Here is a 57,671-nt window from a genome sequence, read left to right on the forward strand (position 1 = left end):
TCCACCGGCAGCTTCGGCCCGCGATAGCCGGTTTCCAGCAGGCTCATCAAGGCGCCGATTATCCGCAGCAAAACGCTGAGCACCCGGCCCTTGGCGCTGTCCGCCGGGTAGTGTTTGTGCAGGTAATCCGCCAGTTCCGAACCGTGATTGGGCCCGGCCACCGAAGTGACTGAAGCCACGCGGTCCGGACGTTTGGCGGCGGCATAGCGCGCAGTCAGCGAACCCTGGCTGTGGCCGATCAGGTTGACCTTCTCGGCGCCGGTTTCCCGCAGGATCTCGTCGATCCGCGCCAGCAACTGCTCGCCACGCACTTCGGTGGAATTGAGTGGCGACACCTGCACCGCAAACACGCTCGCACCACCCCGGCGCAACGCCGCGACGATCCCGAACCAGTACGGATAAAAAAGCACGCGGATAAACCCGAGCATTCCGGGGACCAGCACCAACGGGTAACGCGGGGCGGAACCTTGCGACATGGGCGGACATCCTTGTGATCGATGGGGTGACGCAAGGCGGGATGCAAGACATCAGCCAAGCATCGCCAGCGAACATGACCAGCCTATGACATCCGCCAAACACGCTTTACTTCAGCCCCACGACACGCGAACGGCATCCGCCGGTGCGGGCGTTTTTCGAATGGCTGCGCGAGGAGGCGCGGGCGTCAGGGCATGCCTTGCGTGATCCAGATCAACAAAGGTTGACCGCTGGTTCAATTACATAAAACTTTCTGCAGCGCTCATAACTCACACCTTAAGTAGCGATTACGTCCCCAGAGGCGTGACGCAAACCGGATTAGCCTCCAGGAGATCGAGATGAGCGACATGCATTTGTCTGATGTAACCACCCTGCGTGCACGCGCCCGCCAGAACGTCGAAAACGGTGCCGTGACCGAAAGCTACAGCGCCGACCTAGACGAGGTGCTGCGCCTGCTCAATGAATCGTTGGCCACCGAACTGGTCTGCGTGTTGCGCTACAAGCGCCACTACTTCATGGCCAACGGCCTCAAGGCCCACGTGGCCGCCGACGAATTCCTCGAACACGCGAACCAGGAAGCCGAACACGCCGACCGTCTGGCCGAGCGCATCGTGCAACTGGGCGGTGAGCCGGAATTCAACCCCGACCTGCTGTCGAAAAACTCCCACGCTCAATACGTGGCCGGCAACAACCTCAAGGAGATGGTCTACGAAGACCTGGTCGCCGAGCGGATTGCCATCGACAGCTACCGCGAGATCATCCAGTACATCGGCGAAAAAGACCCGACCACACGGCGCATCTTCGAAGACATCCTGGCTCAGGAAGAAGAACATGCCGACGATATGGCCGACATTCTGAAAGACCTGTAGCGCCTGGTAGATCGCTTTCGCGGGCAAGCCTCGCTCCAACAGGTTTTGTGGTGTGTTTCGAACGCCGCATTACCTGTAGGAGCGAGGCTTGCCCGCGAAGGCGTCTTCGCAGACGCCATCAATTTACTTGGTTGGCTTGACGGTAACCGGCGCCTTGCCCGCCCTCATCTGCTCCAACAACGGCGCACACTGGTTCGGCTCTCCACCACTCGGCGCCACCAGCGCCAGCAACCCAGCCGCCGGCGCAGCAATCACGCCCAGCGCCACCATGCCCGCACCGCGCAGCAACAACGGCACAGCTTTCACCCCGGCACTCGGCTTGATGAATTTGCCCTGCACGTACAGCGGCGAGCGCAACGAAATCAACCGCCATCCCTTGGATTCCGGGGTGATGGTCAAGTCCAGTTGTTCCGTCGCCATGTTCGCGGTGCCATCGATGTAGATGATCGCGTTCTCGGTATCGAAGACAAACAACTGTGTGGTCGCCAGACCGGTCTTGATGTCGAAGTCCGCCGCTGCGCAGTTGATCTTCACTTCCTTGTCGCCAAAGATCTTGCCGACCACGTAGTTGCCGACGTTGAGCCCGGCCAGCTCCATCAACTCACGGCTGATGGCGCCGTCGTTGATCAACATTTTCAGCTTGCCGTTGGAAGTGCCCAGCAACTTGGCAACGGAGTTGCCACGACCCGAGATATCGGCGTCGCCGTTCAATTCGCCGAAACTGGTTTTCATCGGTTCGAAGGTCGGGAACAACTGCTTCAACTTGAAGCCCCGCGCGGTGAGCTTCGCCTGCCCTTCCAAAGGTTCGGTGCGGCCATTGAGGCGAATCTGCGCATCGAGCTTGCCACCGGCCACGCCGAAACGCAGGGGCTCCAGGCTCAGCACTCCGTCAGTCAGAACCAGATGGGTATAGAGGTCGGTGAACGGCAGCTTTTCGCTGTGGACGATGCGCTTGCCGGTGAATTCGACATCCGCGTCCATATCCCGCCAGCGCTCGGTCTTGAATTCCTCGACCGGCAGCACCTTGTCCGTCGGCTGCTTGCTTTCACCGCCACGGGCCTTTTGCTTGGCGTTGGAGTCGGCGCCGATCAACGGCGCGAGGTCAGCAAACAGCAATTGATTGGAGACCAGCGAACCGCTGAGTTTGGGCCGCGGCTGACTGGCGACATAAGCCAGGTCGCCGTGAATGTCACTGTTGCCGATCTTGCCGTTGAAGCCTTCATAGCGGAACTGCGCGCCAGCCGGGTCATGCAGCTTGGCGGTCAAGTGACCGTCGGTGGCGTAGGGAGGCGAGTCCGGCAGGGTCACGCCGGTCAGCGGGTACAAGTTGGCCAAGCTGCTGCCGGCGAGTTTCAGGCGCAGGTCCAACGCGCCGAGGTTCAGCGGATCGGTCAGGGTGCCTGCCAGTTCGACGCTGGTGTCGGCGATCTTCACTTGGGCTTGCAGTGGAAACGGCTTGGCCGCGTCTTGCAACGCCAGCAGGCCACCGATCTTGCCTCCACCGGCGAGTTTCTGTTGGTGGTATTGGCCCTTCACCTTGATCGCGAACGCGTAGTCCTGGGGAGCACCGCCCTTCTCGACTGCGGTTTTCGCCGCTTTGTCACCGACGATGTCGCTGAACGGAATCGGTTTGCCCAACGGATCGATCAACACGTCCAGCTGGGTTTTCAGGTTTTGGTCGTCGAGGGTGACGTGGCCCTTATCGAAGCCGATGGCGCCGATGTCCACCACCCAATTCGACGGTTCGGCGTTCGGGTCTTTGGGGTCGAACTTGAACGTCCAATTCGCGCGGCCATCGGCCAGGCGCTGGAGGTCGGCATTCGGCTCGGTCAGGTCAATGCGCGGGATCACCACGCGTTGCGCCAACAAGGCCAGCGGCGAGATGCGCAACTCGACGCGCTTAAGGGTGACCATCTGCGGCTGCTTCGACCAGTCCGGGTTGCCCAGGCTCAAGTCCTCGGCGACCACATGCGGCCACGGCACCCAGGCGCGCCAGCCGCCTTCATCGAGCTCGCGCCGCCACACCACCGCGAGGTTGCCATTAATGGCGAACGGACGATGCAGTTCTTCGGAAACTTTGGCATTGAGCGGCGGTTTGATCCGGTTCCAATCGAAGAACACGATGATCAAAACCAGGATTGCCAGCAGGACAACCAGGCTGGCGAAGGTCCAAGTGATTATTTTTGAAGTGCGCGTCATTGCACAGGGCTCCTGAATACGACTGAGCGCCCTGACTGCGACGCACGTTTGAAACGGTAGGCCAGAACCGGCCTGCCATGAAATCTACGACTGGGAAACGGCTCGCAGGTTTAACTGAAATGCCTCTTAACGCTCAAATAATCGGCCGCGAACACAGTGCGCCCGCTTCTGGCGTTACCGGCCCCGCACTTTTGTGCGGCACGAGTGAGTCGAAAATACCCACCTCAGTGCAAAACCGCCCGCCGGAAACGCCCGTTCTAGAGCCTCTGCGTCAAACAATCAATTCTGTTGATTATTACCATTGCGTTTATGAACTTTTATATCGACTTATCGAGAGTAGCATTGCCCTCGTACCCACTTTATCGCCCTCCCAAGGAGCAACCCATCATGAAACGCCAATTACTGCTTAGCCTTACCCTTTCGATGCTAGCCAGCACCGCTTTTGCTCTGCCAGCTGCTGATCAAGCCACACCACAAGTCAAAGACAGCCACTCGGTGTTCAGCCAAACCGTCGCAGCCGATGGTTCGGATCGCACTCCACAAGGCCAGACCCTTGCCGAAGGTGGTAATGATCGCCTGAAAGAAAAAGGCTTGATCACCCAAGACGGCTACGACAAAACTCCACAAGGTCAAACCCTGGCTGCTGACGGTTCCGACCGTACTCCACAAGGCCAAACCCTGGCTGCTGACGGTTCCGACCGCACTCCACAAGGCCAGACCCTTGCTTCCGACGGTTCCGATCGCACTCCACAGGGTCAAACCCTCGCTTCCGACGGTTCCGATCGCACTCCACAGGGCCAAACCCTCGCTGCTGATGGTTCGGACCGCACCCCACAAGGCCAAACCCTTGCTGAAGGTGGTGGTGACCGTGTAATCGAACGCAACAGCGCTTTGAGCTGAGCCCATGGCGGCCCTGAAAAAAAGCCCAATCCCCGGATTGGGCTTTTGACTTTATATAGAGCCACACTTCTCCTCGCTTAACCCCCGATCCCCGTTCGACGCCGGCAAAGCCGATTTGCTAGAGTGCGCCGCTGTCCTCTCCAGAAAACACCCTTGCGATGCTGCCCCGCGCCGAACAGAAACAACAGACCCGCAACGCCCTGATGGACGCCGCCCGCCATTTGATGGAATGCGGCCGAGGATTCGGCAGCCTGAGCCTGCGCGAAGTCGCGAAAACCGCCGGGATCGTGCCCACCGGTTTCTACCGGCACTTTGCCGATATGGACGAACTGGGCCTGGTGCTGGTCAGCGAAGTCGGCCAGACCTTCCGCGAAACCATCCGCCTGGTCCGCCACAACGAATTCGTCATGGGCGGCATCATTGATGCGTCGGTGCGGATCTTCCTCGATGTGGTCAGCGCCAACCGTTCGCAATTCCTGTTTCTCGCCCGCGAGCAGTACGGCGGCTCGCTGCCGGTGCGCCAGGCCATTGGCCGCTTGCGCGAAGATATCAGCTCCGACCTCGCGGCGGATTTGTCATTGATGCCCAAGTTGCAGCATCTGGACATCGCAGGCCTGAGCGTGATGGCGGATCTGATTGTTAAAAGTGTGTTTGCGACCTTGCCGGATATCATCGATCCGCCGCTGGAAGCGTTGCCCGAGCACCTGACGCCTCAGGCGAAAATCACTCAGCAGCTGCGTTTTATCTTCATCGGTTTAAAGCACTGGCAAGGCCTCGGCAGCACGGAATAACCCTTGTGGGAGCGAGCTTGCTCGCGATGGCGATTTCATATTCAACATTCATGTGATTGAAAGACCGCTATCGCGAGCAAGCTCGCTCCCACAAAAAATCAACTGCGCCGCAAATCAGTGCATGAAGAATCCTTCACGCACCAACATGACTCAAAACCCTGCAACATCCTGCAACAACTACTACTCTCCGACAGGGTTTTCCTACGTATCACCCGATTGGCAAGCCCCTTGCTCTAGCCTGAGCATTGTCCTTTGTTGGAAGCTTTCCGATGCTGGTGATTCACCGCAGAATCGACCCTCAACCCGTCTGGGCCGCCGAGTTGCACCTGACCTTCGAAGCCCGGAGCAAAAGCCGCTTGCGCTGTTTCAGTGCCGAGCAGGAAGACGTCGGATTGTTTTTGGAGCGCGGCCAGTCACCGCTGTATGACGGCGAATGTCTCCAGGCCGAAGACGGGCGCATCGTCCGCGTCTGCGCCCGCCCCGAACAACTGCTGCACGTCACCTGCGCCAATGCTTTCGAACTGACCCGCGCCGCCTATCACCTCGGTAACCGCCACGTCGCCCTGCAAGTCGGTGACGGTTGGTTGCGCCTGCTCGACGATTACGTGCTCAAGGCCATGCTCGAACAGCTGGATGCCAAGGTCGAAAACATCGAAGCGCCGTTCCAGCCGGAACACGGTGCCTACGGTGGCGGCCATCACCACTCGCGCCACGGCGACGAAGACTTCAACTATCCGCCGAAACTGCACCAGTTCGGCGTACGTCTATGAACCCAGCCTGGGCGCTGCTGCGCCTGGCCAGTCCGCAGTTGCCGATTGGCGGCTACAGCTATTCCCAAGGTTTGGAAATGGCTGTGGATAACGGCCGCGTGACGGATGCCGACAGCGCCCGACGCTGGATCAGTGATCAGTTGCTGCTCAACCTCGCACGCTTCGAAGCGCCGTTGCTGCTCGCCCATTGCGTGGCCGCCTCGCACGATAACTGGGCCGAATTGCTGCAACGCTGCGAGGAACATCGCGCCAGCCGCGAAACCCGCGAGTTGCATCAGGAAAGTCGGCAGATGGGCTATTCATTGCAGCAACTGCTCAACGGTTTGCCGGAACTCGATGCACCGGCCCGGGCCTTTCTCGAACAACGTCCCGAACCGCACCTGGCCCTCGGCTGGGCCCTGGCTGCTCGCGCCTGGGGCATCAGTCCGCAAGACGCGTTGGCCGCGTGGCTCTGGAGCTGGCTGGAAAACCAATTGGCGGTGTTGATGAAAACCCTGCCGCTGGGCCAGCAAGCCGCACAGCGCCTGACCAGTCAGTTGCTGCCGCTGTTGCAGGAAGCGCAGCACAACGCCAACCGAATCAATCCCGAACACTATGGCAGCGCCGCCTTCGGCCTGTCCCTGGCGTGCATGGCCCATGAGCGCCAGTACAGCCGCCTGTTCCGTTCCTAGGGCCCGTTATTTTGGGCTTTTAATTTTGGAGAAGCTGTATGAACACACAACCTCTGCGCGTCGGCATCGGCGGCCCGGTCGGTTCCGGCAAAACCGCCCTGACCCTGGCCCTGTGCCTGGCCTTGCGCGACCGCTACAACCTGGCCGTCGTGACCAACGACATCTACACCCGCGAAGACGCCGATTTTCTGGTGCGCAATGAAGCCCTGGCGCCAGAACGGATCATCGGCGTGGAAACCGGCGGCTGCCCGCACACGGCGATCCGCGAAGACGCTTCGATCAACCTTGAGGCCGTGGACCAGTTGAACCGACGCTTTCCGGGGCTGGACCTGATCATCGTCGAATCCGGCGGCGACAACCTCTCGGCGACCTTCAGCCCGGAGCTGTCGGACCTGACGATTTATGTGATCGACGTTTCGGCTGGCGACAAGTTGCCGCGCAAGGGTGGGCCGGGGATCTGCAAATCCGATCTGCTGGTAATCAACAAGGTCGACCTCGCACCCATGGTAGGTGCCTCGCTGGAACTGATGGACAGCGACACCAAACGCATGCGCAACGGTAAGCCGTTTGTCTTCAGCAATCAGAAAACCGGCCTGGGCCTGGAAGACATCATCGCCTTCATCGAACGCCAGGGCCTGCTGACAGCAGCCTGATCACGACTCATCAACAAGGAAGCTTATCCATGACACTGAAACGCATCCTGGGCGCCCTGGCCCTGCTGCTGACACCGGCCATCGCCTTCGCCCACCCGGGCCATGGCGACAACGGCTTGATCGCCGGCATCAGCCACCCGATTGGCGGCATCGATCACCTGCTGGCGATGGTCGCGGTGGGGCTGTGGGCGGCGCAGCAGAAAGGCTCGGCGCGTTGGGCGCTGCCGTGCACGTTTGTCGGCACCATGCTGATTGGCGGTTTGCTGGGTTTTGAAGGGTTGAACCTGCCGGCGCTGGAAAGCGGAATTGCGGCGTCGGTGCTGGCGCTGGGCCTGGCTGTCGCGCTGGCGGTGCGTCCGCCGTTGAGCGTGGCCGTTGGCGCGACGGCTCTGTTTGCGTTGTTCCATGGCGTGGCCCACGGTCTGGAATTGCCGGACATGTCGAGCCCTTGGGCGTATGCCGCAGGATTTGTCGCGGCGACGGCGGCGTTGCATGGCTTGGGTTATGCGGTGGTTCGCGTTCTGCCGCAAGCGGCGGCGCCATTGATTCGCGTGGCGGGAGCGGCTTCGGCGGCGACTGGGGTCTGGTTGCTCGCGGGCTGATTCTTTATTGCCTGTTCTGGCCTCTTCGCGGGCAAGCCTCGCTCCTACATTGGGATGCGTTCCCATGTGGGAGCGAGGCTTGCCCGCGAAGGCGGCCTGACAGACACCGCCTCTCTCAGGCTGCTAACATGTCGCGCAATCGCCCCTGCCGTGACGACGCCAGCCAATGCCACCTGTTTCCCGCTCTGCCTCCCAGCCTGAATTGACCGCCCTGTTCGCCTCGGTGCAACAGCACTTCCAGGACGTGATCGTGCCGCTCTGGCAAGGCCCCGGCTGGAATGCCGAGATGGCACTGCCTTATGAAGCGCTGGACGCCGAGAATCAGCCTTTGCCACCGCAACGCTATCGCGCCATGGCCTGCGCCCGTCAGCTGTATCTGTTTTCGAGCCTGATCGGCCAGGTGCCGGCAGCTCAGGAACGTGCGGCGGCGCTGTTCCGTTCCTTGCAGCAGCATTTCCACGATGCCGAGCACGGCGGCTGGTTCTACAGCATCGACCCGCAAGGTGCGCCGCTGGACCAGCGCAAAGACCTCTACACCCACGCCTTCATCCTGTTCGCCTGCGCCCATTACTGGGACAAGGTTCGTGAACCGTTGGTGGAGTCGGTGCTCAACGCCGCACTGGAAGTTGTAGCCCAGCGCTTCGCCACGGACGACGGTCTGTACGAAGCGTGCCTTGAGCGCGACTGGTCCTCGCTCCAGACCGGACCATTGCAGAACCCGCTGATGCACTTGGCCGAAGCCTTCCTCGCGACCCTTTCAGTACGCGAAGACGCCGCCGCCCAAGGCGCACTCGTCGCGTTATGCACAGCGATGCAGAAGCACTTCATCGATCCGCAGACCGGCGTGCTAATGGAAAAACCGCTGGGGGCTGTGGATAACTGGTTCGAACCGGGGCATCAATTCGAATGGTATTTCCTGCTGGAATCCTCGCCATTGCTGCGTGGATCGAAGCTGCATGCTTCGCTGGACCGTGCCTTTGCGTTAACCGAGCAATTGGGTGTCGATCCACAGACCCGCGCGGTTCGGGCAATGCTCGATCTGGACGGCTACCCGAAAGATGGCACCGAAAGAATCTGGGCCCAGGCCGAGTATCTGCGGGCGCTGACCTTGCGGCCGAGCAGCGAAGTAGCGGTGCTGCGCCAATTGCAGGCGTTGCAGCAGCAGTTTCTGCATGAGGGTGGCTGGTATGAGTGCCGTGATGCCGTGGGCGAAGTCAGCCGCAAGGACATGCCTTCGACCACGCCTTATCATTTGGCGACTTGTTATCGTGGGTTGGTCGACTATCTGCGCTGAATGGAAGATTGCCTTCGCGAGCAAGCCCGCTCCCACAGGGGAACGCATTCCAATGTGGGAGCGGGCTTGCTCGCGAATGGCCTCGAAAAGGTCACCGAACTGTCAGGCGATCCACTTCCGATCCCCGGTAAAACTGATGGTCAGCCATCGCGCTGCATCCGCCTGACCCAACTTCGCGGAAATATCCTCGCGCAACACATCCAGTTGCCCCACGCTTTCCAGTCGGTAATCCGCCGGCAACACCACATGAATCTCGATAAACCGCGCCCGTCCGTGCTTCTGCACGTAGGAGCTGTAGTCGTCGAAACCATGCTCGACCTTGGCCGCGTCCATCACCTGGCGCACTTTGTCATTCAGTTGATCCGGCACTATGCCCAACACGTCACGCAGCGCCGGACGCAGGATTTTGAAGGCCGGTGGCAACATGCTCAGGGCCAGCAGAATCAGAATCAGCGGGTCGACGTACACCGCCCACTCTCCGTAACCCTGGGACTTGAGCAGCAGCGCGGTAAGAAAACTGACCAGCAAGCCCACCGAGAGCATCGCGTCCACCAGCCAACTGATGTTGTCGAACTGGATCAGCGTGGACTTGAGCTTGCGATTGCGATGGCGCACGTAGAAAAAGTACGCGAACTCGACGACGGTAAATACCGCCGCGTAGATGATCACCAGCCCCAACTCGATTTCACGGCCACCATTGATGATGCCGAACACACCGTTGAGAAAGGCGTAGATCGCGATCAAAAACAGGAAACTGCCTTCGATCAGCAACACCATCGGCTCCAGATGCCAGAAGCCGAACTGGAAGCGGTGATTGCTTTCCTTGGCGATCAGTTTGGCGGTGATCAGCATCAGGACCTTGATGAAGGTCGCGATCAACGAGAAAAAACCATCGAACAGGATGGATTGGGCACCCGAAATAAAACCGGTAACGATCCCGGCGATCGCCACGGCGAACATCAGGATCGTTGATTGTTTGAGCAGCGACTGCTCACCTCGGTTACTCACGTAGCCTCCTCTGAAAACCTGGGTAGTTGAGGGAGGAGTCTACCTTATGCCTTGTTTCGCCTGTTCTGGCCCCTTCGCGAGCAAGCCCGCTCCCACATTGGGTTTATGGTGTACCTGCAATCCTGGGCACAACACATTTCCTCTGTGGGAGCGGGCTTGCTCGCGAAGAACGATAACGCGGTCTTACGCCTTGCCACCATTGCGCTCAATCGAGAAACCCGCCCAGGTCTGGCTCACCGGCATCAGTTCCAGGCTGTTGATGTTGATGTGCGCTGGCGCATTCAAAACCCAGAAAATGGTGTCGGCAATGTCCTGCGGCTGGATCGGCTCGGCACCGGCGTAGGTGGCGTTGTAACGCTCCTGGTCACCGGCGAAACGCACCAGCGAGAACTCGCTCTCACACAGGCCCGGCTCGATGTTGCTGACGCGCACGCCAGTGCCTTGCAGGTCGCAGCGCAGGTTCAGGGAGAACTGTTTGACGAACGCCTTGCTCGCGCCATACACGTGGCTGCCCGGGTACGGGTAGTTGCCGGCGATGGAGCCGAGGTTGACGATGCCGGCGCCACGACCATGGGCGATCAGGCGCGGCAGCAGCAGCCGAGTGCTGTACATCAGGCCTTTGATGTTGGTATCGACCATGGTGTCCCAGTCGTCCAGATCGCACTTGGGCGCCGGGTCCACGCCCAGGGCCAGGCCCGCGTTGTTGATCAGCCCGCGCAACTTGACGAAGGACGGCGGCAGGTTAGCAATCGCCTCCTCCATGGCCTTGCGGTCACGCACGTCGAGCACCAGGCCATGCACCTCAGTCTGCTTCGACAACTCGGCGCACAGGGCGTTGAGGCGCTCTTCACGACGGCCAGTCAGCACCAGTTTCCAGCCAGCCTCGGCAAAACGACGGGCACAGGCTTCGCCAAAACCGGACGTTGCGCCGGTGATAAACAGGGTGTTGGACATCGTGTTCTCCTTGCTTCGGCTGATCGTCAGCCATTGGAATAGAAAATCAGCAGCCAGCATGCCCGGCCTCGCCCTTACCGGCAACCAGCACAACTCGATGGGCAACAGACAATCCCTGTAGCAGCTGGCGAAGCCTGCGTTCGGCTGCGCAGCAGTCGTAATCCATGCAACGCTACTTTCACTGTTGATCCGTATTGGGCGACTGCTGCGCAGCCGAACGCAGGCTTCGCCAGCTGCTACAAAAACTGCGCAGGTGTACGAAAAACAACCAACCACGGCAACGCCTTGTCCGCCGTGGCTTGCAGCCATGTGCGCGCACGTTATCCACAGGCCGGTCCACAGTCTTTGGGGGCAAGTGCAAAAGCTGGAAGCCGCTGTGTATAAGGCTTTGCGAGCAGAATAGAAACTTTTTTGCTTGACCCTCAAGAGGCCACCGTGTAGCCCATGGCATTTTGCACGATACGCCGCACAAACCGACGATGGCGCCAAGCCAGCAACGACGGCCCTCAGCCGAGTCTTTCCAGAGTTTAACCACAGACTTATCCACAGGCTGGCGCACCTCGAATCTGGCACTTTTGACCCACAACAAAAAGGTTGACAAAGGCGCCTCATGCTCAGGGAAAAACGCCTGATCAAAAAACAACCACACGCCTGCAAGCCACGGTTTTAAAGGCCTTCAGCCAGCTACTCCCACGTTATTCACAGCCAGCTCCACAGCAAACGGGGACAAGTCAAAACCGTGACAAAACAACTATTTGCAGCGGCTTTATGTCGCGGTTTGAGAGCTTGTGAATATTGTTTTCCACAATTTCCCTTTACCTCAATCCGCGGTCCCGCGTAGGAGCTGTGTAGGAGCTGTGTAGGAGCTGTCGAGTGAAACGAGGCTGCGATCTTTTGACGTTGATTTTAAAAACAAGATCAAAAGATCGCAGCCTCGTTTCACTCGACAGCTCCTACCAGCTCCTACCAGCTCCTACGGGGATTTGTGCAGGCACAAAAAACGCCCTGAGTTCGTCAGGGCGTTTTGTGGGTTTTACGTTTTAGTGTCCGCCGAGATAAGCGTTACGCACTTCCTCATTCACCAGCAGCTCCTTGCCGGTGCCTGTGAGGCGGATCTCGCCGTTGACCATCACGTACGCCCGATCCGACAGCTTCAGCGCGTGGTTGGCGTTCTGCTCGACCAGGAAGATGGTCATGCCGGTTTTCGCCAGTTCCCGCAGGGTCGCGAAGATCTGTTTCACCACGATCGGCGCCAGGCCCAGGCTTGGTTCGTCGAGCAGCAACAGCTTGGGCCGGCTCATCAGTGCACGCGCGATGGCGAGCATCTGCTGCTCGCCGCCGGACATGGTCATGGCCCGCTGGGTACGTCGCTCTTCGAGGCGAGGAAACAGCTCGAACATGCGCTGCATGTCTTCCTTGGCGTGCTTGTCGCCAATCGGAATCGTGCCCATCAGCAGGTTTTCCTCGACGGTCATGTCGGGGAACACCCGCCGCCCTTCCGGCGACTGCGCAATGCCGTGGGACGCGATGTAGTGGGACGATTTGTGGGTGATGTCCACACCCTGGTAGATGATCTGCCCATCAGCCGCCCGGGGCTGGCCGAAGATCGACATCAGCAGGGTCGACTTGCCGGCACCGTTGGAGCCGATCAGGCTGACGGTTTCGCCTTCGTTGATGTGCAGCGAGACTTTCTTCAGGGCCTGGATTGGCCCGTAAAACACGTCCAGATCCTTCAGTTCGAGGATGGGTTGGCTCATAGCACCACTTCCTCTTCATCAGCGCCGAGGTAGGCCGCAATCACTTTCGGGTCGTTACGAATGGCGTCAGGCCCGCCCTCGGCGATGACGATGCCGTGGTCCAGCACCACGATGTGGTCGGAAATGCTCATTACCATGCCCATGTCGTGTTCGATCAGCACTACGGTCAGATCGTGCTCGTCGCGCAGCAGCCGGATCATCGCGCTCAGCGCTTCGGTTTCCTGAGGGTTGAGGCCGGCGGCCGGTTCGTCGAGGCAGATGATCTGCGGCCGGGTGCACATGGCCCGGGCGATTTCCAGACGGCGTTGCTGGCCGTAGGACAGTTCGCCAGCCAGACGGTTGGCACAGTCCACCAGGTCCACCACTTCCAGCCAGTAGAACGCATGGTCCAGCGCATCGCTTTCAGCCTTGCGGTAACCCTTGGTGTTGAGGATGCCCGCCAGCATGTTGCGGTTGACCCACATGTGTTGGGCCACCAGCAGGTTTTCCAGCACCGACATTTCCTTGAACAAACGAATGTTCTGGAAAGTCCGCGCCAGGCCGGCACGGTTCACCAGGTGGGTGCCGCCGAACATCTTGTAGTACATACGACTGAAGAAGGATTTCGGCGAAACGAAATCCACCGGTTTGAACGATTCACCCAGCAACTGGATAACGTTGGTCTTCTCGCCGCGCACACTGAGTTCGATCTTGCCGCCCGAGGCCTTGTAGAAACCGGTCAGGCAGTTGAACACGGTGGTCTTGCCAGCGCCGTTGGGGCCGATCAGGGCGAAGATCGAGTTGCGGTGGACTTTGAGGCTGACATCGCTCAACGCCTTGATGCCGCCGAAGTGCATCATCAGCTTCTCGACCGAGAGTACGACTTCGCTCATGGCGCTACTCCTTTACGCGGGGTCACACCGGTACGGCTGATCCGAATCAGGCCGCGCGGTCGCCAGATCATCATCAACACCATCAGGATGCCGAACAGCAGCACGCGGTATTCCGCGAAGCCACGCAGCAGTTCCGGGGCAACCGTCAGCACGAACGCCGCGATGACCACACCGATGGTCGAGCCCATGCCGCCGAGTACCACGATGGCGAGGATCAGGGCCGATTCGAAGAAGGTGAACGAAGTCGGGTTGACGAAGCCTTGATAGGTCGCGAAGAACACACCCGCCAAACCGGCAGTCGAAGCGCCGATGGTGAACGCCGAGAGCTTGACCAGTACGTGGTTCAGGCCCATGGAGCGACAGGCGATTTCATCTTCACGCAGGGCTTCCCAGGCGCGGCCGACCGGCATCTTGACCAGGCGATGCTTGATGTACAGCACGGCCAGAACCACCAGGAACAACACCGCGTAGATGAAGTAATACTTCACGTCCGGGTTGTAGGCGATACCGAAGAACTCATGGAAAGGCACCCCGCCGTCCTTCGCGCGTTTGCCAAACTCCAGACCGAAGAACGTCGGCAATGGCGCCGGCATGCCGTTCGGGCCGCCGGTCAGGGACAGCCAGTTGTTGAGGATCAGGCGAATGATTTCACCGAAGCCCAGGGTCACGATCGCCAGGTAGTCGCCGTGCAGGCGCAACACCGGGAAACCGAGGATGCAACCGGCCAGGCCAGCGGTAATCGCCGCCAGCGGCAGCACCGTCCAAAAACCCAGACCGAGGTATTGGTAACCGAGCGCCAAGCCATAGGCGCCGATGGCGTAGAACGCCACGTAACCGAGGTCGAGCAGGCCGGCCAGGCCGACCACGATATTCAGCCCCAGGCCCAGCAACACGTAGATCAACCCGAGGATGACCACGCCCAGCAAGTAGGAGTTGGAGAAGAACGGAAACACCACGGCGATAACGATCACCAGCGGCACAATCCAGCGCAAACGGGTTTTGTAATCAGGAGGCAGTACATGAACCCCGGAGCCGGTGCTTTCAAAGCCTTCGAGGATTCTCAGGCCCTTGGGGGTTTGCAGGAACAGGCTCAAGGCAAAGCGGCCAGCCATGACGATGGCGACAATCCACGCCACCCGTGTCGGTTGCAGGTTGAAGCCGTAGCCGTCGAGGACCACGCCGACAATCGGGCCGAACACAATCAGGGCAACGAGGCCGGCAAGAATCGCGTCAACCAGGCTTCTTTTGAGATCAATGGTTTTTTTAGTGGTTGAAGACATCGCTTACACCTTCGACACAAGAGGACGGCCGAGCAGGCCTTGGGGCCGAAAGACCAGAACGAGAACGAGCAGCGAGAAGCTGAAAACGTCTTTGTAGTCCGAGTTCACCAGACCTGAGAACAGCGACTCGGAAATCCCGAGGATGATCCCGCCGAGCATCGCGCCAGGCAGCGAACCGATGCCACCGAGTACCGCGGCGGTGAACGCCTTGATCCCGATAACGAAGCCTGCGTAGAAGTCGAACGTGCCGTAGTTCATGGTGATCAGTACGCCGGCGAGGGCCGCCATTGCTGCACCGATGATGAACACGTAGGAAATCACGCGGTCGGTGTTGATCCCCAGAATCGAGGCCATCTTGCGGTCTTGCTGGGTGGCGCGGCACATGCGGCCGAGCTTGGTGTACTTGATGACATAGGTCAGCAGGCCCATGCCGACGAACGCTGCCACCAGAATGAAGATCTTGGTGTAGGTCAGCTGGACGAAGCCAGTGCCCACTTCAACGCGCCATGCACCGGTCAGCAGGGTTGGAACACCCTGTTGGCGAGCGCCCTGGGCGATCTGTGCGTAGTTTTGCAGGATCAGGGAAATACCGATGGCGCTGATCAGCGGTGCCAGTCGTGTGGAGTTGCGCAGCGGTTTGTAGGCGACGCGCTCGATGACCCAGCCATACACCGCGGTGACGATGATGGTGAAGACCAGTGTGCCGAGCATCAGCAGAGGGAAGGATTCAATACCGAAGTAAGCCAGCAGAGCCAGACTGATTGCCGCGAGGTAAGCGGAAATCATGTAAACCTCGCCGTGGGCGAAGTTGATCATGCCGATGATGCCATAGACCATTGTGTAGCCGATGGCGATCAGGCCATAGACCGACCCGAGGGTCAGGCCGTTGACCAGTTGCTGCAGGAAAATACCATCCATAACGCAATCTCACGCATTTGAGAGACTGCACAGAAGCGGGTTGCAACGGACCGGGGTTCAGCCACCAGTGCAACACGGTTATGTGCAGCTCTACGAGAAAAGACAGGTACTGCACGGACATGTTCTTTGACTGCCCGGCGCACAAGGCGCCGGGCAAATCAACAGGTCATATCACTTCTGTTTTTCCAGCTGGTGGTATTTGCCGTCCTTGTCCCACTGGTAAACCACGTAGTCGGAGACTTTCAAGTCGCCCTTGCTGTCCCAGGTCTTCTCGCCCATGACGGTCTTGACCGGGTTTTTCTTCAGCCACTCGGCGGCTTTTTCGCCACTGTTGGACTTGGAGCCGTTGAAGGCAGCAGCCAGGGTCTGGACCGAAGCGTAGGCGTACAGGGTGTAGCCTTCAGGCTCGGTGCCGGCTTTGCGGAACGCGTCTACGACAGTTTTGCTGTCTGGCAGCAGGCGCGGGTCAGCGCCGAAAGTCATCAGCACGCCGTCGACGTATTGCGGGCCGCCAGCGGTGGTCACCAGTTCGTCGGTCACGATGCCGTCATCGGACATGAATTTCACGTCTTTCAGGCCTTCGGTACGCAGCTGTTTAACCAGTGGACCCGCCTCTGGGTGCAGGCCGCCGAAGTAGACCACGTCGGCACCGGCCGCACGGATCTTGGTAACCACGGCACTGAAGTCTTTCTCGCCGCGGGTCAGGCCTTCGTACAGCACTGGCGTTACGCCGCGCTTGACCAGTTGAGCCTTGGTAGCATCCGCCAGGCCTTGGCCGTAGGTGTCTTTGTCGTGCAGTACGGCAACTTTCTTGCCCTTGAGCACGTCGACGATGTAGTCGCCGGCCACGATGCCTTGCTGGTCGTCACGCCCGCACATACGGAACATGGCGCTCAAGCCGCGTTCGGTAACTTGTGGGTTGGTGGAACCTGGAGTGATCGCGATGATGCCCGCTTCGTCGTAGATCTCGGAGGCCGGGATGGTCGACGAGGAGCAGAAGTGACCGACTACGCCAGCGACTTTCTGGTTGGTCAGGTCCTTGGCGACCGTCACAGCCTGTTTCGGTTCGCAGGCGTCATCGCCCTTCACCAGTACGATTTTTTCCCCGTTGACGCCGCCCGATGCGTTGATCGCGTCGGCTGCTGCCTGTGCACCCTTCATGTACTGCTCGCCAAATGCCGCGTTGGCGCCAGTCATTGGACCTGCCACACCGATTTTCACATCAGCTTGTGCAAACGCAGAAACACCCAACGCAGTTGCCACTGCGAGGGCCAGAAAGCCTTTCTTGTAAAACGTCTGGGACATGAGGTGGTGCTCCAAGGTTTTTTTTTAGTTGGCACTGCGACTTCTCTGGTTGCTCAGAGCAAGGGCCGTGCCATCGGTTTTTTATTCTGAAAAAAGTCGCTGCTTTATTGTTATTTCGACTGTTTCGATCCCATTTTCATTGGGCGTGCAACCGTCTAAACCGCGGGAGGTGAAACCATTATTTTAAAAAGGCGCAACCCGCACGCGCCATCATTGCAACCGCGGCACTAAACGACGTGCAACCAGCCTGTAACAACGTGCGTCACCGAAGTGCACACTGCTGGTGCGGTACTGCTACAACCCGCACCATTACAGGCTAGTCGCTACGCGAAAAAGCGCCGCTTCCAGCAACACATTTCAACAATCAAATCACGATCCGCAAGCACTGGCCTGCGTGATACAGCGAAAAACCGGCCTCATACAGACAGCTGCGCAGGCCGACACCGGCCAGGGGCTGCATCGGTGCGAACGGAATCGGTAGCGCTTGAGGATTTCCGTTACACAAATAGTCGGCAAAGGCTTTCCCGACCACCGTGCCAGTTGTCACGCCCCGGCCGTTGTAACCGGTAACTGCCACTAAACCGGGCGCCGGTTCGAACAGGCGCATCAGGTGATCAGGGGTAAAGGCGATGCAACCGGTCCAGGTGCACTCCCATTCAACCGGTTTCAGGTAGGGGAAATAATGCTGCTGGACTCGATCGGCCCAGGCTTTCAGGAACCAGGTCGGTTTCTGATTGCCATTGCCGAGGCTGCCGAGCAGCAAGCGTCCATCTTTGTCGCGACGGATGCTGCTGAGGACCTGGCGCGTATCCCAGGAACCCTGGCCGCCGGGCAGGATCTGTTGCGCGGCGTCGTCGGTCAGCGGGACCGAGGCCACTTGGTAGTAATAACCGGGGAAGAAATTGCGCCGCAGTTCAGTCCAGTCGCCTTCGGTGTAGGCGTTGGAGGCGATCACGACTTGATCGGCGAGTACCGAGCCTTGGGTGGTCTGGACTGACCACTTTTGGCCCTGACGTTCGAGTCGGGTCACCGGAGAATGATCGAACAGTTGACCGCCGAGGGCGGTCGCCGCTTTAGCCAGCCCGGTGGTGTAGGCCATCGGGTTGATGGTGCCAGCACGTCGATCCAGCAACGCGGCGGCGATCTTTTTGGTCCCGGTGGCTTGTTCGCAGGCCTGGCCGGTCAACAGTTCAACCGGTGCTCCGCGACGTTTCCATTGTTCTTCGCGACTGCGCAGATCAGCTTCGCCACGGCTGTTGTGCGCCATGTGCAGCGTGCCTTCACGGCGTAATTGGCAATCGATTTTGTACTTGTCCACAAGGCTGAACACCAGGGACGGTGCGGCGCCGAGCATACGGTTGAGCTGACTGCCGACCGCTTCGCCGAACCCGGCTTCAATCTCATCCGGCGGGATCCACATCCCGGCGTTGACCAGCCCGACGTTGCGTCCAGACCCGCCATGCCCGGCGCGATGGGCTTCCAGCACGCAGACGCTTTTACCCGCCTCCAACAAATGCACGGCTGCCGACAGCCCGGTAAACCCGGCGCCGATGACGCAGACATCGACCTTCACTTCACCCTTGAGCGCCGCATTGTCGGGCCTTTGTGGCGTCAGTTTTTCCCACAGACACTCTTCGCGTAACGGCATTGCCAGACTCCAATCAGAAACCTAACCAACACACCATTCCCAGTGTGGGAGCGGGCTTGCTCGCGAAGGCGGCGTCACATCCAACATTTGTGCTGAATGACACACCGCTTTCGCGAGCAAGCCCGCTCCCACAGGGGATCTTCATGGGTTCAAGCGTTGCGCTTAGTCGAAGGTAATCCCCTGCGCCAACGGCAACTCCAGCGAATAGTTCACGGTGTTGGTCTGGCGGCGCATGTAGCCGCGCCATGCGTCGGAGCCCGACTCACGGCCACCGCCGGTTTCCTTCTCGCCACCAAACGCGCCGCCGATTTCCGCGCCGCTCGGGCCGATGTTGACGTTGGCGATGCCGCAGTCGCTGCCCACCGCCGACATGAACTGCTCGGCTTCACGCACGTCGGTGGTGAAGATGCACGAGGACAGGCCTTGCGGTACAGCGTTGTTCAGGCGCAGGGCTTCAGCGAAATCGGTGTAACCCACCACGTAAAGGATCGGCGCGAAGGTTTCATCGCGAACCACCTCGCTTTGCTCTGGCATTTCCACGATCGCCGGGGACACGTAGTAAGCATTCGGGAACTTGTCTTCCAGCTGACGCTTGCCGCCAAACACCCGGCCGCCTTCGCTCAAGGCTTGTTCCAGCGCTTCCTGCATGTTTTCGAAGCTGTTTTTGTCGATCAGCGGGCCGATCAGGTTGCCTTCCAGCGGATTGCCGATGCGCACCTTGGAGTACGCAGCCTTCAGGCGAGTGACGATTTCTTCTTTTACCGATTCGTGGGCAATCAGGCGACGCAGGGTGGTGCAACGCTGGCCGGCGGTGCCGACGGCGCTGAACAGGATTGCGCGAACGGCCATGTCCAGGTCGGCGCTTGGGCCGAGGATCATTGCATTGTTGCCGCCCAGCTCAAGGATGCTGCGAGCAAAACGCGCGGCGATTTTCGGCGCCACTTCACGGCCCATACGGGTGCTGCCGGTGGCGCTGATCAGCGCGACACGCGGGTCATCGACCAGCGCTTCGCCGGCATCGCGGCCGCCGATGATCACTTGGCTCAGGTGTGGAGGTGCATCGCTGAAGTTTTTCAGTACGCGGTCGAACAGTGCCTGGCAGGCCAAAGCGGTCAGCGGGGTTTTTTCTGACGGTTTCCAGATCACCGGGTTACCGCAAACCAGCGCCAGCGTGGTGTTCCAGGCCCAGACCGCGACCGGGAAGTTGAACGCACTGATTACGCCGACAACGCCCAGCGGGTGCCAGGTTTCGCGCATGTGGTGGCCTGGACGCTCGGAAGCGATGGTCAAGCCGTACAACTGGCGGGACAGACCGACGGCGAAGTCGCAGATGTCGATCATTTCCTGAACTTCGCCCAGGCCTTCCTGGGTAATCTTGCCGGCTTCCCAGGAGACCAGCTCACCGAGATCGGCCTTGTATTCACGCAGAATGTCGCCCAGTTGGCGCACCAGTTCGCCACGGCGCGGTGCCGGGACCTTACGCCACAATTCGAACGCATGATCTGCGCGACTGATGTGTTGCTCGACTTCAGCGGCACCTTCCCAGTTCACGGCAGCGATCTGGCTGCCATCGATCGGCGAATGCACGGGCACTTTGCCGTTCTGGTACAGGGCCGGGTTCACACCAAGACGATCAAGCAATGCGGCAACCATGGGTCACTCCTCAAGCAGAAAACGGAAATCGTGCAGCCGGAATTTCACGGCTGATCAGACCTGTAGTTGTAGCGCCCCCGAGACGAGCCAACAAACGACCATTAAGCGAGATATCATTCCGTTTATTCATGCTTCGCATCTGCCGGTTAAGAAAAGCATAGAGATACAAGAAAAAGGACCACCCATGCTGAATAAACGCTACTTGCCGTCGATCACTGCATTGCAGTGTTTCGAGGCCGTGACCCGGCATTTGAGCTTCACCCGGGCCGCCGAAGAGCTGAACCTGACCCAGAGCGCCGTCAGCAAACAGGTCGCGCAACTCGAAGAGTTGTTGCAGCACCTGCTGTTCCGCCGGGTGCGCCGACGCCTGCAAATGACTCCGGCCGGTGATTTGTACCTGGTCGAGGTGCGAAAAATCCTCACGCAGGTCGAGATGTCGACCCATTACCTGCGTTCCTACGGCGGTGACACCGAAGTCCTGCGCGTCTCGACGCCGCCGACCTTTGGCGCACGCTGGCTGGTGCCGCGCCTGAAAGGCTGGCGTCTGCGTCATCCCTCGATTCACCTCGATTTGTGCAGCGAGCAGGAAGCCGACGACCTGCTGCAAGGCCGCAGCGACCTGGCGTTCTACTTCGGTCAGGGCTCGCGGCCCGGCACCGAAAGCCTGAAGCTGTTCGGCGAAGAGCTGGTGCCGGTCTGCGCGCCGGGCAGCCTGCCGGACACGTCGTTTACCGATCCGACGCAACTCACCGACCTGGTCCTGCTGCAAAACGCCTCCCGGCCCCAGGCCTGGCATGACTGGTTCGACAGCCAGGGCTACCACACCGAACACAGCTACCACGGCCCACGCTTCGAAACCTTTTATATGTGCATCCGCGCCGCGCAAGTGGGCTGCGGCGTGGCGCTGTTGCCAAGGTTTCTGGTGGAAGAGGAATTGGCCGACGGCAAACTGGTCATACCCTGGCAGCATGCGATGCCGAGTTCCGACGCTTATTACCTGGCGTACCCCGAACACTCGGCGGAAGTGCCCAAGGTTCGGGATTTTGTGAAGTGGATGCTGGAGCAGATTGATAGCCCGGACACACCACAGATTTAGAGTTACCCCAATCCCTGTGGGAGCGGGCTTGCTCGCGAAGAGGCCGGCACATTCAACATTAATATTGACTGACCCACCGCCTTCGCGAGCAAGCCCGCTCCCACAGGGATCTGCTACAGCCAAAAAAATCGCTGGCAATCACCACCGCCGATATGCGCCACTAGCCCCATTCATTGATACAGCTGAAACGTCGCGACCACGGGCCGCGGCCAGCCTGGAGATTCCCTTATGAGCGAGAGCGTATTTGGCGATCGCATCGTGCAGAACCTGCTCGACACCGACTTCTACAAACTGACGATGATGCAGGCGGTGCTGCACAACTACCCTAACGTGGAAGTCGAATGGGAGTTTCGTTGCCGTAACAGTGAGGATCTGCGCCCGTACCTGGCGGAGATCCGTTACCAGATCGAGCGCCTGGCCGAGTTGAGCCTGAGCGCCGACCAGTTGAGTTTCCTGGAGCGCATCAGCTTCATGAAGCCGGATTTCCTGCGTTTTCTCGGCTTGTTCCGCTTCAATCTGCGCTACGTCCACACTGGCATCGAAAACGGCGAGTTGTTCATCCGCCTGCGCGGACCGTGGTTGCACGTGATTCTGTTCGAAGTGCCGATGCTGGCGATCGTCAGCGAAGTGCGTAACCGCTATCGCTACCGGGAAGTCGTTCTCGAGCAGGCGCGTGAGCAGCTCTATCGCAAGTTCGACTGGCTGACTGCCAACGCTAGCAGCGACGAATTGTCCGAATTGCAGGTAGCCGATTTCGGCACGCGACGCAGGTTTTCGTACCGCGTGCAGGAAGAAGTGGTGAACGTGCTCAAGCACGATTTCCCCGGGCGCTTCGTCGGCACCAGCAACGTGCACCTGTCCCGCGAGCTGGACATGAAACCTTTGGGCACTATGGCCCACGAGTGGATCATGGCCCATCAGCAACTCGGCCCGCGCTTGATCGACAGCCAGATTGCCGCCCTCGATTGCTGGGTCCGCGAGTATCGCGGTTTGCTGGGGATCGCCCTGACCGACTGCATCACCACCGACGCCTTCCTCGGCGATTTCGACCTGTATTTCGCCAAGCTCTTCGACGGTTTGCGCCATGACTCCGGTGATCCGGTGCTATGGGCGGAAAAGTCGATTGCCCACTACCACAAGCTCGGCATCGACCCGATGAGCAAGACGCTGGTGTTCTCCGACAGCCTGACGCTGCCCAAGTCGCTGGAAATATTCCGCGCGCTGCGGGGTCGGATCAATGTCAGCTTCGGCATCGGCACCAATCTGACCTGTGATATTCCGGGTGTTGAACCGATGAGCATCGTGCTTAAAATGACCGCCTGCAACGGCCAACCGGTGGCGAAGATCTCCGACGAGCCAGGCAAGACTCACTGCAAAGACCCGAATTTCGTCGCCTATTTGCGACATGTTTTCAAAGTACCTGCCCTTCCCAGTATCTCTAGCAAGGAGTGAATTCATGCAAGCCGAACAGCGTGAGATTGCTGAACAGCTCAACGTCCAGCCGCCGTTCGCCGATCAGGCCGCCCTCGAGGCTGAAGTCGCCCGGCGGATTACCTTCATTCAGGATTGCCTGGTCAATTCCGGACTCAAGACCCTGGTGCTGGGCATCAGCGGCGGCGTGGATTCCCTGACCGCCGGCCTGCTGGCCCAGCGCGCCATGCGTGAACTGCGCACCCGCACCGGTGATGACAGCTACAAGTTCATCGCCGTGCGCCTGCCGTACGAGACGCAATTCGATGAACACGACGCCCAGGCCTCGGTGGATTTCATCGCCCCGGACGAACGCCACACAGTGAACATCGGCCCGGCGGTCAAATCCCTGGCCGGTGAAGTCGCGGCGTTCGAAGGCCAGCATGCGGTGTCGGTGGATTTCGTGCTCGGCAACACCAAGGCGCGGATGCGCATGGTCGCCCAGTACACCATCGCCGGCGCGGCCCACGGGTTGGTGATCGGTACTGACCACGCGGCGGAAGCGGTAATGGGCTTCTTCACCAAGTTCGGTGACGGTGCCTGCGATTTAGCCCCGTTGAGCGGCCTGGTGAAAAATCAGGTGCGGTCGATTGCTCGCAGCTTCGGCGCGCCGGAATCGCTGGTGGAAAAAATTCCAACTGCCGACCTTGAAGACCTGTCGCCAGGCAAACCGGACGAAGCGTCCCACGGCGTGACCTATGCCGAGATCGATGCGTTCCTGCACGGCGAGCCGGTGCGTGAGGAAGCGTTCAAGATCATCTGTGATACGTACAAAAAGACCCATCACAAGCGCGTGATGCCGTTTGCGCCCTAAGCGCCATGCATCTGTAGGAGCTGTCGAGTGAAACGAGGCTGCGATCTTTTGATCTTGCTTTTAAAAACAAAATCAAAAGATCGCAGCCTCGTTTCACTCGACAGCTCCTACAGGGAAAGCCAAAAAAAAGCGTCCCAAGTGGACGCTTTTTTATGCGCGCGATTCGATTACTTCAGGGTAACCGCGCCTTTCATCATCGAGATGTGGCCAGGGAACGAGCAGAAGAAACCGTAGCTTTCGCCAGCCGCCAGTTTCGACACGTCGAAGGTCACCGAGTCTTTCTCGCCAGCACCGATGATCTTGGTGTGGGCGATGATGCGTGCGTCGCCTTCCGGCAGGTAGTTCTTGTCGATGCCGGCGGCCAGGCCTGCGGTGGCGATCGGCTGCATGTCAGCCTCTTTGCTCAGCACCCAGTTATGGCCCATGACGTTTTTCGGCAGGCTGCCCGAATGAGTCAGCTCGACGGTGAAGGTCTTGCAGCTCTTGTCGATTTCAATGGCTTTGGTGTTGAAGGACATCTGGTCAGTGGAGTCGACGGTGGTCTTGCACTCCGCAGCCATCAACTGAGCGCTTGCCAGTGTAAGCAGGGATACCGCAGCAAGTTTTGCAAACATGGTGAATCTCCAAGGCAGGGTTAACAAAATCGCGAATGGACAGAAGACTGCCTGAAAACTTCGCAAGTTCCTATGACCTGAGTCAAAAATTGTATACAACTTTCGGGCTATGACACTCATCGAAACAAACTAACAGCCAGACGTCTGGGTCGGCCCTATCCTCAAGTCTTCATCACTTGGAAGGAGCGCCTGTCATGTCCATCAACAGCTTATTACGCAGTTTGCTCGCCGCCTACGCCTGTGGCGCCAGCGGTACTTACGAAACACCTCAACGCGAGGTTTAACCCTTGGATCGACGGATTTCTGCCTTTACTCTGTGGCCATTCTGACCACGGAGTAAGGCATGTCTATCGCATCCGTTTGTGTATTTTGCGGTGCCAGTATCGGCACCAACCCGGCTTATCGTGAAGCGGCTGTCGCCCTCGGGCGAGCATTGGCCGAGCGCAAGCTGACCCTGGTCTATGGCGGCGGCGCCGTCGGGCTGATGGGGATCGTCGCCGATGCGGCACTCGCGGCCGGTGGCGAAGTCATCGGGATCATCCCGCAAAGCCTCAAGGACAAGGAAATCGGTCACAGCGGCCTGACGCGTCTTGAAGTCGTGGACGGCATGCATGCGCGCAAGGCGCGGATGGCTGAACTCAGCGACGCATTTATCGCGCTGCCCGGCGGCCTTGGCACGCTGGAAGAACTGTTCGAAGTCTGGACCTGGGGTCAGCTTGGCTACCACGGAAAACCGCTTGGTTTGCTCGAAGTAAACGGTTTCTATGGCCAATTGACCGCTTTTCTTGATCATATCGTCGGCGAAGGCTTCGTTCGCGCACCACACCGTGACATGCTGCAAGTGAGCGAATCGCCGCAAACCCTGCTCGATGCACTGGACGCCTGGCAACCCTCGATCCTGCCAAAATGGGCCGAGCAAAAACCCAGCTAACGGCTAGGCACCGATACAGGGCAGAATATGCGCCGCTCAACCTCACCTTCGACCCCAGAGGATCGCCCATGGCTAAACCTAATTATTCCTTCGCCAAACGTCAGAGAGACTTGGCCAAGGAGCAGAAGAAAGAGGAAAAGCTTCAGCGCAAGAAAGCTACAGCTGAAGAAGAAGCAGCAGCACTGAACCCGGATGCAGAAGGTGAAGTGGCGGCAGAAGATGATGTTGAAGCACCGAAAGATCAGGCGCCCGACGCCTGAGACCCTCAGGGCCCGATGATCTGATCAGGCTCACCGGATCTGTGTCCAGGGTCAGCAGCCCCGCTGCTGACCCTCACAGGCCCAACGCTTTGTGAATCGAATCGCGATACCCCTTGGGCAAGTTGGCCGGCAGATTCGCCGGATCAAACAGCCCGATCTCCTTGTGTTCATGACTGACTTTCGGCACAAATCCGCCCAGCAACTGGCAGCGGTAGGTCGAGATAAATACGTGTTTGCCGGGGATCACCTCGAACAGATACGAATCCAGCGGCTCCCCCACCCCCACTTCGACGTCCAGCTCCTCGGCAATCTCCCGTGCCAGGCAGTCCGGTGCCGTCTCGCCCAGCTCGATTCGCCCGCCAGGTAATTCCCATTCGTCACGCTCGTTGAGCATCAGCACGACAAGGCCTTCGGGGGACTGCAGGACGCCTTTGATTGAAACCGGGAACATCGGAATTCCTCCTTTTCATTGACACACCATCCCCCCCCTGTGGGAGCGGGCTTGCTCGCGAATGCGGTGTGTCAGCCACATTGATATCGACTGATACACCGCATTCGCGAGCAAGCCCGCTCCCACAAGGGGATTTCGGTTAATCCAGTGGCATCACGGTGACTCGGACTTCCGGGTCATGATTGCCGCCGCCAAGAATCACCCCGCGCAACGGCGACACATCGGAAAAATCCCGGCCCCAGGCCAGGGTGATGTGTTCCAGCGCCGGTTGCACATTGTTGGTCGGGTCGAAATCCACCCAACCGAGCACCGGGCAAAACACCGACACCCAGGCATGGGACGCATCGGCGCCGATCAGTCGCGGCTGGCCCGGTGGTGGCTGGGTCAGCAGATAACCGCTGATGTAGCGCGCCGCCAGACCGCGCGAGCGCACGCACGCGAGCATCAGGTGCGCGAAGTCCTGACAGACGCCACGCCGACGCTCCAGCACTTCCACCAGCGGCGTGGCGACCTGGGTTGCCTCGGCATCGAAGGTGAACTCGCTGAAAATCTTCTCCATCAACGCCTGAACACCCAGCAGCAACGGCCGTCCCGGAGGAAAACAGCTTTCCGAGAAATCGACGAAGTTGCGTTTCAAGTGCACGTACGGCGATTCGAAACGATAACGACAGGCTTCCAGCAACTCAGGTGAAAGCGGCTGGCTGCTGTAAGTCAGCGCGTTGCGGGTTTCTTCCCAGGCCGGCGACAGATTGAAATCCAGGACCGGCCGGGCCAGTACTTCAACGGTGAGTTCGGCATTCACCAGCAGCTCATCGTGGGGGCGTTCGAAAGCGAGTCGAGTCAGCGGATTGCCGAACACGTCCAGCTCATCGCGACGGGTCGTCGGGTCCGGGCTGATCAGCAACGCCTGCGCGGTGCAGCGCTGCCAGGTGCAGGGGCGCGGCCACAGGTGCGCCAGTTGCTGGGCCAGGGACACCGGGCTGTCGTAGTGATAATGGGTGTCGTGGAAAATCTGGTAACGGGCATTCATCAGACGGACACCGTGCGCTGGCTGACATCATCGACATGGGCAAAATGGCGCAAGGCCAGGCGATCCGAGACCTGGCCGCTGGCATCGGCGATTTCTTGGAGCAAATCGGCCAGGCCCTCGACCGCTGCGTGAACGCTGGCCTCGCCAAACAGCGAGTTCTCCAGGCAGCCCAGATCGAAGTGCATCAAGCGCTCCACCAACCGTGGCAGCCCCGCCTCTCGCGGCGCACCGAAATCGTCATTCAGGCGCTTCAATGTGCGGGTCACCAGTTTCAACTGGAACAGCACCGCGTGCGGGTTCTGCTCATCCAGCAACAACAGGTCGAGCACCGGAATCAACTGCGCCACCGCCAGATAGCGCGAGCGGTAGGTGATGCTGCTGTTGCCCAGCTCCAGCAGCCACTCAAGCCCGGCTTGATCGAAGGCGCCGGCACCGCGCAGGAATGCCGCGAGGCTGCTGCTGAGAAACTGCAAACGCTCGATGCGCCGGCCGATCATCAGGAAACGCCAGCCTTCGTCCCGAGTCATGTCGTCCAGGGCAAACCCGGACAGCGCCGCCAGGGACATCACCAAGCGGTTGAGGAAATCCAGCAACTCGCCGAAATCCGGCTCTTCGGTTTCCAGCTCCATGGCCTCGCGCTGCAATTCCACCAGCGCCTGCCAGTTTTCCCGGGAGAGCTTGCCGCGCACTTGCGAGGCCGCCCACTGCAGTCGTTGCAGGTTGGAACGCAAGCTGAACGGCCAGTCATCGCCGAGCAACGCCGCCAGCAAACGCTCCGGCAACTCGCCTTCCTCGGGCAACAGATTCAGGCGTTCACCAAGGTCTACCGCCGCTTCCAGCGCTTGCGGATCATCGCCATCGACGTAACGCGCCAGCATGACCCGCAGCAACCGCGCACTGTCATCGCAACGCTCGCAGTACCGACCAAACCAGAACAAATTCTCGACCACCCGCGACGGCAGATACGGATCGCGCCGCACCAGATCATGGACACCGATGGTGCGCCGGGTTTTCCATTGTTCGCCGCTTGGCGCCCGTTCACCCAGCACCCAAGTGTCCTTGCTCGCGCCACCGCGCTGCATCGATACCACCTCGGCATCGGCTTCAGCGGCGACACGGGTCAGGCCGCCGGGCAGCACCCGATAACCATCACGACTGGCCACCGCGTACACGCGCATGCCGATGGCCCGGGGTTGCAGTTGACCGTCCTCGGCCTGCCAGATCGGCGCCTGGGACAGCTGCGCCAGTTCTTGCGCGACATAAGCGTAAGGCCGCGCCTGCATGCGCTCAGCCAGCGCCTGACGCTGTTTTTCACTCAGATCTCGGCCAAACACAGGCGCGAAGCTCTGGGACGGGAATGCCGGTTTGATCAGTAACTCCGGCAACTTCTCCAAGGCCTGGGCGAGCACCGGCGCTTCACCGCACCACCAGGTCGCAATGGACGGCAGGATAAGTTCTTCGCCGAACAGGAATTGATTGATCCTTGGCAGAAAACCCAGCAGTCCCGGCGATTCCAGTACGCCGCTGCCCAGGGCATTGGCGACCAGCACCCGCCCCTGACGCACGGCCTCCAGCAAACCCGGCACGCCGAGGGCCGAGTCGGTGCGCAGTTCCAGAGGGTCGCAGAAGTCATCGTCGAGGCGCCGCATGATCGCGTGCACCCGGCGCAGGCCGCTCAAGGTTTTCAGGTAGACGGTAGCGTCGCGCACCGTCAGGTCGCCGCCCTCCACCAGCGGATAACCGAGCTGGCGTGCGAGGTACAAATGTTCGAAATAGCTTTCGTTGAACCGCCCCGGCGTCAGCAGCACGATCAGCGGTGCTTCATCGTCACTCGGTGCCTGGCGGGCCAGGGTTTCCTGCAAGGTGCGGAAAAACCCGGCGAGGTGCTGCACCTTCAAATCACGGTACAACTCGGGAAACGCCCGAGACACGATGGTGCGGTTTTCCAGCGCATAACCGGCACCGGACGGCGCCTGGGTCCGGTCCGCCGTCACCCACCAGCGACCGTCCGGGGTGCGCGCCAGGTCCACGGCGTACAGGTGCAGAAAGGCGCCGTCAGGCGGAGAAATCCCCTGACACGGCCACAGGAAATTGTTGTGCCCGAACACCAGTTCGGCCGGCAGCAGCCCTTCGGCGATCAGACGCTGTGGGCCATACAGGTCCGCCAGTACCGCGTTGAGCAAGCGCGCCCGCTGGGCAATCCCGGCGGACAGTTGCTGCCACTCATCGGCAGCAATCACATGGGGCAACAGGTCCAGTTCCCACGGACGATCGGCGCCCTTGGGGTCGGCGTAGACGTTGTAGGTCACGCCGTTTTCCTGGATTTGCCGGGTCAGCAACGCCTGGCGCTGCACCAGTTGCGTCGGGGTGCTGCGCTGCAATTGGTCGAACAGCCGACGCCAGTGCGGGCGCACCGCGCCGCTGTCGTCGAGCAGTTCGTGATAAGTCCCCGCCGTCAGCGGGTAGCGGTCAAGCAGGTCAGGCATGGAAAGCTCGGCAGACAGCAAAGAACGGTCAGACTAACGCAGGCTCATGACGCTCGGATATACGAAAAATCCGAGCGTCGTGTAGGGCTTAGAAACGTCGCAAATCGAGTGTCATCGGCAGCTCGTCGTTAATCGTCACGTTCGGTATAGGAAGTTTCCCAGGGGTGTGTCCGATTCGGAAGAAACGCGCCATTCGCCGGCTCTCTGCTTCGTTGGCGTTCACCGGCAGGCTGTCGTAGTTGCGCCCGCCCGGATGGGCGACGTGGTACTGACAGCCACCCAGCGAGCGCTCCATCCAAGTATCGAGCAGGTCGAACACCAGTGGCGCGTGGACCGGGATGGTCGGTTGCAGGCAGTTGAACGGTTGCCAGGCGCGGAACCGCACGCCTGCGACGAACTCTCCCACCCGACCGGTCGGCTGCAACGGCACCGGAATGCCATTGCAGGTCAGCAGATAACGTTGCGGCGCCAGGCCGGTGACTTTGACCTGCAAGCGCTCCAGGGACGAATCCACATAACGCACCGTCCCGCCGACCGCGCCCTCCTCGCCCAGCACATGCCAAGGCTCCAAGGCCTGGCGTACTTCCAGCTCGATGCCACTGACGGCGTAATCGCCGACCTTGGGAAAGCGGAATTCCAGATGCGCGGCAAACCACTCGGCGCGCACCGGGTAACCGGCAGCGTTGAGATCGACGATCACATCGGCGAAATCCTGTTCGATAAAGTGCGGCAACAGGAAACGATCGTGCAGCTCAGTGCCCCAGCGTGCCAGTTTCGGCGGTGCATAAGGCTCGCGCCAGAACCGCGCCACCAGCGCCCGCAGCAACAATTGCTGAGCCAGGCTCATGCGCGCATGGGGCGGCATTTCAAAGGCGCGCAATTCCAGCAAGCCGAGACGCCCGGTGGTGCCGTCCGGCGAATAGAGTTTGTCGACGCAGAATTCGGCGCGATGAGTGTTGCCGGTGACATCGATCAACAGGTTGCGTAACAACCGATCCACCAGCCACGGCGCGCACTCTTCCCCCGGTTTCGGCATCTGTGCGAAGGCGATTTCCAGTTCATACAACGAGTCGTTACGCGCCTCGTCCACACGTGGCGCCTGGGACGTCGGGCCGATGAACAACCCGGAAAACAGGTAGGACAAGGACGGATGGTTATGCCAGTAACTGATCAGGCTGCGCAGCAAGTCCGGACGCCGCAGGAACGGTGAATCGGCAGGTGTGGCGCCACCCAGTACGAAATGGTTACCGCCGCCAGTGCCGGTGTGCCGGCCATCGATCATAAATTTTTCGGTGGTCAGCCGGGTCTGGCGCGCTTCTTCGTACAGAAACTCGGTGCGCTCAACCAATTCGTCCCACGTCGCGGACGGCTGCACGTTGACCTCAATCACGCCCGGATCCGGGGTGATGCGGAAATTGCTCAGGCGCGGATCGCTCGGTGGTTCATAGCCTTCCAGCAACACCGGGCAATGCAGTTCCTGCGCCGTGGCCTCGATGGCGGTGACCAGCTCCAGGTAATCCTCGACCCGCTCAAGGGGCGGCATGAACAGGTACAAGCGGCCGTCCCGCGCTTCGGCACAGAACGCGGTGCGGGTCAGCCAATCGGCGGATTCGTCGATTTCAATATCCCGTTCAATCGCTTCCGCAGGCGTGCCTGGACTGTTCAACTGCTGAGTGTCCGGAAGCGCCGGGAATTCCTGGTTCGGGTCGTTAGGGTAGATGAACGGATATTCCGCGGCTTTCACCCAAGGCTGTGACCCCAGCGGCAAGCGATAACCCAGCGGCGAATCCCCCGGCACCAACCGGCAATGTTCATCGCGCAGATACCAGCGACCGCTCTGCCACTGATCGCCCTTGGCGGTGCGCGCCAGCGGCAGAACTTGGCCGATGACCTTGTCCAGACCTTGGCCGAACACTTTGCGCAGGCGCGCACGCTCCAACGGTTCTTCCAGGCGTGAATCTTCGGCGCTGACGTTCAGCGGCAAAGTGCCTTCGCGCCAGAGGTAATAGAAATTGTCTTCGTAGGCCGGGAACACAAAGCGTGTCGGAATTTTCAGGCGTTCGGCGACACTCGCGAGAAAACGCCCGGCCAGTTCGCCATCGGCACCGTAGTCTTCCTGCTCATCGGCAATCAGCGCGCTGTTGTGCCAGATCGGCACGCCGTCCCGACGCCAGTAGCAGTTCAGCGACCAACGCGGCAGTTGTTCGCCGGGATACCACTTGCCCTGGCCGAAATGCACCAGGCCTTTGGGTGCGTAGTGTTTGCGCATGCGCTGGAACAGTTCGGCAGACAGCCGACGCTTGTCCGGGCCGAGGGCGGCGGTGTTCCATTCCGCGCCGTCCGGGTCGTCGATGGAGACGAAGGTCGGTTCGCCACCCATGGTCAAGCGCACGTCGCCTTCCAGCAGGTCGGCATCGATCTGCCGACCCAGCGCCTGGATCGCCAGCCACTGGTCTTCGGTGTAGGGCTTTGTAACCCGTGGCGCTTCCCAAATCCGCTCCACGGACATTTCGTGGGTGAATTCGCACTCGCACGGTTCCACCAAGCCACTGATCGGTGCCGCAGAGCCCGGATCGGGACTACACGCCAACGGAATGTGTCCTTCACCGGCAAACAGCCCTGACGTCGCGTCCAGGCCGATCCAGCCGGCGCCGGGCAAGTAGACCTCGCACCAGGCGTGCAGGTCGGTGAAGTCCACTTCGGTACCCGAGGGACCGTCGAGGCTTTTGACGTCGGCGGTGAGCTGGATCAGGTAGCCAGAGACGAAACGCGCCGCCAGCCCGAGGTTGCGCAGCAATTGCACCAGCAGCCACGCCGAATCGCGGCAGGAACCGGAGGCGTGTTCGAGGGTGTGTTCGGGGGTTTGAACACCGGGCTCCATGCGGATCAGGTAACCGATGTCTTCGCTCAAGCGCTGGTTGAGCGCGACGAGGAAATCCACGCTGGGCAGCGGCGTGCGGTCGATGCCGTCCAGATAGGCCTTGAACTTCGGCGTCAGGGGCAAGGTTTCAAGGTACGGCGCCAGTTCCTTGCGCTCATCGGCGGCGTAGGTAAACGGGATCTTTTCCGCGTAGGGCTCAAGGAAGAAATCGAACGGATTGAATACCGCCATTTCCGCCAGCAGATCGACTTCGATCCGCAGCTCATCGGTTTTCTCCGGGAACACCAGGCGTGCCAGGTAGTTGCCCTGGGGGTCTTGCTGCCAGTTGATGAAATGCTGCTCGGGCGAGACTTTCAGCGCATAGGACAAAATCCGCGTGCGACTGTGGGCTGCCGGGCGCAGGCGAACGATCTGCGGACCGAGCTCGACGGCGCGGTCGTAGCGGTAATGCGTGACGTGATGCAATGCGACATGAATCGACACGGCGTGCCTCCTGCGAGCCTTAAGCGTATTCGACAGCGCGCAAGACTTATGCCATCGCGCAGCGCTGGCGCTTTCATAGATTGCTTAAGGCAGTACAGCACCAAAATCGGGCGACGCGGGAATTTGGTTGGAGGGGATTGCACGCAAATGTCGCAAGGCATGACTGCCGGGGTTCATCGATGGGGTTTCAGGCTGGCTTCAAGACGCTTGATCCGCTGACGGATGCGGGCGCCCACTTGCAACACCAGAATCGCGCGCTGATAGCGACGCTTGCTCATCAAATACAAGCCGATCAGCGACGGAATTGCCGCGATCCAGGTAAACCCCACATGGCTTGCTTCAAGCATCGCCAGCAATGTGCTCGACAGGCAGAACACCAGCATGCAGAACAAACCCCAGACCGCTTTGGGGTAACCGCGAATCAACGCGATAAAACACCCTGACATCAGCAAACACCCGCCCATCATGCCGATCAGGATGTACTCCATCATCGGGTAATCCCGTGGGAAAAATACCTCGCCGAACAACGTGCCGGTCAACGAAATGGCGAAAATCGTCATCATCATGACCACTACATGAATCCACCCGTAACGCCGCGCATAGGGTTGCCAGGCCAGCCAATGGGCAAACTTCAACTGCATGAGTTTGTCGGCAGTCGATTGTTGTTGCGAGGGGGATTTCTTGCGGCGAGCCATGGATTTCTTCCTTGAAATTGAAAGGCTGGAACGATCAACAGACAAAAAAACGCCAACCCGAAGGTTGGCGTTTTGTCAGAGCTGGCGAAGCTTAGCGCGGCACAACCGGTTTGCGCGCAGGCTTGGGCCCTTTGCCTTTGGCCGCGTCCTTACGCTCCTTGGCAGCTTGCTGATTGCGGGCGAACGCCGCAGCCTTGGCCTGTTCACGCTTGTCCCACGGGTTGCCACCATCGCTGGCACGCGGCGGCAGGCCGGTGTGCTGGGTCAGAATCTTGGTGGTCTTCTCGCCTGCCACTTTATGGCTGCCAGCCGGCGTCGAGTTCTTGCGACGGGCGCTCTGGTAGCTGTCGGTCGCTGGCTGATGCAGCGGGATCAACTGGTTCTTGCCCGGCCCGATCAGGTCGGCGCGGCCCATACGGGTCAGCGCTTCACGCAGCATCGGCCAGCCTTTCGGGTCGTGGTAACGCAAGAACGCCTTGTGCAGACGACGCTGCTCTTCGCTCTTGACGATGGTCACGGCGTCGCTCTTGTAAGTGACCTTGCGCAGCGGGTTCTTGCCCGAGTGGTACATCGCGGTGGCGGTGGCCATCGGCGACGGGTAGAACGCCTGCACCTGGTCGGCGCGGAAGCCGTTGCCCTTGAGCCACAGGGCCAGGTTCATCATGTCTTCATCGGTGGTGCCCGGGTGGGCGGCGATGAAGTACGGAATCAGGTACTGCTCTTTCCCGGCTTCCTTGGAATACTTCTCGAACATGCGCTTGAACTTGTCATAGCTGCCAATGCCCGGCTTCATCATCTGGTTGAGCGGACCTTCCTCGGTGTGTTCCGGGGCGATCTTCAGGTAGCCACCGACGTGGTGAGTTACCAGTTCCTTGACGTATTCCGGCGACTCGACCGCGAGGTCGTAGCGCAGGCCGGAAGCAATCAGGATCTTCTTCACACCCGGCAAGGCACGGGCGCTGCGATAGAGCTGGATCAGCGACGAGTGGTCGGTGTTCAAATTCGGGCAGATGCCAGGGAACACGCACGATGGCTTGCGGCACGCGGATTCGATTTCCGGGCTCTTGCAGGCGATGCGGTACATGTTCGCGGTCGGGCCGCCGAGGTCGGAAATGACGCCGGTGAAGCCTGGCACCTTGTCGCGGATCTCTTCGATTTCGCGAATGATCGACTCTTCGGAACGGTTCTGGATGATCCGGCCTTCGTGCTCGGTGATCGAGCAGAACGTGCAGCCGCCGAAGCAGCCACGCATGATGTTCACCGAGAAACGGATCATGTCGTAGGCCGGAATCTTTTCCTTGCCGTACGCCGGATGCGGAATCCGTGCGTAAGGCATGCCGAACACGTAGTCCATTTCTTCGGTGGTCATCGGAATCGGCGGCGGGTTGAACCAGACGTCGACTTCGCCATGCTTCTGCACCAGCGCACGGGCGTTGCCCGGGTTGGTTTCGAGGTGAAGCACGCGGTTGGCGTGAGCATAAAGAACGGCGTCGCCACGGACTTTCTCAACCGACGGCAGACGAATCACAGTCTTGTCGCGCGTCATCTTCGGGCTGGCCAGAATCTGCACGACTTTGGCTTCTTCCGGATCGTCAAGCGGCCCCTTTTCCTGCTCGATGGCGCAGGCCTGGGTGTCCTGGGTGTTCACGTACGGGTTGATGATCTTGTCGACCTTGCCCGGACGGTCGATACGCGTGGAATCGACTTCGTACCAGTCTTTCGGCGTGTCACGACGGATGAACGCGGTGCCGCGCACGTCGGTGATGTCTTCGATCTTGTGACCGTAGGACAGACGCTGGGCGACTTCGACAATCGCACGCTCGGCGTTGCCGTACAGCAGAATGTCGGCGCTGGCGTCGATCAGGATCGAGTTGCGTACCCGGTCCTGCCAGTAATCGTAGTGGGCGATGCGGCGCAGGGAAGCTTCGATGCCACCGAGGACGATCGGCACGTTTTTATAGGCTTCCTTGCAGCGCTGGCTGTAGACCAGGCTCGCACGATCCGGACGTTTGCCCGCCAGGCCACCAGGGGTGTAGGCGTCATCGGAGCGGATTTTCTTGTCGGCGGTGTAGCGGTTGATCATCGAATCCATGTTGCCGGCCGCGACACCGAAGAACAGGTTCGGCTCGCCGAGCTTCATGAAGTCGTCTTTGGACTGCCAGTTCGGCTGGGCAATGATCCCGACGCGGAAGCCTTGCGACTCCAGCAGCCGGCCAATGATCGCCATGCCGAACGACGGATGGTCAACGTACGCATCGCCGGTGACGATGATGATGTCGCAGGAATCCCAGCCAAGCTGATCCATCTCCTCCCTGCTCATGGGCAGGAATGGCGCTGGCCCGAAACATTCGGCCCAGTACTTGGGATAGTCAAATAACGGCTTGGCTGCTTGCATCATGTCGATAACCGGTGTTGGCTTTCATTGAATTTCGCGGGCGCGGAATATAGCACAAAAAATAACCAATTCCGACGGCTATGGTCGGAAATTGCGTTGGACCCATGTGGGAGCGGGCTTGCTCGCGAAAGCGGTGTGTCATCCAGCAAATTTGCCGAATGTGATACCGCCTTCGCGAGCAAGCCCGCTCCCACAGGTAAATCACTCGTCGTCGAAGTTGTAGCTGCCCGGCGCGAGGTTTTCGAAGCGGGTGTATTTACCGATGAACGCCAGTCGCGACGTACCGATCGGACCGTTCCGCTGTTTACCGATGATGATCTCGGCGATGCCCTTGTGCTCGGTTTCCGGGTGATACACCTCATCCCGGTACACGAACATGATTACGTCAGCATCCTGCTCGATCGCTCCGGATTCCCGGAGGTCGGAGTTGATCGGACGTTTGTTCGGCCGTTGCTCCAGGGAGCGGTTGAGCTGCGAGAGCGCCACCACCGGGCAATTGAACTCCTTGGCCAGGGCTTTCAAGGAACGGGAGATTTCGGAAATCTCGTTGGTCCGGTTGTCGCCGCCGGAGCCTGGAATCTGCATCAATTGCAGGTAGTCGATCATGATCAGGGCGACATCGCCGTGCTCACGCACCAGGCGCCGGGTCCGCGCGCGCATCTCTGAAGGGCTGATACCCGCCGTATCGTCGATGAACAACTTGCGATCGTTGAGCAGGTTGACCGCCGAGGTCAGGCGCGGCCAATCGTCGTCATCGAGGCGACCGGCCCGGACCTTGGTCTGGTCGATACGGCCCAGGGACGACAACATACGCATGATCAGCGATTCACCTGGCATCTCCAGCGAGTAGACCAGGACGCACTTGTCGCTGCGCAACACGGCGTTTTCCACCAGGTTCATCGCAAAGGTGGTTTTACCCATGGACGGACGGCCGGCGACGATGATCAGGTCGGACGGCTGCAGGCCGCTGGTCATCCCGTCGAGGTCGGTGTAGCCGGTGGACAGGCCAGTGATGGCGTTGTCAGTGTTGAACAAGGTGTCGATGCGGTCGATGGCCTTGGTCAGCAGATCATTCACGCTCACCGGGCCGCCGGTTTTTGGCCGGGCCTCGGCGATCTGGAAGATTTGCCGTTCGGCTTCGTCGAGAATTTCTTCTGCGGTGCGGCCTTCCGGGTTGAAGGCGCTGTCGGCAATCTCGCTGGCGATGCCGATCAGTTGGCGCAAGGTCGCCCGCGCACGGACGATCTGGGCATACGCCTTGATGTTGGCGACGGACGGCGTGTTTTTCGCCAGTTCGCCGAGGTAACCGAGGCCACCCACTTGCGAGGTCTGACCTTCCTTGTCCAATTGCTCGGCCAGGGTCACGACGTCGATTGGCGAGTTCATGTCCGCCAGTTTGGCGATCGCACGGAAGATCAGGCGGTGGTCATGTCGATAGAAATCGCCGTCCGACACTTGATCGAGCACGCGTTCCCAGGCGTTGTTGTCCAGCATCAAACCACCGAGCACGGCCTGTTCGGCCTCGATGGAATGCGGCGGCACCTTCAGGGCAGCAGTTTGCAGATCGTATTGCTCAGGAGCGGAGATATCGTTCATGGCCACTTGGTTATTTTATGAAAAGCAGGGATTACAGAAAGACAAAGGGCACGACCTGTAAACAGGATCGTGCCCGATGTTACCGGCAAGCACCCGAGGGTGCCAGCCGACAAGTGCTGCTTAAGCTGCTACCACGACAACGCGTACGGTGGCTTCAACTTCGGCGTGCAGGTGCACGGCTACGTCGAATTCACCTACGTTACGGATAGTGCCGTTCGGCAGACGAACTTCGCTTTTTGCAACTTCAACGCCAGAGGCGGTCAGTGCATCAGCGATGTCGTGAGTACCGATCGAACCGAACAGCTTGCCTTCGTCACCGGCGGTGGCAGTGATAGTCACTTCCAGCTCAGCCAGTTGGGCGGCGCGGTTTTCAGCCGAAGTTTTGCGGTCTGCTGCGGCTTTTTCCAGCTCAGCGCGACGCTCTTCGAACGCAGCCACGTTGGCAGCGGTCGCAGCGGTAGCTTTGCCGTAAGGCAGCAGGTAGTTACGACCGTAACCAGCCTTAACGTTCACTTTGTCACCCAGGTTGCCCAGGTTGGTGACTTTTTCCAGAAGGATCAGTTGCATGTGAAAATCCTCTTAACTTTTAACCTTCACCGTTCGCGTTATCGGCGTCTTTCGACTGCAGACGACCGCGAAAATCAATCAGGCTGTCGACGATGGCCAAGACCACCAGCAACGGATAGATCAGCTGCATGAACAGCAACAGCGTTACGTACAACCCGACCAGCCAGAATCGGCCCAGTCGCTTTTGCGCCACCAGCCCGTGAATCAGGGCCAGCCCGGCGAATACCAGCGGTACACTGCACAACGGCGTCAACATCGCCAACTGGGAACCGAAGTTCGGCCCCAACAGCATGAACGCCAGCAGTAACATCGCCAGCCCCAGCGGGAATCGGATGGCGCGAAACTCGCGACCAAATCCACCCGGGTTGTACAACAACGCCTGCCAGTAGCGCCCGACAAGCAGGCTCAGCACACTGACGATTTGCAACAAGGCCGCAATCAGGCCGGTCAGGACCGGTGCAATCAGGGACGCGAAACGCGCTTGCTCATCTACCGACAACTTCTGGTAGACATCACCGAGTAGCGACGGCATGACCTTTATCAAGGCCTGCGCCAACATCTCGATTTGGGGAGCAAAAGCTGTCCCCAGCACCACTGCAAACACCACTCCCATCGCTATGCTGACCAGCAGCACGCGGTTCCAGGACTCGCTTGCGCGCAAAACCAACGCAAGGCTCGAAGACCCCAGCAGCACCAGAAGTGCCCGTGGATCATCGGAGTAAAGCCACCAGACCAAGGCCGGCAGCAGTCCCAGAGCAAGTACGCCAATGGCGTCCTTCAATCCGCGCCGCAGGAGCACGAGGCATCCAGCGGCAGCACCCAACCAATACAACAACGGCAATGTCGCGCATCCAGCCACTACCAGAGTGGCCTGCACACGGCCGCGCATGATGAACTCAGCTATGGCGCGCATGCATTCAATCCTTTGCTACGTGTCGACTGCCCGGTCTCAGCGGCCGTGGCTGTCGGTGTAGGCCAGCAGGGCCAGGAAGCGGGCGCGCTTGATAGCGGTGGCCAGCTGACGCTGATAACGAGCTTTGGTACCGGTGATACGGCTTGGAACGATTTTGCCGGTCTCGGATACGTATGCTTTCAGGGTGTTGAGATCTTTGTAATCGATCTCTTTCACGTCTTCAGCGGTGAAGCGGCAGAATTTACGACGACGGAAGAAACGTGCCATGTAATAGGCTCCTCAAAAGGTCCGTGGATTACTCGTCAGCGTTATCGCTGTTGTCGCTGTCATCACTGTCAACGCCTTCGGCGTCGGAGTGCTCAGGACGGTCGCGACGCTCACGGCGCTCACTGCGGTTTTCTTCAGCCTTGAGCATCTCGGATTGGCCGGTAACGGCTTCTTCGCGACGGATGACCAGGTTACGGATCACTGCATCGTTGTAGCGGAAGTTGTCTTCCAGCTCGGCCAGGGCCTTGCCAGTGCATTCAACGTTCAGCATCACGTAGTGAGCCTTGTGAACATTGTTGATTGCATAGGCCAGTTGACGACGGCCCCAATCTTCCAGACGGTGGATTTTGCCGCCGTCTTCTTCGATCAGCTTGGTGTAACGCTCTACCATGCCGCCGACTTGCTCGCTTTGATCCGGGTGGACCAAAAAGATGATTTCGTAATGACGCATGAATGCTCCTTACGGGTTGTAGCCTGCCGCTCAAAAGCGGTCAGACAAGGAGTGAATGACACTTATGGACTTGCTTGCGATAGACACATGCGTGCCTGCCGTCACAGCAAGGGGCGCAATTGTAGAGAAGGGACAGGAGAGGTGCAAGGCAATTGGTGATTATTTGAACAATCACCTGGACTCAATTCCGAACACCTGTAGGAACCTGTAGGAGCTGTAGGAGCTGTCGAGTGAAACGAGGCTGCGATCTTTTGATCTTGCTCTTAAAAAACAACATCAAAAGATCGCAGCCTCGTTTCACTCGACAGCTCCTACGGGTCCTACGGGTTTTGCGAGTCCTGCGTAGTGTCAGGACTTTTTGGTGGCGGCTTTTACACTGCGCTGGCGCTGGGCTTCGAACAGACAGACGCCAGTCGCCACAGATACGTTGAGGCTACTGACGCTGCCGGCCATCGGCAAGTGCACGAGATAGTCGCACAGATCACGAGTCAGACGACGCATGCCGCTGCCTTCCGCGCCCATGATCAGGATGGTCGGACCGGTCATGTCATGCTGATACAGGCTCTGCTCAGCCTCGCCCGCCGTGCCGACAACCCACAAGCCACGCTGCTTGAGTTTTTCCAGGGTGCGCGCCAGGTTGGTCACGGCAACCAACGGAATCACTTCCGCCGCACCGCAGGCCACTTTACGCACCGTCGGGGTCAGGGTGGCCGACTTGTCCTTCGGCACAATCACCGCCAGCGCACCGGCCGCATCGGCCGAACGCAGGCAAGCGCCAAGGTTGTGCGGATCGGTCACGCCGTCGAGCACCAGCAGCAGCGGTGCGCCTTCGGAGCGATCGAGCAGCTCGTCGAGCATCGCCTCGCCCCAGACCTGGCTCGGACTCACGTCCGCGACCACGCCTTGGTGCACGCCTTCGACCCAGGCATCCAGCTCGCGACGCTCGGCGTTGCCGACAGGCACGCGATTGTCGTTTGCCAGCTGGATCAGGGTCTGAACCCGCGGATCGCTGCGGCCTTCAGCCAACCAGATCTGCTTGACGCGTTTTGGGTGGTGACGCAACAACGCTTCTACCGCATGCACGCCGTAGATTTTTTCCAACTGACTCATGACTTGGCCTTAGGTTTACGCGCCCCGCCGCTTTTGGCAGCTGGAGCCGAGCCCGATTTTGGCGGGCCTTTACGGTGTTTGCTCGGCTTGCTGCCGGGAGCCTTGTCAGGCGCCGACCGTCCGGTCTTTCCCCCAGACGCCGCTTTACCGCCGCTTTTCGCTTCAGACAGCAACGCCTGTTTCAGTTCACGACTTTTACGCAGCTCGGCGTTTTTCGCCGCTGCATCGCTCGGGCGATAAGCTTCGGGCGCTTTTTCCTTGGCAGGACGACGACCGGTTTTCGCCGGGGCCGGTTCTGCGGCGGTTTTAGCTGCAGTCTTGGCGGCTGGCTCAGCCTTTTCGTTGCCGCGCTTCTTGCGACCGATCGGCGCGCTGATGGTCTTTTCAGCCATCTCGAAGTCGATCTTGCGTTCGTCAAGGTCGACGCGCATCACGCGCACTTCAACGGTGTCGCCGAGGCGGAAGCTGCGACCGGTACGCTCACCGGCGAGACGGTGATGCACAGGATCGAAGTGGTAGTAGTCGCCCGGCAGCGCGGTGACGTGCACCAAGCCTTCGACGTAGATGTCGGTCAGTTCGACGAACAGGCCGAAACCGGTCACGGCGGTGATCACACCCGGGAACGATTCGCCCACACGGTCTTTCATGAACTCGCACTTGAGCCAGTTCACCACGTCGCGGGTCGCTTCGTCGGCACGGCGCTCGCTCATCGAGCACTGCTCGCCGAGTTGCTCCAGGGCCGCTTCGTCGTACGGATAAATCCGCGCCTTCGGAATGGTCATCGCGCCAGCACGGCGAACGTGCGGCGTGTCCTGTTTCGAATGGATAACGCTGCGGATCGCCCGGTGCGTGAGCAAGTCCGGGTAGCGGCGGATCGGCGAGGTGAAGTGGGTATAGGCTTCGTAATTCAGGCCGAAGTGGCCCTGGTTATCGGCGCTATACACCGCCTGGCTCAACGAACGCAGCATGACGGTCTGGATCAGATGGAAGTCCGGACGGTCCTTGATGCTCGCCAGCAGTGCCTGGTAATCCTTCGGCGACGGGCCGTCCTTGCCTTTGTGCAGGGACAGGCCGAGCTCGCCGAGGAAGGCGCGCAGTTTTTCCAGACGCTCCGGTGGCGGACCGTTGTGCACGCGATACAGCGCAGGGATTTCGTGCTTCTTCAGGAATTCAGCAGTGGCCACGTTGGCCGCCAGCATGCATTCCTCGATCAGCTTGTGCGCGTCGTTACGCACGGTCGGACGGATTTCGGCGATCTTGCGCTCGGTGCCGAAGATGATCCGGGTTTCCTGAGTTTCGAAATCGATCGCGCCACGCACGTGACGAGCGCCCAGCAGCACTTTGTAGAGTGCGTAAAGCTGCTTGAGGTGTGGCAGAACGTCGGTGTACTCGCCGCGAAGCTGACGTGCTTCGGTGAGTTTCGGCGTTTCGAGCATCGCGCTGACTTTGTTGTAGGTCAGGCGAGCATGGGAGTGAATCACCGCTTCGTAGAAGCAGTAGTCGGTCATCTCGCCGGATTTGGAGATGGTCATCTCGCAAACCATGGCCAGGCGATCGACGTGCGGATTCAGCGAGCACAGGCCATTGGACAACTGCTCAGGAAGCATCGGCACCACGCGCTCGGGGAAGTACACCGAGTTGCCGCGAACCTGGGATTCGTTGTCCAGCGCCGAACCAATCTTCACGTAGCTGGAGACGTCGGCAATCGCCACGTACAACTTCCAGCCACCGGAGAACAGGCGCAGCTTGCCTGGCTTGGATTCGCAGTAAACCGCGTCATCGAAGTCGCGCGCATCTTCACCATCGATGGTCACGAACGGCAGATGGCGCAGGTCGATGCGCTTCTCTTTGTCTTTCTCTTCGACTTCAGGCTTGAGCTTGGCGGCTTCTTTCAACACCGCCTCAGGCCATACGTGCGGGATATCGTACGCGCGCAGGGCGACATCGATTTCCATGCCCGGCGCCATGTAGTTACCCACGACTTCGACCACGTCGCCTTGCGGCTGGAAGCGTGGCGTCGGCCAGTGAGTGATCTTCACTTCGACGAACTGACCGATCTGCGCGTTGGCGTTGCGGCCCGGGGTGACCAGCACTTCTTGCTGGATCTTCGGGTTATCCGCGACGACGAAGCCGATACCGCCTTCTTCGAAGTAGCGACCGACGATGGTCTCGTGGGCACGGGACACGACTTCAACGATCATGCCTTCGCGGCGACCGCGACGGTCCAGCCCGGAAACACGCGCCAGGGCACGGTCGCCGTCGAACACCAGACGCATTTGCGCAGGGCTCATGAACAGATCGTCACTACCGTCGTCCGGGACCAGGAAGCCGAAGCCGTCACGGTGACCGCTGATGCGGCCCAGGATCAGGTCGAGCTTGTCCACCGGCGCATACGTGCCGCGACGGGTATAGATGAGTTGAGCGTCGCGCTCCATGGCGCGCAGGCGGCGACGCAGGGCTTCGATCTGGTCTTCTGTGGTAAGACCAAACTCCTCGACCAACTGCTCGCGGTTAGCAGGCGAACCTCGATCAGCAAGGTGCTGAAGGATCAGTTCGCGGCTAGGAATAGGGTTTTCATATTTTTCCGCTTCACGAGCGGCCTCGGGATCGAGGGACTGCCAATCGGCCATTAGAGAGTTTTCACCTTGTCTATATGCGGGTTAGTTTGGCATAGGCGTAATGAAACGGGAAATTTCAGGCTGTGACAGCCCATCTAAAGCTCTTTATCGACACCGAAAAACCGAATTAAATGCCATTGGCGAAATTTTCCAGGTTTTTTTAGTGGCGGGGGTTTACAGTTAAAAAGGCGCTCCGTATAGTGCGCGCCATCGACGACGCACTAGCGTTGCCGATACTGCCCAGATGGTGAAATTGGTAGACACGCCAGCTTCAGGTGCTGGTGACCGCAAGGTCGTGGAAGTTCGAGTCTTCTTCTGGGCACCAATTTCGAGCTTGAGATTAGATCAATTTCAAGGCTCACACAAAAACCCGCGAAAGCGGGTTTTTTGCATTCAGGGCTTCTGATTTATTAAAACCAAATCAGGGGTTTACAGATTAAAAAGCTCTCCGTATAGTGCGCCACATCAACAGCGGCAACGTTGCTGATACTGCCCAGATGGTGAAATTGGTAGACACGCCAGCTTCAGGTGCTGGTGACCGCAAGGTCGTGGAAGTTCGAGTCTTCTTCTGGGCACCAATTCAAATTTCAGAGTCGATCTGGAATTTCACAAAAACCCGCGAAAGCGGGTTTTTGCGTTTCTGGCTTTCAAAAACTTCCAGCCAACATCGACCCCTGTGGGAGCGGGCTTGCTCGCGAAGACGGAGTGCCAGTCGACATCGATGCAGCTGAAAGATCGCCTTCGCGAGCAAGCCCGCTCCCACAGGGACTGCAACAGCCGCTCTAGCCGAGCCTCTCCTACCCCGCAAAGCGCACTTGAGAAACAATATCGTTTATCATTGTTGCAAGTTTTTGCAATGCGACAGTGAGGAACCCTGCGAATGATGTTTCGAAATACCCTGCGCCGAAGCCTGACCTTCACCCTTCTCGGCCTGGCCCTCGCCACTCCCCTCACCCAAGCCGCCGACCCGGTTTCCCTGACGCTCTATAACGGCCAACACAAGGAAGTCGGCGATGCTGTCGCCAAAGCCTTCGAAGCCAAGACCGGGATTCACGTGAATGTGCGCAAGGGCAGCAGCAACCAGCTCGCCAGCCAGGTCGTCGAAGAAGGCGATCGCTCCCCCGCCGACGTGATCTACACCGAAGAGTCGCCGCCGCTGAACAAACTCGGCGAACAAGGCCTGCTGGCCCAGACCGACGCCGCCACCCTCGCCGTCCTGCCGAAAGATTACGTCGCTGGCAATGGCACCTGGATCGGCATCACTGCCCGGGTTCGCGTGGTCGCTTTCAACCCAAAACTGATCGACGAAAAAGACTTGCCCAAATCGGTCATGGAATTCTCCGATCCTAAATGGCAAGGCAAGGTCGGCTTCGTGCCTACCAGCGGAGCGTTCCAGGAACAAGCCGTGGCGATCATCAAGACCCACGGCATGGACGCTGCCGAAGAATGGCTGACCGGCCTGCGCGCTTTCGGCAAGGTCTACAGCAACAACATGGTGGCACTGAAAGCCGTGGAAAACGGCGAAGTCGCCACGGTGCTGGTGAACAACTACTACTGGTTTGCCTTGCAGCGCGAAAAAGGCCAGCTCGACTCGAAACTGCATTACTTCACCGGCGGCGACGTCGGCGGCTTGATCACGGTTTCCAGCGCAGCCGTGCTGAAATCCAGCAAACATCCAAAAGAAGCCCAGCAATTCCTCGCCTACATGGCCAGCGAAGAAGGCCAGCGTGTAATCACCCAGACCACCGCTGAATATCCGCTGCACAAAGGCATGGAATCGGATCGCGGGCTCAAGCCGTTCAGCGAACTCGAAGCGCCGAAAGTCACCCCGGCCGACCTCGGCAATGCCGAAGAAGCCCTGGACCTGGAACGTGACGTTGGCTTGAACTGATGAGCGCATCGCTATCCGCCCCCGCCGCGCGCGGGGGTTACGTACCACGGCGCAAGCGGCCGTCAATCTGGTTGTTGTTGCCGGTGTTGCTGCTGGTTGTCCTCAGCCTGCTGCCACTCGCGTATGTCGGGCTCAAGACCTGGCAAGCAGGTTGGGCCGAGGCACTGCATCTGCTGTGGCGGCCGTATGTGTTTGGCCTACTGCGCAATACGCTGTCGTTGATGGTCGGCGTTACCGTGGCGTGTGGCGTGATCGGTTTGTCGCTGGCCTGGCTGCTGGAGCGCAGCAATCTGAAGGGACGGCGACTGTGGGGCGTGATCCTCTGTTTGCCGTTCGCCGTGCCGGCGTTTGTCAGCAGCTTCACTTGGGTTTCCTTGAGCGCGCATTTCGAAGGTTTGGGCGGGGCGATTCTGGTGATGACCCTGTCCAAGTATCCGCTGGTGTTTCTGCCGGTGGCGGCGACCCTGCGTAATCTTGATCCTTCGCTGGAAGAGTCCGCCCGCACCCTTGGGCAGAATCGCTGGGGCGTGTTTTTCAGGATTACCCTGCCGCTACTCTGGCCGTCGCTTCTGGCCGGTTCGCTATTAATTGCGCTGCACATGCTGGTGGAGTTCGGCGCGCTGTCGATCATCGGCCTGCAAACCTTCACCACCGCGATCTATCAACAGTTCGAGCTGGAATTCAGCAACGCAAACGCAGCGATGCTGTCGGCGGTGCTGCTGGCGCTGTGTCTGGTGCTGTTGTGGCTTGAGCTGCGAGTGCGCGGCAAGGGCCGACATGTGCGCACCGGCCAAGGCGCGGCACGACATGCGGAACAAGTGCGCCTGGGACCTTGGGCCGCCGCCGGACAGGTTTATTGCCTGACACTGGCAATCATCGGCAGCGGGGTTCCGCTGGGGATGCTCGCGTATTGGTTGGCGGTCGGCTCATCGGCAGCGTTCCCGGTGGCAGCGATCAGCGAGGCCTTGCTGTCGTCCCTGGCATTGTCGCTGGGTGGCGCCGCACTGTGCCTGGTGTTGGCGGTGCCGGTTGGGTTGCTGGTGGTGCGCTACAAAGGCCAACTGGCGATCTGGGCCGAGCGTTTGCCGTATCTGCTGCATGCGCTGCCAGGCCTGGTGATTGCGCTGACCCTGGTGTATTTCGCCCTGCACTATGTGCCGGCGCTGTACCAGACGTCGATGTTGCTGCTGATCGCTTATGCGCTGTTGTTCCTGCCGCTGGCCCAGGCGCCGATTCGCACGGCGCTGAACAAGGCTGCGCCACAGCTGGAAGAGGCGGCTCGCACACTGGGTGCGTCGTCGTTCAGTGCGTTTTGCCGGGTGACCTTGCCGATTATCTTCCCGGCGTTGGGCGCGGCGTTTGCGCTGGTGTTTCTGGATGCGATGAAGGAACTGACGGCGACGCTGCTGCTGAGCCCGACCGGGCTGAACACTCTGGCGACGGAAGTCTGGGCGCATACCGCGAACGTGGAGTTTGCGGCGGCGGCGCCTTATGCGGGGTTGTTGATATTGGTGTCGGGGTTGCCTGTGTACCTGTTAACAACCCGGATGTATTTGAGCCGTTGAAAAGCTTCGCGGGCAAGCCTCGCTCCTACAGGGATCGCGTGATCCAATGTAGGAGCGAGGCTTGCCCGCGAAGAGGCCCGCCCAGGCAAAGAAAACCTAAGCCCTGAACTGCCCCAGGCTAGCCTTCAACTGCGCCGCCAACCCATCCAGCACTTTGCCGCTGGCCGTGGTTTCCACCACCGCCTGAGCCGCTTTCTCAGCCTGCGCATGAATCGTCTCAACCCGGCCACGCACCGCTTGCGCGCCCTGCGCCTGATGCGCCGCTGCTTGTGTCGCCAGACCAATCGCCGCATGCACCTGCTCGACCGAGGCCTGCACCGACTGCTGCAACCGCGCGCTGTCACGCAACACCAGCAAACCTTCGCTGGCCTGGCGCCCGGCCTGACCAATCGCCGCTACCGCCTCACGCGCGCCTTGTTGCAAGGCCACGATATGCGCCTGGATGTCGCCGGTAGAACTTTGCGTCTTGCTCGCCAGGGCCCGGACTTCATCGGCCACCACGGCAAACCCGCGCCCCGTCTCACCCGCACGCGCCGCTTCGATGGCTGCGTTGAGCGCCAGCAGGTTGGTTTGCTCGGCGATCCCGTGAATCACCGTCAGCACCACTTCAATCTGCTCGCTCTGCTGCGCCAGACGCTCGATGACTTTCGCGCCGGTATCAACCTGCCCGGCCAATGCCTCGATCAGGCTGCCGACTTTCGCCGAGGTCCGGGTGTTCTCATCGGTGGCTGAACGAATATCCACCACTTGTTGCAAGGCTGCCTGCATCGCGTGGCTTTCCGACTGCGCTTCATCAGCCATTTGCGACAACGCGCGCAGGCTCTCGGCCACTTCATCGCGCTGCATGCCCGCAGCCGCATCGGCCCCGGCATTGCGCAAGGTCATGGCGCCGATTTCCACACCGGTACGCTGGGCCACGTCGCCCGCCTCGCGCACGATCGGCTGCAACTTATCCACAAAGCGATTGACCGCCGAGGCCATGTCGCCGATTTCATCCTTGCTGTTGATCTGCACACGTTTGGTCAGGTCACCCTCGCCCGCCGCCAGATCATCCATGGCGGCAATCAGCATTTTCAGGCGATTGACCACACGGCGACCCAACACCACGGCCAGCAACAGCAACACGCCGAAACCAACCACCGCCAGGCCCATGCCGATGCGCCAGCGCAAAGTACCCGCCGCTTGCTGCACAGTGCTGGTGGTATTGGCCTGCATTTCAGACGCCGTGGACTGCGCCGACTTCAGACGCGCGCCCATCGCCGCAGCGCTATCAGCCGCCGCGCCTTTGAGGCTGTCGCCGACCAGTTGATCACTGCTGGCGATCAGCGCGGTGAAGCGCTTGTCCAGCGCTGCCAGATCGACTTCCACCGAAGCGGTAGAGACGCCCATCAAGACCTTGCCGATTTCTACGCCATTGGGGCTGATCGAGGCCTCGAGGTAGTAGACCGACGGGTCGTTCTTCGCCGCATCCAGCACTTTATCCAAGGCGCGCTCGCCCTGGCCCTTCTCCAACAGCGCTTTGTTGATCGGGTTCTCGCGATTCAAATAGCGGGTCAGGTGCTGGCCGGCAGCGTCGTCATAGATCACGAACAACACGTTCGGATTGCGCTGGGCCCGGCGGGCGAATTCGGACAGGGTTGGAACGTCGCTGTCCCACATGGCGCGGGGTGCGACCGAGGCCAGAAGCTGCGCCATATCATTGGCGGAGTCCTTCAGGTCTTTTTCCAATGTCCCACGCAATTGCGCCTGCTCGTCCTTCAGGCGCGAGGACAGGCCGGCGGTGAGTCGCTGACGTGTATTGGTCGAAAGGCTGTCCAGGCTCGACGTGACTTCACGCCCCGCCTGCTCCAATTCACCGGAGAGTTTTTGACTGTCAGCACCCAGGCGCACGCCTAGATCGGCCTCCAGCGCGGTGACGGTGCTCCTAGTCAGGGCGACGGCAACCAGCACTTGCACCAAAAGGGCGATACCAAGGGTAACGAACACAGGCCGCAAAAGACGACTTTGTAACAGTGAGAGAATGGCTGACACGGGATTATCCCTCTGCTTTGACGCCATTAAATTGATGGCACGCCAGAAGCGATAATCACAGCAAGGGTCGTGCCGTCCAACAGGCATAAACGACAAAGGCCCCGATTAAGGGGCCTTTGTGTTTTACATCAACGACTTATTAAGCGAACGGGTGACGCAAAACGATGGTCTCGTTGCGGTCCGGACCCGTCGAAATAATGTCAATCGGCGCACCGACCAACTCTTCAACGCGTTTGATGTAGTTGCGAGCGGCTTGCGGCAGCTCTTCCAGAGTCTTGGCACCGACGGTGGATTCGGTCCAGCCTGGCATCTCTTCGTACACTGGCTCGAGGCCGATGTAGCTGTCGGCGTCAGTCGGTGCGTCGATCACTGCACCATCCTGGTTCTTGTAGCCGACACAGATGTTGATGGTTTCCAGGCCGTCCAGCACGTCCAGCTTGGTCAGGCACAGGCCCGAGATGCTGTTGACGTCGATAGCGCGACGCAGGATGACGGCATCGAACCAGCCGCAACGACGGGCACGGCCGGTAGTAGCGCCGAACTCGTGGCCACGCTTGGCCAGGAACGCGCCAACATCGTCGAACAGCTCAGTCGGGAACGGACCCGAACCAACGCGAGTGGTGTAGGCCTTGGTGATGCCGAGGATGTAATCCAGGTACATCGGACCGAAACCCGAACCGGTGGCGATGCCGCCCGCAGTAGTGTTGGAGCTGGTGACGTACGGGTAGGTCCCGTGGTCGATGTCCAGCAGGGAGCCTTGGGCGCCTTCGAACATGATGTCTTTGCCAGCGCGACGCAGCTCGTGCAGCTCGGCGGTGACGTCGAGCATCATCGGCTTGAGCAGCTCGGCGTATTCCATGCACTCGTCGAGAGTCTTCTGGAAGTCGATCGCTGGCTCTTTGTAGTAATTGACCAGGACGAAGTTGTGGTAATCCAGCAACTCGCCCAGCTTGGCGGCGAAACGCTCACGATGGAACAGGTCACCGATGCGCAGACCGCGACGGGCGACTTTGTCTTCGTATGCCGGGCCGATGCCGCGACCGGTCGTACCGATCTTCAGCTCGCCACGGGCCTTTTCACGCGCCTGGTCCAGCGCTACGTGGTAGGACAGGATCAGCGGGCAGGAAGGGCTGATACGCAGGCGCTCGCGCACCGGTACACCTTTCTCTTCCAGCTTGATGATCTCGCGCAGCAGAGCGTCCGGTGCAACCACCACGCCGTTGCCGATCAGGCACTGCACGCCTTCGCGCAGCACGCCCGACGGGATCAGGTGCAAGACGGTTTTCTCGCCGTCGATCACCAGGGTGTGACCCGCGTTGTGGCCACCTTGGTAGCGCACTACGGCGGCAGCATGTTCGGTCAGCAGATCAACGATCTTGCCTTTGCCCTCATCACCCCATTGGGTGCCCAGGACTACGACATTCTTACCCATAACACTTGTCCTCATTCGCGCAAACTTGGTGCCGGCAGCCGCCGGCAGGAAAACTCAAGAAGCCAGCGGCAATACTTGCCAAAGCCCGTTCTGCTGAATCAATTGCCGGTCGCAGTCCGCTTCACGGGCGGCGGCCAATGGTTGCCCAGGCAAAGCCTGAACGACACGCTGACCCTCACTGCGCAACTGGCAAACCTGCTGCCAGAGTGCCGCATCCGTACTGTCAGGCATCCAGATACCGCCAGACGGTAACTCGATCTCAGCACGCCCCAGGGTCACCAGGGTTTTCAAATCGGTGGAGAAGCCGGTTGCCGGACGAGCGCGACCGAAGTCGGCGCCGATGTCGTCGTAACGACCGCCTTGGGCAATGGACTGGCCAACACCCGGTACGAACACCGCGAACACCACACCGGTGTGGTAGTGGTAGCCGCGCAACTCGCCCAGATCGAAGTAAAGCGGTAATTCAGGGAAACGCGTGGACAGTCGGTCGGCAATCGCCAACACGTCTTCCAGCGCCGCCAGTACCGGCGCCGGCGCATTGGCCAGACGCTCACGGGCAGCGCTCAATACTTCACGACCGCCACACAGGTCGACCAACGCGCGCAGCATGCCCGACAGATCGGCAGGCAAGCCTTCGGTCAAGGTAATGACCTCGTCGATGGCTTTGCGTTGCAATGCATCGAACAACTGTTGCTCGACTTCACCGGACAAACCGGCGGCGCGGGCCAGGCCACGGTAGATACCAACATGGCCGAGGTCCATGTGCACGTCCGGCACATCGGCCAGTTGCAGCATGGCCAGCATCAGGCTGATGACTTCCACGTCGCTGCTCGGGCTGGCATCGCCGTACAACTCGGCGCCCAACTGAATCGGGCTGCGCGACGACGACAAGGCCCGCGGCTGAGCATGCAGCACGCTGCCGGCATAGCACAGGCGGCTCGGACCTTCGCGACGCAGTGTATGCGCATCAATGCGCGCCACTTGCGGCGTGATGTCAGCACGGAAACCCATCTGCCGGCCCGATTGCGGGTCGATGACCTTGAAGGTACGCAGATCCAGGTCCTGGCCCGCGCCGGTCAGCAGGGATTCCAGGTACTCGATATGGGGAGTCACGACAAACTCGTAACCCCAGCTCTGGAACAGATCCAACACCTGGCGGCGCGCTACTTCAATGCGCGCTGCCTCCGGTGGCAGTACTTCTTCGATGCCATCTGGCAGCAGCCAGCGGTCTACCGTTGCCATTACGCCATTCCCCTATGATCCGGGCGGCCAGCCGTTGGGCAAGCCTTGAGTGAAGCAGAAAATGTCCGGCCCATGCGCAAAGCACGCGCATGAACGACGTGGCAAAAAGCCTGAAACCGGCTTCGCCAATCACTTTCCTCGAAAAACCTGTCGAGTCATTCAACTCGGGCGCCTGCGTGAAAACCACAATCAAACGTGCAGACGCAAAAAAGCCGGGAATTTCCCGGCTGCCGCATCATACACACGTTTTCCCAAAGGATCACCCCGCCCGAGGTTTTAGCCGCCGGGCGGGGGATGATTCAGGTCAACGTCGTATCAAGGCTTGGCTTTTTCCAGGTAACGGAAGAAGTCGCTGCTTGGGTCGAGGACCATGACGTCGGTTTTGTTCGCGAAGCTTTCACGGTAGGCACGCAGGCTACGGTAGAAACCGTAGAACTCCTGATCCTGGCCGTAGGCCTTGGAGTAGATCGCAGCAGCCTGGGCGTCACCATCACCGCGAACCTCTTCGGATTCACGATAGGCTTCGGCCAGCAACACGCGGCGTTGACGATCGGCGTCGGCACGGATGCCTTCGGCCAGTTCGTTACCCTTGGCGCGGTGCTCGCGAGCTTCACGCTCACGCTCGGTGCTCATACGTTCGAACACGCTGCGGTTCACTTCTTTCGGCAGATCGATGGCCTTGACCCGAACATCGACAACTTCGATGCCCAGCTCTTTTTCCGCCATCTTGTTCAGCGAAGCGGTGATGTCCGCCATCAACGCGTCACGTTCACCGGAAACCACTTCGTGCAGGGTGCGCTTACCAAACTGGTCACGCAGGCCCGATTCCAGACGACGGGACAGACGCTCGTCGGCAATCTGCTTGAGGCCGGAAGTTGCGGTGTAGAAGCGCTCGGCATCTTTCACGCGCCACTTGGCGAAGGCATCAACCATGACGGCTTTCTTTTCCAGCGTCAGGAAGCGTTGTGTCGGTGCATCCAGCGTCATCAGGCGTGCGTCGAATTTGCGCACCTGGTTAACGTAAGGCACTTTCACATGCAGGCCCGGCTGAACATCAGTCTGGACCACGCGACCGAACTGCAGCATCACCGCACGCTCGGTCTGAGCCACGATGTAGAAGCAGTTCCAGGCTGCGATCGCCACGACGACGCCGACAATAAGGGCGATCAGCGATTTATTGCTCATCAGCGACTCTCCCTGGTACGTGCTTGCTGTTGCTGCAGATCTGCTGCCGCACGCGCATTCGCTTCATTGCTGCTGGCTGCCGCGCCCGTTACCGGTGCGCTGGTGCTGCGGCCACTGTCGATCATCTTGTCCAGCGGCAAGTACAGCAGATTGCTCTGGCCATTCTTGTTGCCGGTCACGAGAACCTTGCTGGTGTTGGTGAAGACTTCCTGCATGGTGTCCAAGTACAGACGCTCACGAGTCACTTCAGGTGCCTTGCGGTACTCGGCGACCAGTTTGGTAAAGCGATCCGCTTCACCCTTGGCGCGCGATACCGTTTCGTCACGGTAGCCGTTGGCATCTTCGAGGATGCGCTGGGCCTGACCACGGGCTTCCGGCACGACGCCGTTGGCGTAGGTTTCAGCTTGGTTGCGCGAACGCTGCTCGTCTTCACGGGCGCGGATCACGTCATCGAAGGCTTCCTGGACTTCACGCGGTGCGGCTGCGTTCTGTACGTTGACCTGGGTAACGGTGATACCGGTGCGATAGGTATCGAGGAAACGTTGCAGACGCTCCTTGATTTCGCTGGCCATCAACTCACGACCTTCGGTCAGGACCTGGTCCATGGCGGTGGAGCCCACCACATGGCGCAAGGCGCTGTCGGTCGCTTGTTGCAGGCTGATCTCTGGCTGATCGACGTTCAGCACGAAATCCTGCAGGTTGCTGATCTTGTACTGCACGGTCAGCGGCACTTCGACGATGTTCTCGTCTTCGGTCAGCATCTGGCCCTGCTTGGTGTACGAACGCTCACGCGTCACGTTCTCCATGTACTTTTTATCGATCGGAGGGAAATAGATGTTCAGGCCCGGGCCGACCGTTTCGTAGTACTTGCCGAAGCGCAGCACAACGGCTTGCTCCTGCTCGTCGACCACGTAGACCGCGCTGTACAGCCAAACGGCCGCCAGCACGACCAGGCCGATGCCGAGCAGGCCGCCGAAGCCGCCACTCTTGCCCGAACCACCGCCGTCGTCACCGCGTTTCTTACCACCACCGAACAACCCGTTCAGGCTTTCCTGCAGCTTTCGGAAGGCCTCGTCGAGATCCGGTGGTCCCTTGCGGTCGCCGTTATTGCGGCGCTTGCCACCCCAAGGATCCTGATTATTCGAGTTGCCACCCGGCTCATTCCAAGCCATAGCGCTCTCCATCTGATAAAGCAAAGACGCACCCACGGCGCGCCGACCAATGCTACAGAATGCCTGTCACCACGGCACAACCGCTTTCTCAGGCTTTTATTGCAAAGTGTGTTGCTCGATGAAATCCATCGGTTGCAGGCCTTCGCGGCTCACCAGTCGATTCAACTCGACCCGTGGCAAGCGAACGGCCAGCAGGCAGATGCCTTCTTCGTCGTGTTCTTCTTTCTGCACCGCACCAAGCTCGAAAAACTGCGCACGCAGTCGAGCAAAACGCTGCGGCAAGCGCAAGGTCCCCACAAACAAATCACCGCCCAGCAACTCGGCAATGGCTTGTTCAAGCAATTCCAGACCACTGCCATCACGCGCCGACAGCCAGACCCGTTGGGGCTTGCCGTTTTCGTCGCGCTGGATTTGTGGCTCGACGCCTTCAAGCAAATCGAGTTTGTTATAGACCTCGAGTATCGGCAAGTCCTGGGCACCGATCTCGCCCAGCACCACCATCACCTGCTCGATCTGCAACATGCGATCCGGTTCGGCCGCATCGATCACGTGCAACAGCAGGTCCGAGTTGCTCGACTCTTCGAGCGTAGACCGAAATGCCTCGACCAGTTTGTGCGGCAAGTGGCGTATGAAACCTACCGTGTCGGCCAGGACAATCGGCCCCAGGTCGTCCAGTTCCAGACGGCGCAAGGTCGGGTCCAGCGTGGCGAACAACTGGTCAGCGGCGTACACGTCGGATTTCGTCACGTTATTGAAGAGCGTGGATTTGCCGGCGTTGGTATAGCCCACCAGAGACACGGTAGGAATATCCGCACGTGTACGGCCGCGTCGCGACTGTTCGCGCTGACTGCGTACTTTCTCGAGTCGGCCCTTGATCTGTCGCAGGCGAACCCGCAGCAAACGGCGGTCGGTTTCGAGCTGTGTTTCACCCGGGCCGCGCATACCGATACCACCACCCTGACGCTCAAGGTGAGTCCAGCCACGAACCAGACGGGTACTCATGTGGTCAAGCTGGGCCAATTCGACCTGGAGCTTGCCTTCATGGGTACGGGCGCGTTGGGCGAAAATATCGAGAATCAGACCGGTACGGTCAATCACGCGACACTCGAAAACACGTTCGAGGTTACGTTCCTGACTGGGCGTGAGGATGTGATTGAAGATGACCAGATCGGCCTTCTCGGCATGGACCAGGTCGCGCAGTTCCTCGACCTTGCCGCTGCCAATCAGGAATTTGGCGGTTGGCCGATGACGCGGCACGTTAAAAAACGCAACGGTCTCGGCGCCTGCCGAATTAGCCAATTCCTGAAACTCCTGCGGATCTTCGCGCGCCTCAGGGTCCTGTCCATCCAAGTGAACGAGGATTACTCGCTCACCACCACCGTGGCGCTCAAAGAACAAAGGAGACTCCTATCAGGCGTTACCTGGCTCAGCGTCGCCTGCTTCGGATTCGGTTGCGCTAGGCAGACGAATTGGACGAACCGGCACCACTGTAGAGATAGCGTGTTTGTAAACCATCTGGCTAACGGTGTTTTTCAGCAGGATGACGAACTGGTCGAAAGACTCGATCGTGCCTTGCAGTTTGATCCCGTTGACCAGGTAGATGGAAACCCCAACTTTCTCTTTACGTAAAGTATTCAAGTAAGGGTCTTGTAGCGAATGCCCTTTTGACATGTGCCGCACTCCTTTAAGGATTCAATAATAAAAAATAGGTAATTCAGATGGCTCTGGCCGTCACACCCCCAAGGATAGACGGCAATTGCAAGGACTCAGCTCAATATGGAGATGGTCCCGAGATATTTCAAGGCGCGCGGCAGATTGTCGCAATCGAGGCTGTCCAGCCAGTGTAAATCAGCCCAACTGCGTAGCCAGGTGAACTGGCGCTTTGCCAATTGGCGCGTGGCTATGATCCCACGCTCCTGCATCTCGGCTTGCGTCAGCTTGCCATCCAGGTAATCCCAGACTTGTCGGTACCCAACAGCGCGTATGGATGGCAACCCGGCATGCAGGTCACTTCTCTTACGCAGGGCTACGACCTCGTCGATGAATCCCTGTTCCAACATAATTGTGAATCTTTGTTTAATGCGCTCGTGCAATACCTGGCGATTTGCCGGAGCGATGGCCAAGTTCGCGACAGTATAGGGCAATTGTTGCAGTCCCGAAGCGGCTGCTTCAGTACTTTGCGCAGATTGTCTGAGCCGTAGCTCGGTCATGCTCTGACCGCTCACGCGGTAAACTTCCAGCGCACGACTCAGACGTTGCGGATCGTTCGGGTGAATTCGCGCTGCCGACACCGGGTCAATCACCGCCAATTGGTCGTGCAGGGCTTGCCAGCCAAGGCGTTCAGCCTCTTCTTCGATTTGCGCGCGAACCTCGGGATCGGCCGCCGGCATTTCTGCCAGTCCTTCGACCAAAGCCTTGTAGTAGAGCATCGTGCCGCCTACAAGCAGCGGGATTTTTCCACGGGAAGTGATCTCGGCCATCGCCTCAAGGGCATCACGACGAAAATCCGCCGCCGAATAGCTCTCCGCCGGGTCGAGAATATCGATTAGCCGGTGTGGGAATTCGGCCAAGATCTCTTTTGAAGGCTTGGCGGTGCCGATGTCCATGCCACGGTAAACCAGCGCCGAATCGACACTGATCAGCTCGCACGGCAGGACTTTGGTCAGTTCGATGGCCAGGTCGGTCTTGCCCGCAGCGGTCGGACCCATCAGGAAAATCGCTGGAGGGAGCTGGCTCATCAACGACCGCGCAAGAACAGTTTGTCCAGATCGTCCAGGCCCAATTGGGTCCAGGTCGGTCGGCCATGGTTGCATTGACCGCTGCGCTCGGTGTTTTCCATGTCCCGCAGCAGACCGTTCATTTCCGGCAGCGCCAGGCGCCGATTAGCCCGGATCGCGCCGTGGCAAGCCATGGTGCCGAGCAATTCGTTCAGGTGTGCCTGAATCCGGTCGCTGGTGCCGTATTCCATCAGGTCCGCCAGTACGTCGCTGACCAGACGATTGGCTTCTGCCTGCTTGAGCAGCGCCGGAATCTGCCGGATCGCCAGGGTTTCCGGGCCCAAGCGTTGCAATTCAAAGCCCAGACGCTGGAACCATGCGACGTTCTCTTCGGCGCAATCGGCTTCGCGCTGGCTCACGGCCAGGGATTCCGGCACCAGCAGCGGCTGGCCACTCAAGCCTTCGCTGGCCATGGCGACTTTCAGGCGTTCATACATGATCCGCTCGTGAGCGGCATGCATGTCCACCAGCACCAGGCCTTGGGCGTTTTCCGAAAGGATGTAGATGCCCTTGAGCTGCGCGAGCGCATAACCCAGCGGTGGAATATCGTCTTGGCCGGCAGGTAACGCGACCGCATTGGCTTCGGGCAACGGCGCGGAAAAATTCGCGATACGCCGCTTGGGCTTCCGC

48 protein-coding genes, 2 tRNA genes and 2 pseudogenes (2 of these 52 cut by a window edge) are annotated in these 57,671 nt (G+C 59.7%); 18 read left to right on the forward strand and 34 right to left on the reverse strand.

Annotated features, from left to right (window positions below; genetic code table 11):
* Window positions 1–476: the 5' portion of an esterase/lipase family protein gene (locus NK667_RS24280; protein WP_054616378.1), read on the reverse strand. It extends 415 nt beyond the left edge of the window; the window shows 476 of its 891 coding nt (coding positions 1–476); its start codon is at window positions 474–476; its stop codon lies off the left edge, out of view.
* A 125-nt stretch (window positions 477–601) separates the two neighbouring features.
* Between NK667_RS24280 and NK667_RS24285 the strand changes: the two are divergent.
* Both NK667_RS24285 and NK667_RS24290 read left to right on the forward strand, forming a co-directional pair.
* Window positions 602–721 (forward strand): annotated as a pseudogene (locus tag NK667_RS24285) (hypothetical protein); the annotation flags it as partial.
* Window positions 722–812: 91 nt separating this feature from the next.
* Window positions 813–1,343, forward strand: a complete 531-nt coding sequence (locus NK667_RS24290; RefSeq protein WP_054616379.1) for a ferritin-like domain-containing protein — start codon at window positions 813–815, stop codon at window positions 1,341–1,343.
* Between the two features lie 123 nt (window positions 1,344–1,466).
* Here the strand turns inward: NK667_RS24290 and NK667_RS24295 are convergent, their stop codons facing one another.
* The gene (locus NK667_RS24295; protein WP_054616380.1) at window positions 1,467–3,542 is read right to left on the reverse strand and encodes an AsmA family protein; all 2,076 of its coding nucleotides are present in this window, start codon (window positions 3,540–3,542) and stop codon (window positions 1,467–1,469) included.
* A gap of 387 nt (window positions 3,543–3,929) precedes the next feature.
* Here NK667_RS24295 and NK667_RS24300 point away from each other — a divergent pair, with 387 nt between their 5' ends.
* From NK667_RS24300 to NK667_RS24330, 7 genes are all read left to right on the forward strand, one after another.
* Complete coding sequence (locus tag NK667_RS24300; protein ID WP_054616381.1) at window positions 3,930–4,442, forward strand: hypothetical protein; 513 nt, start codon at window positions 3,930–3,932, stop codon at window positions 4,440–4,442.
* A 158-nt stretch (window positions 4,443–4,600) separates the two neighbouring features.
* Window positions 4,601–5,233: a TetR family transcriptional regulator gene (locus NK667_RS24305; RefSeq protein WP_054044074.1), complete on the forward strand. Its 633-nt coding sequence runs from the start codon at window positions 4,601–4,603 to the stop codon at window positions 5,231–5,233.
* A gap of 269 nt (window positions 5,234–5,502) precedes the next feature.
* Entirely contained in the window at window positions 5,503–6,003 is a 501-nt protein-coding gene (ureE, locus tag NK667_RS24310) for an urease accessory protein UreE (RefSeq protein WP_054616382.1), read from the forward strand.
* Entirely contained in the window at window positions 6,000–6,674 is a 675-nt protein-coding gene (locus NK667_RS24315) for an urease accessory protein UreF (protein WP_054616383.1), read from the forward strand. The genes ureE and NK667_RS24315 overlap by 4 nt, the downstream gene beginning before the upstream one ends.
* A 38-nt stretch (window positions 6,675–6,712) precedes the next feature.
* A complete protein-coding gene (gene ureG, locus NK667_RS24320; protein WP_054044077.1) occupies window positions 6,713–7,327 on the forward strand; it encodes an urease accessory protein UreG in 615 nt (204 codons plus the stop codon).
* 29 nt (window positions 7,328–7,356) lie between these two features.
* Window positions 7,357–7,929: a HupE/UreJ family protein gene (locus NK667_RS24325; RefSeq protein WP_054616384.1), complete on the forward strand. Its 573-nt coding sequence runs from the start codon at window positions 7,357–7,359 to the stop codon at window positions 7,927–7,929.
* A 166-nt stretch (window positions 7,930–8,095) separates the two neighbouring features.
* Window positions 8,096–9,223, forward strand: a complete 1,128-nt coding sequence (locus tag NK667_RS24330) for an AGE family epimerase/isomerase (RefSeq protein ID WP_054616385.1) — start codon at window positions 8,096–8,098, stop codon at window positions 9,221–9,223.
* Between the two features lie 102 nt (window positions 9,224–9,325).
* Here the strand turns inward: NK667_RS24330 and NK667_RS24335 are convergent, their stop codons facing one another.
* From NK667_RS24335 to amaB, 9 genes are all read right to left on the reverse strand, one after another.
* Complete coding sequence (locus NK667_RS24335; RefSeq protein ID WP_054616386.1) at window positions 9,326–10,231, reverse strand: cation diffusion facilitator family transporter; 906 nt, start codon at window positions 10,229–10,231, stop codon at window positions 9,326–9,328.
* 183 nt (window positions 10,232–10,414) lie between these two features.
* Window positions 10,415–11,185 (reverse strand): SDR family oxidoreductase, encoded by a 771-nt coding sequence (locus NK667_RS24340; RefSeq protein ID WP_054616387.1) that lies wholly within the window; start codon window positions 11,183–11,185, stop codon window positions 10,415–10,417.
* A 1,040-nt stretch (window positions 11,186–12,225) separates the two neighbouring features.
* Window positions 12,226–12,942 carry an ABC transporter ATP-binding protein gene (locus NK667_RS24345; protein WP_054044082.1) on the reverse strand — a complete coding sequence of 239 codons (717 nt, stop codon included), beginning with the start codon at window positions 12,940–12,942 and terminating at the stop codon, window positions 12,226–12,228.
* On the reverse strand, window positions 12,939–13,814 hold the full coding sequence (locus tag NK667_RS24350; protein WP_054044083.1) for an ATP-binding cassette domain-containing protein: 876 nt from the start codon (window positions 13,812–13,814) through the stop codon (window positions 12,939–12,941). Before NK667_RS24350 ends, NK667_RS24345 begins: the two co-directional genes overlap by 4 nt.
* Window positions 13,811–15,094 (reverse strand): high-affinity branched-chain amino acid ABC transporter permease LivM, encoded by a 1,284-nt coding sequence (gene livM, locus NK667_RS24355; protein ID WP_054044084.1) that lies wholly within the window; start codon window positions 15,092–15,094, stop codon window positions 13,811–13,813. Before livM ends, NK667_RS24350 begins: the two co-directional genes overlap by 4 nt.
* A 3-nt stretch (window positions 15,095–15,097) precedes the next feature.
* Window positions 15,098–16,012: an ABC transporter permease subunit gene (locus NK667_RS24360; RefSeq protein WP_054044085.1), complete on the reverse strand. Its 915-nt coding sequence runs from the start codon at window positions 16,010–16,012 to the stop codon at window positions 15,098–15,100.
* 171 nt (window positions 16,013–16,183) lie between these two features.
* Window positions 16,184–17,317, reverse strand: coding sequence for a branched-chain amino acid ABC transporter substrate-binding protein (locus tag NK667_RS24365; RefSeq protein WP_054044086.1), 1,134 nt, complete (start codon window positions 17,315–17,317; stop codon window positions 16,184–16,186).
* Between the two features lie 364 nt (window positions 17,318–17,681).
* Window positions 17,682–18,965, reverse strand: a complete 1,284-nt coding sequence (gene amaA, locus NK667_RS24370; RefSeq protein WP_054616388.1) for an L-pipecolate oxidase — start codon at window positions 18,963–18,965, stop codon at window positions 17,682–17,684.
* Between the two features lie 162 nt (window positions 18,966–19,127).
* Entirely contained in the window at window positions 19,128–20,618 is a 1,491-nt protein-coding gene (gene amaB / locus NK667_RS24375; protein WP_054616389.1) for an L-piperidine-6-carboxylate dehydrogenase, read from the reverse strand.
* A 184-nt stretch (window positions 20,619–20,802) separates the two neighbouring features.
* Here amaB and NK667_RS24380 point away from each other — a divergent pair, with 184 nt between their 5' ends.
* The 3 genes from NK667_RS24380 (at window position 20,803) to nadE (ending at window position 23,998) form a co-directional block, all read left to right on the forward strand.
* Entirely contained in the window at window positions 20,803–21,714 is a 912-nt protein-coding gene (locus tag NK667_RS24380) for a LysR family transcriptional regulator (protein ID WP_054616390.1), read from the forward strand.
* Window positions 21,715–21,942: 228 nt separating this feature from the next.
* Window positions 21,943–23,166 (forward strand): nicotinate phosphoribosyltransferase, encoded by a 1,224-nt coding sequence (gene pncB / locus NK667_RS24385; RefSeq protein ID WP_054044090.1) that lies wholly within the window; start codon window positions 21,943–21,945, stop codon window positions 23,164–23,166.
* A gap of 4 nt (window positions 23,167–23,170) precedes the next feature.
* Entirely contained in the window at window positions 23,171–23,998 is an 828-nt protein-coding gene (nadE, locus tag NK667_RS24390) for an ammonia-dependent NAD(+) synthetase (protein ID WP_054044091.1), read from the forward strand.
* Between the two features lie 167 nt (window positions 23,999–24,165).
* Here nadE and azu read toward each other — a convergent pair whose 3' ends face one another.
* Window positions 24,166–24,612 (reverse strand): azurin, encoded by a 447-nt coding sequence (gene azu / locus NK667_RS24395; protein WP_054616391.1) that lies wholly within the window; start codon window positions 24,610–24,612, stop codon window positions 24,166–24,168.
* 343 nt (window positions 24,613–24,955) lie between these two features.
* Between azu and NK667_RS24400 the strand changes: the two genes are divergently transcribed.
* The gene (locus NK667_RS24400; RefSeq protein WP_054616392.1) at window positions 24,956–25,543 is read left to right on the forward strand and encodes an LOG family protein; all 588 of its coding nucleotides are present in this window, start codon (window positions 24,956–24,958) and stop codon (window positions 25,541–25,543) included.
* A 68-nt stretch (window positions 25,544–25,611) separates the two neighbouring features.
* Entirely contained in the window at window positions 25,612–25,803 is a 192-nt protein-coding gene (locus NK667_RS24405) for a hypothetical protein (protein WP_018928487.1), read from the forward strand.
* Window positions 25,804–25,876: 73 nt separating this feature from the next.
* Here the strand turns inward: NK667_RS24405 and NK667_RS24410 are convergent, their stop codons facing one another.
* The 13 genes from NK667_RS24410 to rnr form a co-directional block, all read right to left on the reverse strand.
* On the reverse strand, window positions 25,877–26,254 hold the full coding sequence (locus tag NK667_RS24410) for an NUDIX hydrolase (RefSeq protein ID WP_054044094.1): 378 nt from the start codon (window positions 26,252–26,254) through the stop codon (window positions 25,877–25,879).
* Window positions 26,255–26,393: 139 nt separating this feature from the next.
* On the reverse strand, window positions 26,394–27,284 hold the full coding sequence (locus NK667_RS24415; RefSeq protein ID WP_054616393.1) for a transglutaminase family protein: 891 nt from the start codon (window positions 27,282–27,284) through the stop codon (window positions 26,394–26,396).
* The gene (locus tag NK667_RS24420; RefSeq protein ID WP_054044096.1) at window positions 27,284–29,770 is read right to left on the reverse strand and encodes a circularly permuted type 2 ATP-grasp protein; all 2,487 of its coding nucleotides are present in this window, start codon (window positions 29,768–29,770) and stop codon (window positions 27,284–27,286) included. The genes NK667_RS24415 and NK667_RS24420 overlap by 1 nt, the downstream gene beginning before the upstream one ends.
* Window positions 29,771–29,858: 88 nt before the next feature.
* Entirely contained in the window at window positions 29,859–33,134 is a 3,276-nt protein-coding gene (locus NK667_RS24425; protein WP_054616394.1) for a transglutaminase family protein, read from the reverse strand.
* 173 nt (window positions 33,135–33,307) lie between these two features.
* A complete protein-coding gene (locus tag NK667_RS24430; protein ID WP_054616395.1) occupies window positions 33,308–33,829 on the reverse strand; it encodes a hypothetical protein in 522 nt (173 codons plus the stop codon).
* A 91-nt stretch (window positions 33,830–33,920) separates the two neighbouring features.
* Window positions 33,921–36,224: a YgiQ family radical SAM protein gene (locus tag NK667_RS24435; RefSeq protein ID WP_054044106.1), complete on the reverse strand. Its 2,304-nt coding sequence runs from the start codon at window positions 36,222–36,224 to the stop codon at window positions 33,921–33,923.
* A 201-nt stretch (window positions 36,225–36,425) separates the two neighbouring features.
* Window positions 36,426–37,820, reverse strand: a complete 1,395-nt coding sequence (dnaB, locus tag NK667_RS24440; RefSeq protein WP_054044099.1) for a replicative DNA helicase — start codon at window positions 37,818–37,820, stop codon at window positions 36,426–36,428.
* 120 nt (window positions 37,821–37,940) lie between these two features.
* Entirely contained in the window at window positions 37,941–38,387 is a 447-nt protein-coding gene (gene rplI / locus NK667_RS24445) for a 50S ribosomal protein L9 (RefSeq protein WP_054044100.1), read from the reverse strand.
* Window positions 38,388–38,406: 19 nt separating this feature from the next.
* Window positions 38,407–39,300, reverse strand: coding sequence for a YybS family protein (locus tag NK667_RS24450; protein WP_054044101.1), 894 nt, complete (start codon window positions 39,298–39,300; stop codon window positions 38,407–38,409).
* A 36-nt stretch (window positions 39,301–39,336) separates the two neighbouring features.
* Complete coding sequence (gene rpsR, locus NK667_RS24455; RefSeq protein ID WP_002551829.1) at window positions 39,337–39,567, reverse strand: 30S ribosomal protein S18; 231 nt, start codon at window positions 39,565–39,567, stop codon at window positions 39,337–39,339.
* A 28-nt stretch (window positions 39,568–39,595) separates the two neighbouring features.
* Complete coding sequence (rpsF, locus tag NK667_RS24460) at window positions 39,596–40,018, reverse strand: 30S ribosomal protein S6 (RefSeq protein WP_007939579.1); 423 nt, start codon at window positions 40,016–40,018, stop codon at window positions 39,596–39,598.
* A gap of 348 nt (window positions 40,019–40,366) precedes the next feature.
* The gene (gene rlmB, locus NK667_RS24465; RefSeq protein ID WP_054044102.1) at window positions 40,367–41,128 is read right to left on the reverse strand and encodes a 23S rRNA (guanosine(2251)-2'-O)-methyltransferase RlmB; all 762 of its coding nucleotides are present in this window, start codon (window positions 41,126–41,128) and stop codon (window positions 40,367–40,369) included.
* Entirely contained in the window at window positions 41,125–43,758 is a 2,634-nt protein-coding gene (gene rnr / locus NK667_RS24470; RefSeq protein ID WP_054044103.1) for a ribonuclease R, read from the reverse strand. Before rnr ends, rlmB begins: the two co-directional genes overlap by 4 nt.
* 226 nt (window positions 43,759–43,984) lie before the next feature.
* Between rnr and NK667_RS24475 the strand changes: the two genes are divergently transcribed.
* The 4 genes from NK667_RS24475 (at window position 43,985) to NK667_RS24490 (ending at window position 47,202) form a co-directional block, all read left to right on the forward strand.
* Window positions 43,985–44,071, forward strand: a tRNA-Leu gene (locus NK667_RS24475).
* Between the two features lie 166 nt (window positions 44,072–44,237).
* A tRNA-Leu gene (locus NK667_RS24480) sits at window positions 44,238–44,324 on the forward strand.
* A 302-nt stretch (window positions 44,325–44,626) separates the two neighbouring features.
* A complete protein-coding gene (locus NK667_RS24485; RefSeq protein ID WP_054053374.1) occupies window positions 44,627–45,637 on the forward strand; it encodes an extracellular solute-binding protein in 1,011 nt (336 codons plus the stop codon).
* Window positions 45,637–47,202 (forward strand): ABC transporter permease, encoded by a 1,566-nt coding sequence (locus NK667_RS24490; RefSeq protein ID WP_054616396.1) that lies wholly within the window; start codon window positions 45,637–45,639, stop codon window positions 47,200–47,202. Before NK667_RS24485 ends, NK667_RS24490 begins: the two co-directional genes overlap by 1 nt.
* 96 nt (window positions 47,203–47,298) lie before the next feature.
* Here NK667_RS24490 and NK667_RS24495 read toward each other — a convergent pair whose 3' ends face one another.
* The 9 genes and pseudogenes from NK667_RS24495 to mutL form a co-directional block, all read right to left on the reverse strand.
* A complete protein-coding gene (locus tag NK667_RS24495) occupies window positions 47,299–49,233 on the reverse strand; it encodes a methyl-accepting chemotaxis protein (protein ID WP_054053370.1) in 1,935 nt (644 codons plus the stop codon).
* Between the two features lie 139 nt (window positions 49,234–49,372).
* The gene (locus NK667_RS24500) at window positions 49,373–50,665 is read right to left on the reverse strand and encodes an adenylosuccinate synthase (protein WP_010464193.1); all 1,293 of its coding nucleotides are present in this window, start codon (window positions 50,663–50,665) and stop codon (window positions 49,373–49,375) included.
* 54 nt (window positions 50,666–50,719) lie between these two features.
* A complete protein-coding gene (locus tag NK667_RS24505) occupies window positions 50,720–51,907 on the reverse strand; it encodes an ATP phosphoribosyltransferase regulatory subunit (protein ID WP_054616397.1) in 1,188 nt (395 codons plus the stop codon).
* Between the two features lie 315 nt (window positions 51,908–52,222).
* Window positions 52,223–53,092, reverse strand: a complete 870-nt coding sequence (gene hflC / locus NK667_RS24510; protein ID WP_054053366.1) for a protease modulator HflC — start codon at window positions 53,090–53,092, stop codon at window positions 52,223–52,225.
* Window positions 53,092–54,264: an FtsH protease activity modulator HflK gene (gene hflK / locus NK667_RS24515; protein WP_054053363.1), complete on the reverse strand. Its 1,173-nt coding sequence runs from the start codon at window positions 54,262–54,264 to the stop codon at window positions 53,092–53,094. The genes hflC and hflK overlap by 1 nt, the downstream gene beginning before the upstream one ends.
* 96 nt (window positions 54,265–54,360) lie before the next feature.
* Window positions 54,361–55,662, reverse strand: a complete 1,302-nt coding sequence (gene hflX, locus NK667_RS24520; RefSeq protein WP_054053361.1) for a ribosome rescue GTPase HflX — start codon at window positions 55,660–55,662, stop codon at window positions 54,361–54,363.
* A gap of 12 nt (window positions 55,663–55,674) precedes the next feature.
* Window positions 55,675–55,935, reverse strand: a complete 261-nt coding sequence (gene hfq, locus NK667_RS24525) for an RNA chaperone Hfq (protein ID WP_007902656.1) — start codon at window positions 55,933–55,935, stop codon at window positions 55,675–55,677.
* A gap of 95 nt (window positions 55,936–56,030) precedes the next feature.
* Window positions 56,031–57,002 carry a tRNA (adenosine(37)-N6)-dimethylallyltransferase MiaA gene (miaA, locus tag NK667_RS24530; protein WP_054053359.1) on the reverse strand — a complete coding sequence of 324 codons (972 nt, stop codon included), beginning with the start codon at window positions 57,000–57,002 and terminating at the stop codon, window positions 56,031–56,033.
* A pseudogene (mutL, locus tag NK667_RS24535) lies at window positions 57,002–57,671 on the reverse strand (DNA mismatch repair endonuclease MutL); it runs 1,242 nt beyond the window's last position. The gene miaA and the pseudogene mutL overlap by 1 nt, the downstream one beginning before the upstream one ends.

Source organism: Pseudomonas nunensis (assembly GCF_024296925.1).
In the GTDB taxonomy this organism is placed as follows: domain Bacteria; phylum Pseudomonadota; class Gammaproteobacteria; order Pseudomonadales; family Pseudomonadaceae; genus Aquipseudomonas; species Aquipseudomonas nunensis.

Excerpts from the sequence above, each read along its gene's own strand:
- NK667_RS24415 (WP_054616393.1), bottom strand. The coding sequence starts at position 27,284 with ATGAATGCCCGTTACCAGATTTTCCACGACACCCATTATCACTACGAC.
- NK667_RS24410 (WP_054044094.1), bottom strand. The coding sequence starts at position 26,254 with ATGTTCCCGGTTTCAATCAAAGGCGTCCTGCAGTCCCCCGAAGGCCTT.
- hfq (WP_007902656.1), bottom strand. The coding sequence starts at position 55,935 with ATGTCAAAAGGGCATTCGCTACAAGACCCTTACTTGAATACTTTACGT.
- NK667_RS24300 (WP_054616381.1), top strand. The coding sequence starts at position 3,930 with ATGAAACGCCAATTACTGCTTAGCCTTACCCTTTCGATGCTAGCCAGC.
- hflC (WP_054053366.1), bottom strand. The coding sequence starts at position 53,092 with ATGAGCAATAAATCGCTGATCGCCCTTATTGTCGGCGTCGTCGTGGCG.
- NK667_RS24325 (WP_054616384.1), top strand. The coding sequence starts at position 7,357 with ATGACACTGAAACGCATCCTGGGCGCCCTGGCCCTGCTGCTGACACCG.
- NK667_RS24405 (WP_018928487.1), top strand. The coding sequence starts at position 25,612 with ATGGCTAAACCTAATTATTCCTTCGCCAAACGTCAGAGAGACTTGGCC.
- nadE (WP_054044091.1), top strand. The coding sequence starts at position 23,171 with ATGCAAGCCGAACAGCGTGAGATTGCTGAACAGCTCAACGTCCAGCCG.
- NK667_RS24295 (WP_054616380.1), bottom strand. The coding sequence starts at position 3,542 with ATGACGCGCACTTCAAAAATAATCACTTGGACCTTCGCCAGCCTGGTT.
- NK667_RS24330 (WP_054616385.1), top strand. The coding sequence starts at position 8,096 with ATGCCACCTGTTTCCCGCTCTGCCTCCCAGCCTGAATTGACCGCCCTG.
- pncB (WP_054044090.1), top strand. The coding sequence starts at position 21,943 with ATGAGCGAGAGCGTATTTGGCGATCGCATCGTGCAGAACCTGCTCGAC.
- NK667_RS24485 (WP_054053374.1), top strand. The coding sequence starts at position 44,627 with ATGATGTTTCGAAATACCCTGCGCCGAAGCCTGACCTTCACCCTTCTC.
- rpsR (WP_002551829.1), bottom strand. The coding sequence starts at position 39,567 with ATGGCACGTTTCTTCCGTCGTCGTAAATTCTGCCGCTTCACCGCTGAA.
- amaB (WP_054616389.1), bottom strand. The coding sequence starts at position 20,618 with ATGGTTGCCGCATTGCTTGATCGTCTTGGTGTGAACCCGGCCCTGTAC.
- NK667_RS24435 (WP_054044106.1), bottom strand. The coding sequence starts at position 36,224 with ATGCAAGCAGCCAAGCCGTTATTTGACTATCCCAAGTACTGGGCCGAA.
- ureE (WP_054616382.1), top strand. The coding sequence starts at position 5,503 with ATGCTGGTGATTCACCGCAGAATCGACCCTCAACCCGTCTGGGCCGCC.
- rnr (WP_054044103.1), bottom strand. The coding sequence starts at position 43,758 with ATGGCCGATTGGCAGTCCCTCGATCCCGAGGCCGCTCGTGAAGCGGAA.
- NK667_RS24305 (WP_054044074.1), top strand. The coding sequence starts at position 4,601 with ATGCTGCCCCGCGCCGAACAGAAACAACAGACCCGCAACGCCCTGATG.
- ureG (WP_054044077.1), top strand. The coding sequence starts at position 6,713 with ATGAACACACAACCTCTGCGCGTCGGCATCGGCGGCCCGGTCGGTTCC.
- dnaB (WP_054044099.1), bottom strand. The coding sequence starts at position 37,820 with ATGAACGATATCTCCGCTCCTGAGCAATACGATCTGCAAACTGCTGCC.
- NK667_RS24315 (WP_054616383.1), top strand. The coding sequence starts at position 6,000 with ATGAACCCAGCCTGGGCGCTGCTGCGCCTGGCCAGTCCGCAGTTGCCG.
- NK667_RS24500 (WP_010464193.1), bottom strand. The coding sequence starts at position 50,665 with ATGGGTAAGAATGTCGTAGTCCTGGGCACCCAATGGGGTGATGAGGGC.
- NK667_RS24400 (WP_054616392.1), top strand. The coding sequence starts at position 24,956 with ATGTCTATCGCATCCGTTTGTGTATTTTGCGGTGCCAGTATCGGCACC.
- NK667_RS24290 (WP_054616379.1), top strand. The coding sequence starts at position 813 with ATGAGCGACATGCATTTGTCTGATGTAACCACCCTGCGTGCACGCGCC.
- NK667_RS24350 (WP_054044083.1), bottom strand. The coding sequence starts at position 13,814 with ATGAGCGAAGTCGTACTCTCGGTCGAGAAGCTGATGATGCACTTCGGC.
- NK667_RS24345 (WP_054044082.1), bottom strand. The coding sequence starts at position 12,942 with ATGAGCCAACCCATCCTCGAACTGAAGGATCTGGACGTGTTTTACGGG.
- miaA (WP_054053359.1), bottom strand. The coding sequence starts at position 57,002 with ATGAGCCAGCTCCCTCCAGCGATTTTCCTGATGGGTCCGACCGCTGCG.
- rplI (WP_054044100.1), bottom strand. The coding sequence starts at position 38,387 with ATGCAACTGATCCTTCTGGAAAAAGTCACCAACCTGGGCAACCTGGGT.
- amaA (WP_054616388.1), bottom strand. The coding sequence starts at position 18,965 with ATGCCGTTACGCGAAGAGTGTCTGTGGGAAAAACTGACGCCACAAAGG.
- NK667_RS24505 (WP_054616397.1), bottom strand. The coding sequence starts at position 51,907 with ATGGCAACGGTAGACCGCTGGCTGCTGCCAGATGGCATCGAAGAAGTA.
- rlmB (WP_054044102.1), bottom strand. The coding sequence starts at position 41,128 with ATGAGTCAGTTGGAAAAAATCTACGGCGTGCATGCGGTAGAAGCGTTG.
- NK667_RS24380 (WP_054616390.1), top strand. The coding sequence starts at position 20,803 with ATGCTGAATAAACGCTACTTGCCGTCGATCACTGCATTGCAGTGTTTC.
- NK667_RS24340 (WP_054616387.1), bottom strand. The coding sequence starts at position 11,185 with ATGTCCAACACCCTGTTTATCACCGGCGCAACGTCCGGTTTTGGCGAA.
- rpsF (WP_007939579.1), bottom strand. The coding sequence starts at position 40,018 with ATGCGTCATTACGAAATCATCTTTTTGGTCCACCCGGATCAAAGCGAG.
- livM (WP_054044084.1), bottom strand. The coding sequence starts at position 15,094 with ATGTCTTCAACCACTAAAAAAACCATTGATCTCAAAAGAAGCCTGGTT.
- hflK (WP_054053363.1), bottom strand. The coding sequence starts at position 54,264 with ATGGCTTGGAATGAGCCGGGTGGCAACTCGAATAATCAGGATCCTTGG.
- NK667_RS24430 (WP_054616395.1), bottom strand. The coding sequence starts at position 33,829 with ATGGCTCGCCGCAAGAAATCCCCCTCGCAACAACAATCGACTGCCGAC.
- NK667_RS24490 (WP_054616396.1), top strand. The coding sequence starts at position 45,637 with ATGAGCGCATCGCTATCCGCCCCCGCCGCGCGCGGGGGTTACGTACCA.
- azu (WP_054616391.1), bottom strand. The coding sequence starts at position 24,612 with ATGTTTGCAAAACTTGCTGCGGTATCCCTGCTTACACTGGCAAGCGCT.
- NK667_RS24420 (WP_054044096.1), bottom strand. The coding sequence starts at position 29,770 with ATGCCTGACCTGCTTGACCGCTACCCGCTGACGGCGGGGACTTATCAC.
- NK667_RS24450 (WP_054044101.1), bottom strand. The coding sequence starts at position 39,300 with ATGCGCGCCATAGCTGAGTTCATCATGCGCGGCCGTGTGCAGGCCACT.
- NK667_RS24365 (WP_054044086.1), bottom strand. The coding sequence starts at position 17,317 with ATGTCCCAGACGTTTTACAAGAAAGGCTTTCTGGCCCTCGCAGTGGCA.
- NK667_RS24360 (WP_054044085.1), bottom strand. The coding sequence starts at position 16,012 with ATGGATGGTATTTTCCTGCAGCAACTGGTCAACGGCCTGACCCTCGGG.